General features: G+C 54.5%; 47 protein-coding genes and 1 tRNA gene (1 of these 48 running past the window's edge). 23 read left to right on the top strand and 25 right to left on the bottom strand.

Going from position 1 to position 57,671, the window contains the following annotated elements; all coding sequences use genetic code 11:
* On the bottom strand, positions 1–2,632 hold the 5' portion of the coding sequence (locus VH413_14685) for a LamG-like jellyroll fold domain-containing protein (GenBank protein ID HEX3799937.1). It extends 1,280 nt beyond the left edge of the window; the window shows 2,632 of its 3,912 coding nt (coding positions 1–2,632); its start codon is at positions 2,630–2,632; its stop codon lies off the left edge, out of view.
* 162 nt (positions 2,633–2,794) lie between these two features.
* Between VH413_14685 and VH413_14680 the strand changes: the two genes are divergently transcribed.
* The 3 genes from VH413_14680 (at position 2,795) to VH413_14670 (ending at position 5,396) form a co-directional block, all read left to right on the top strand.
* Positions 2,795–3,931 (top strand): substrate-binding domain-containing protein, encoded by a 1,137-nt coding sequence (locus VH413_14680; protein ID HEX3799936.1) that lies wholly within the window; start codon positions 2,795–2,797, stop codon positions 3,929–3,931.
* Between the two features lie 218 nt (positions 3,932–4,149).
* Entirely contained in the window at positions 4,150–4,935 is a 786-nt protein-coding gene (locus VH413_14675) for a type II secretion system protein (GenBank protein ID HEX3799935.1), read from the top strand.
* A gap of 86 nt (positions 4,936–5,021) precedes the next feature.
* A complete protein-coding gene (locus VH413_14670) occupies positions 5,022–5,396 on the top strand; it encodes a Dabb family protein (protein ID HEX3799934.1) in 375 nt (124 codons plus the stop codon).
* Between the two features lie 375 nt (positions 5,397–5,771).
* Here VH413_14670 and VH413_14665 read toward each other — a convergent pair whose 3' ends face one another.
* From VH413_14665 to VH413_14630, 8 genes are all read right to left on the bottom strand, one after another.
* A complete protein-coding gene (locus VH413_14665; protein HEX3799933.1) occupies positions 5,772–6,131 on the bottom strand; it encodes a hypothetical protein in 360 nt (119 codons plus the stop codon).
* Between the two features lie 1,004 nt (positions 6,132–7,135).
* Positions 7,136–7,612, bottom strand: coding sequence for a hypothetical protein (locus tag VH413_14660; protein HEX3799932.1), 477 nt, complete (start codon positions 7,610–7,612; stop codon positions 7,136–7,138).
* Between the two features lie 610 nt (positions 7,613–8,222).
* Positions 8,223–8,432 (bottom strand): RHS repeat domain-containing protein, encoded by a 210-nt coding sequence (locus VH413_14655; protein ID HEX3799931.1) that lies wholly within the window; start codon positions 8,430–8,432, stop codon positions 8,223–8,225.
* Positions 8,433–8,703: 271 nt separating this feature from the next.
* Complete coding sequence (locus tag VH413_14650; protein ID HEX3799930.1) at positions 8,704–10,143, bottom strand: Gfo/Idh/MocA family oxidoreductase; 1,440 nt, start codon at positions 10,141–10,143, stop codon at positions 8,704–8,706.
* A 122-nt stretch (positions 10,144–10,265) separates the two neighbouring features.
* The gene (locus VH413_14645) at positions 10,266–11,075 is read right to left on the bottom strand and encodes a prepilin-type N-terminal cleavage/methylation domain-containing protein (GenBank protein HEX3799929.1); all 810 of its coding nucleotides are present in this window, start codon (positions 11,073–11,075) and stop codon (positions 10,266–10,268) included.
* A gap of 184 nt (positions 11,076–11,259) precedes the next feature.
* Positions 11,260–15,345: an autotransporter-associated beta strand repeat-containing protein gene (locus VH413_14640; protein HEX3799928.1), complete on the bottom strand. Its 4,086-nt coding sequence runs from the start codon at positions 15,343–15,345 to the stop codon at positions 11,260–11,262.
* Positions 15,346–15,949: 604 nt separating this feature from the next.
* The gene (locus VH413_14635) at positions 15,950–16,582 is read right to left on the bottom strand and encodes a response regulator transcription factor (protein HEX3799927.1); all 633 of its coding nucleotides are present in this window, start codon (positions 16,580–16,582) and stop codon (positions 15,950–15,952) included.
* Positions 16,579–18,339, bottom strand: coding sequence for a sensor histidine kinase (locus VH413_14630; protein HEX3799926.1), 1,761 nt, complete (start codon positions 18,337–18,339; stop codon positions 16,579–16,581). Before VH413_14630 ends, VH413_14635 begins: the two co-directional genes overlap by 4 nt.
* A gap of 429 nt (positions 18,340–18,768) precedes the next feature.
* Here VH413_14630 and VH413_14625 point away from each other — a divergent pair, with 429 nt between their 5' ends.
* From VH413_14625 to VH413_14615, 3 genes are all read left to right on the top strand, one after another.
* On the top strand, positions 18,769–19,041 hold the full coding sequence (locus VH413_14625) for a hypothetical protein (GenBank protein HEX3799925.1): 273 nt from the start codon (positions 18,769–18,771) through the stop codon (positions 19,039–19,041).
* A gap of 151 nt (positions 19,042–19,192) precedes the next feature.
* Positions 19,193–20,089, top strand: coding sequence for a UPF0236 family protein (locus VH413_14620; GenBank protein ID HEX3799924.1), 897 nt, complete (start codon positions 19,193–19,195; stop codon positions 20,087–20,089).
* 114 nt (positions 20,090–20,203) lie between these two features.
* Positions 20,204–20,288: transfer RNA gene (locus VH413_14615), tRNA-Leu, on the top strand.
* Between the two features lie 28 nt (positions 20,289–20,316).
* Here VH413_14615 and VH413_14610 read toward each other — a convergent pair.
* Complete coding sequence (locus VH413_14610) at positions 20,317–21,309, bottom strand: mechanosensitive ion channel domain-containing protein (GenBank protein ID HEX3799923.1); 993 nt, start codon at positions 21,307–21,309, stop codon at positions 20,317–20,319.
* Positions 21,310–21,452: 143 nt separating this feature from the next.
* Positions 21,453–23,156: a PRC-barrel domain-containing protein gene (locus VH413_14605; protein HEX3799922.1), complete on the bottom strand. Its 1,704-nt coding sequence runs from the start codon at positions 23,154–23,156 to the stop codon at positions 21,453–21,455.
* A gap of 436 nt (positions 23,157–23,592) precedes the next feature.
* On the opposite strand from VH413_14605, the gene fabD reads away from it, so the two are divergent.
* From fabD to radC, 9 genes are all read left to right on the top strand, one after another.
* Complete coding sequence (gene fabD, locus VH413_14600) at positions 23,593–24,522, top strand: ACP S-malonyltransferase (protein ID HEX3799921.1); 930 nt, start codon at positions 23,593–23,595, stop codon at positions 24,520–24,522.
* Positions 24,523–24,618: 96 nt separating this feature from the next.
* Complete coding sequence (gene fabG, locus VH413_14595; GenBank protein HEX3799920.1) at positions 24,619–25,362, top strand: 3-oxoacyl-[acyl-carrier-protein] reductase; 744 nt, start codon at positions 24,619–24,621, stop codon at positions 25,360–25,362.
* Between the two features lie 168 nt (positions 25,363–25,530).
* Positions 25,531–25,776, top strand: a complete 246-nt coding sequence (gene acpP / locus VH413_14590) for an acyl carrier protein (protein HEX3799919.1) — start codon at positions 25,531–25,533, stop codon at positions 25,774–25,776.
* A 70-nt stretch (positions 25,777–25,846) separates the two neighbouring features.
* A complete protein-coding gene (gene fabF, locus VH413_14585; GenBank protein ID HEX3799918.1) occupies positions 25,847–27,106 on the top strand; it encodes a beta-ketoacyl-ACP synthase II in 1,260 nt (419 codons plus the stop codon).
* Between the two features lie 39 nt (positions 27,107–27,145).
* On the top strand, positions 27,146–27,460 hold the full coding sequence (locus VH413_14580) for a hypothetical protein (GenBank protein HEX3799917.1): 315 nt from the start codon (positions 27,146–27,148) through the stop codon (positions 27,458–27,460).
* Positions 27,457–27,972: a hypothetical protein gene (locus tag VH413_14575; GenBank protein HEX3799916.1), complete on the top strand. Its 516-nt coding sequence runs from the start codon at positions 27,457–27,459 to the stop codon at positions 27,970–27,972. Before VH413_14580 ends, VH413_14575 begins: the two co-directional genes overlap by 4 nt.
* Positions 27,973–28,031: 59 nt before the next feature.
* The gene (locus tag VH413_14570) at positions 28,032–29,501 is read left to right on the top strand and encodes a DnaJ domain-containing protein (GenBank protein ID HEX3799915.1); all 1,470 of its coding nucleotides are present in this window, start codon (positions 28,032–28,034) and stop codon (positions 29,499–29,501) included.
* Positions 29,502–29,593: 92 nt separating this feature from the next.
* Complete coding sequence (locus VH413_14565; protein ID HEX3799914.1) at positions 29,594–30,898, top strand: thymidine phosphorylase; 1,305 nt, start codon at positions 29,594–29,596, stop codon at positions 30,896–30,898.
* A complete protein-coding gene (gene radC / locus VH413_14560; protein ID HEX3799913.1) occupies positions 30,895–31,605 on the top strand; it encodes a DNA repair protein RadC in 711 nt (236 codons plus the stop codon). The genes VH413_14565 and radC overlap by 4 nt, the downstream gene beginning before the upstream one ends.
* 128 nt (positions 31,606–31,733) lie before the next feature.
* On the opposite strand, the gene VH413_14555 is transcribed toward radC, so the two are convergent.
* Positions 31,734–32,843 (bottom strand): hypothetical protein, encoded by a 1,110-nt coding sequence (locus VH413_14555; protein HEX3799912.1) that lies wholly within the window; start codon positions 32,841–32,843, stop codon positions 31,734–31,736.
* A gap of 246 nt (positions 32,844–33,089) precedes the next feature.
* Here VH413_14555 and lpxA point away from each other — a divergent pair, with 246 nt between their 5' ends.
* Together lpxA and VH413_14545 are read left to right on the top strand one after the other, a co-directional pair.
* Positions 33,090–33,890 carry an acyl-ACP--UDP-N-acetylglucosamine O-acyltransferase gene (gene lpxA, locus VH413_14550; protein ID HEX3799911.1) on the top strand — a complete coding sequence of 267 codons (801 nt, stop codon included), beginning with the start codon at positions 33,090–33,092 and terminating at the stop codon, positions 33,888–33,890.
* A gap of 138 nt (positions 33,891–34,028) precedes the next feature.
* Positions 34,029–35,189 carry a hypothetical protein gene (locus VH413_14545; protein HEX3799910.1) on the top strand — a complete coding sequence of 387 codons (1,161 nt, stop codon included), beginning with the start codon at positions 34,029–34,031 and terminating at the stop codon, positions 35,187–35,189.
* A gap of 20 nt (positions 35,190–35,209) precedes the next feature.
* Here the strand turns inward: VH413_14545 and glp are convergent, their stop codons facing one another.
* Positions 35,210–36,412 (bottom strand): gephyrin-like molybdotransferase Glp, encoded by a 1,203-nt coding sequence (gene glp, locus VH413_14540; protein ID HEX3799909.1) that lies wholly within the window; start codon positions 36,410–36,412, stop codon positions 35,210–35,212.
* Between the two features lie 132 nt (positions 36,413–36,544).
* On the opposite strand from glp, the gene VH413_14535 reads away from it, so the two are divergent.
* The gene (locus tag VH413_14535) at positions 36,545–36,874 is read left to right on the top strand and encodes a hypothetical protein (GenBank protein ID HEX3799908.1); all 330 of its coding nucleotides are present in this window, start codon (positions 36,545–36,547) and stop codon (positions 36,872–36,874) included.
* Positions 36,875–36,890: 16 nt separating this feature from the next.
* Here the strand turns inward: VH413_14535 and VH413_14530 are convergent, their stop codons facing one another.
* From VH413_14530 to VH413_14515, 4 genes are all read right to left on the bottom strand, one after another.
* Positions 36,891–37,334, bottom strand: a complete 444-nt coding sequence (locus VH413_14530) for a thioesterase family protein (protein ID HEX3799907.1) — start codon at positions 37,332–37,334, stop codon at positions 36,891–36,893.
* Positions 37,335–37,377: 43 nt separating this feature from the next.
* Positions 37,378–38,604: a tetratricopeptide repeat protein gene (locus VH413_14525; protein ID HEX3799906.1), complete on the bottom strand. Its 1,227-nt coding sequence runs from the start codon at positions 38,602–38,604 to the stop codon at positions 37,378–37,380.
* A gap of 206 nt (positions 38,605–38,810) precedes the next feature.
* The gene (locus VH413_14520; protein ID HEX3799905.1) at positions 38,811–39,689 is read right to left on the bottom strand and encodes an alpha/beta hydrolase; all 879 of its coding nucleotides are present in this window, start codon (positions 39,687–39,689) and stop codon (positions 38,811–38,813) included.
* A 48-nt stretch (positions 39,690–39,737) separates the two neighbouring features.
* On the bottom strand, positions 39,738–41,900 hold the full coding sequence (locus VH413_14515; GenBank protein HEX3799904.1) for a PQQ-dependent sugar dehydrogenase: 2,163 nt from the start codon (positions 41,898–41,900) through the stop codon (positions 39,738–39,740).
* A 412-nt stretch (positions 41,901–42,312) separates the two neighbouring features.
* On the opposite strand from VH413_14515, the gene VH413_14510 reads away from it, so the two are divergent.
* Positions 42,313–45,084, top strand: a complete 2,772-nt coding sequence (locus VH413_14510; protein HEX3799903.1) for a protease pro-enzyme activation domain-containing protein — start codon at positions 42,313–42,315, stop codon at positions 45,082–45,084.
* Between the two features lie 279 nt (positions 45,085–45,363).
* Complete coding sequence (locus tag VH413_14505; GenBank protein HEX3799902.1) at positions 45,364–48,315, top strand: hypothetical protein; 2,952 nt, start codon at positions 45,364–45,366, stop codon at positions 48,313–48,315.
* On the opposite strand, the gene VH413_14500 is transcribed toward VH413_14505, so the two are convergent.
* A complete protein-coding gene (locus tag VH413_14500) occupies positions 48,301–48,564 on the bottom strand; it encodes a hypothetical protein (protein HEX3799901.1) in 264 nt (87 codons plus the stop codon). The two genes, VH413_14505 and VH413_14500, sit on opposite strands and share 15 nt — an antisense overlap.
* Before the next feature lie 145 nt (positions 48,565–48,709).
* Positions 48,710–49,711 carry a fatty acid desaturase gene (locus VH413_14495; GenBank protein HEX3799900.1) on the bottom strand — a complete coding sequence of 334 codons (1,002 nt, stop codon included), beginning with the start codon at positions 49,709–49,711 and terminating at the stop codon, positions 48,710–48,712.
* 139 nt (positions 49,712–49,850) lie between these two features.
* Here VH413_14495 and VH413_14490 point away from each other — a divergent pair, with 139 nt between their 5' ends.
* From VH413_14490 to VH413_14480, 3 genes are all read left to right on the top strand, one after another.
* Positions 49,851–50,219, top strand: coding sequence for a LysR family transcriptional regulator (locus VH413_14490; protein ID HEX3799899.1), 369 nt, complete (start codon positions 49,851–49,853; stop codon positions 50,217–50,219).
* Positions 50,220–50,458: 239 nt separating this feature from the next.
* On the top strand, positions 50,459–52,267 hold the full coding sequence (locus VH413_14485; GenBank protein ID HEX3799898.1) for a GH25 family lysozyme: 1,809 nt from the start codon (positions 50,459–50,461) through the stop codon (positions 52,265–52,267).
* A 70-nt stretch (positions 52,268–52,337) separates the two neighbouring features.
* Positions 52,338–53,456: a Gfo/Idh/MocA family oxidoreductase gene (locus VH413_14480; protein HEX3799897.1), complete on the top strand. Its 1,119-nt coding sequence runs from the start codon at positions 52,338–52,340 to the stop codon at positions 53,454–53,456.
* Between the two features lie 7 nt (positions 53,457–53,463).
* Here the strand turns inward: VH413_14480 and VH413_14475 are convergent, their stop codons facing one another.
* From VH413_14475 to sufB, 6 genes are all read right to left on the bottom strand, one after another.
* Positions 53,464–54,456, bottom strand: coding sequence for a hypothetical protein (locus VH413_14475; GenBank protein ID HEX3799896.1), 993 nt, complete (start codon positions 54,454–54,456; stop codon positions 53,464–53,466).
* Between the two features lie 114 nt (positions 54,457–54,570).
* Complete coding sequence (locus VH413_14470) at positions 54,571–55,170, bottom strand: RsmD family RNA methyltransferase (GenBank protein HEX3799895.1); 600 nt, start codon at positions 55,168–55,170, stop codon at positions 54,571–54,573.
* A gap of 56 nt (positions 55,171–55,226) precedes the next feature.
* Positions 55,227–55,994 (bottom strand): Fe-S cluster assembly ATPase SufC, encoded by a 768-nt coding sequence (sufC, locus tag VH413_14465; protein HEX3799894.1) that lies wholly within the window; start codon positions 55,992–55,994, stop codon positions 55,227–55,229.
* Positions 55,995–56,008: 14 nt separating this feature from the next.
* Entirely contained in the window at positions 56,009–56,308 is a 300-nt protein-coding gene (locus VH413_14460; GenBank protein ID HEX3799893.1) for a type II toxin-antitoxin system RelE/ParE family toxin, read from the bottom strand.
* Positions 56,293–56,478: a hypothetical protein gene (locus VH413_14455; GenBank protein ID HEX3799892.1), complete on the bottom strand. Its 186-nt coding sequence runs from the start codon at positions 56,476–56,478 to the stop codon at positions 56,293–56,295. Before VH413_14455 ends, VH413_14460 begins: the two co-directional genes overlap by 16 nt.
* 47 nt (positions 56,479–56,525) lie before the next feature.
* A partial coding sequence (gene sufB, locus VH413_14450) for a Fe-S cluster assembly protein SufB (protein ID HEX3799891.1) occupies positions 56,526–57,671 on the bottom strand: 1,146 nt, incomplete at its 5' end.

Here is a 57,671-nt window from a genome sequence, read left to right as displayed (position 1 = left end):
CACCGCTGCTGATGCGGATGAAATCCACATCGCCATCGAGTTCGCTGCCGCCATTGATGAAACTGCCGAGCCACAAATCAGTCGGGCGCCCAATCGCATTGGTGAAAGTATGGGTGGCCGTCGCTTCAACCTGATAATCCGCATAAAGCTGCACGAGGTTGTTCGTCTGGTTATAGACCAGCGCCACATGATGCCATTGGCCGTCATTGATCACGTTGGTGCCGACCAGGAAAACGCCGTCCATTCCAAACTCCTGCTGGCCGCCGGCCGTGCCCGGAAACCGCCACCAATATTCGCCCTCGCCATCCGTCGTGCCGTTCTTGGCGAGAATCGCGCCCATCGTCGAGGTGTTGTTGGTCGAGCGGACAACCGCCTCCATCGTGAACGAATTCGTGAACACGAAAACGCCGGACAGGTCAGGCACCAAAACATGATCGTTGCTGGTCGTGAAACGCAATGCCGGGCTGTTGCCGAAATTGAAACTCCCCGCGACATAACTCATGGGAACATTCGCCGTGCCGTTGTGGCCATTGCCGCTGGAATCGAGGATTGCGCCAGTGTTCGTGCTCGCGAGATTGCCGGGAGTTTGCTCATTGAATTTCCAGTAGGCCATCACCGGTTGGCTTGCGAGGAAGAATGACCACTGATTGCTCACGGTGTTGGCCGCGCTGTCGGTGAACAACAAAGTGGCCGTGTGCAATCCAACTGCGAGACTCGCCGGAGTATAAGAAATATTCGCGCCCAGGCTCGTGGGCGTGACGGATGGCGTCACCGCGTTCGCGTCCACTTTAAGTTGAATGGTGCCGGTATTGACCGTCGTGTCCGCATTGCGCAGGGAAATTTGCAGCGGCGTTCCCGACGTTACATTGCCAGCCCCCGCGATAGGCGAAAGCGACGTGATGAAAGGCGCCGCCGTACCATTGACCGGAACAAAGACGAGATAGTTCAGGAAAACATTCGCGCCCGCCGTGACATAGGTCAGCCGCAAAGTCCGTTCTCCACTCAGGGAAACTGTCGCTCCATTGCCAAGCGCATCGGTGAGTTGTGAAAATTCATAATCGGTCGTGCTGCCGGAAGGCGGCGTGCGGAAAGCGCCGATGGGCGAAGTGGTCTGCGTGGTGGTCGTGCTGCCGGACGTGACTTCGTCCATTTGAATCACCGAAGGAATCGTTCCCGGGTTGGCCAGGCGCGCATATACATAATAAGTGCCCGCCGGAAACGTGCGCGTATAATTGAGCCATTCCGTGTCCGCATTGTCGCGCTCCATATAATCCGCCACGCCGGGGTCCGAAGCCTGCGCAGTAATATAAGCTTGCCGCAACGTGTCCGGGCATACCGCCGTGCCCACCTGATCACCGATGCGATATTGGGTCAACACTGGTGTGTTGATCTGATGATAATCAATTCCCTCCATGCCGAGTTGGTCGAGATAACTGTTGGGCCCGTCCGCGCTGGTCAACACGGGATTATCAATGAACTGGCCGCCGCCAAAATTGTAGTCCTCGCCTTCGAAGGAAAAATCATCATTCGCAAACGTGTCGAAGGACCACGGTTGATTGAGTTGGAAACCGGTGCTGTCCACGGCGGAAATATTGATGTTGTAAAGCACATTGGCCGTGAGCGGCGGCAGCGTCACGGTGCGGCTGTTGTTATCGCCGGACAAAACCAACTGGCTCGTGATGTTGCTGCCATTGACCGTTACCGTGATATTGCTGGCCTGAACTCCAGCCGACGATCCGACCGTGAAGCTCGCCGGTGTGGAGGACGAAACGAAGATCGAACCATTCGTCGGGGACAAATTGGCGATGGTTGTGGAGGCCTGGACAAAATTGGTCGGGGCGAGCGCGCCGTAGGAAAAGCGGATGAAATCAATATCGCCATCGAACTTGGCGCCGCCATTGTTTTGCTGGCCGAGCCACAGGTCGTTGGTATTCCCCACGATCGCGCTGAACGTCGTGCTGGCCGTGCCTTCGAGCACATAATCCAAATAGACCCGCAACTGCGCCGCGCTGGCGTCATAAACCGCGGCGACATGATGCCATTTGCCATCGCCGCTGATGAGGGTAACGCCATTGGCCGTCCGCAAACCGGTGCCGTCGTTCGCCGAGAAACGAAGTTTACCGTTCAAGAGACGGAAATACCATTCGCCGGGAATCGGACTGCCCACGACCGCGCCTTGTTTGGAAATAATATTGGCGCTGCCGCCCTGGCCGGTGCTGGCGGAACGGATGACCGCCTCCATGGTCACACTCTGGCTCGAAGCAAAATTGAACACGCCGCTGGTGCCGGCGTCCGGCACGAGAATGCGATCATTGCTATTTGTATTGAACGTCAGCGCCGAGGTGCTGCCGTAACCTGGGCTGCCCGTCACGTACGGAATCGCAACCCCGGCCGTGCCGTTGTGGCCGTTCCCGCTGGAATCAATGATCGCGCCCGTATTGGTATCACACGTGTTGCCCGGCGCTTTTTCATCAAAGTGCCAATAGCCGATTTCCTGGGCTTGAACCGAAATGGCCGAACCAATCGCCAAGGCCGCCAGCCGCGTGATCGGGAGAGACAACCGAATCCGCCGCGCTACGAACATCCCAAGATTTGCGGCAGCGCGAGCGATGGAGGCAGTTGAAGTATTCATACGTTTGGTTGGTTGCTGTGGTCACGATAAAGTTAATGGACAGCCGCACGACAACAAGCGGCTTGAACGTATCTTTTTATTAGACCAGTTGCCTCCAACCAACCCGCGGCCTCTCATTCACGAACAACCACCAACCCGACGCACTCTCTCCTTGTCCAGATAATGATGTTTTTCCCTGGCACGTTCCGTCGTGACTTCACCTCCGTATTTGGTTATTCATCCAACACCATGCTCCGCCCGCCCAAAAGACTTTCGCTGGTCGCGCAAACCGCCGCGATCCTCAAGGAGCACATCGCGACCCGCCCAGGCGGCGAACAACTGCCCAGCGAACGGGAACTTTGCCTGCAACTGGGCTTGAGCCGCATGACCCTGCGCGCCGCGCTCGCGCGCTTGACGCATGAAGGTTTGATCACGGGCAGCCGCGGGCGGCGGCATTTGATCGTGACGGAAAAAAAGGGCGGCCTGATGGCGCGAAGCCGCCAGGTGGTGATTCTTTCACCGCTACCCTTGCAGGGCGTGGATCCGAGGGTGTTGTTTTGGATTGATGAATTGCGCGAAGCCTTGAACAAGGAAAATTATACGCTGGATTTCATCACCCAGCGCAACTGTTACTCCGCGCGGCCGGATCGCGGGTTGTCCGAATTGACCACGCGGCTGCGGCCCGCGGCGTGGTTGCTTTATCTCTCGACTCACGCCATGCAGATGTGGTTTTCCGCCCACGGACTCCCGGCGGTCATTCCCGGTTCCCGCTATTCCGATGTCGGCCTGCCTTCCGTGGACGTGGATTATCGGGCCACTTGCCGCCATGCGGTGGGATGTTTTCTCGCACGTGGCCACAAATGCGTGGCGTTGCTGAATCCTCGATCCATCGCCGGTGGCGACCTCGAAAGCGAACATGGTTTTCTGGAAGCTGGCGCAGCGGCTGGAAATGACGTTGAGGCCATCGTCGCGCAACACGACGGAACGGTCGCGGGAATTTGCACGCGGCTGGATCGCTTGCTCGAACGCAAAAGACGGCCAACGGCATTTTTGGTTTCGCGGCCCACTCATGCGCTGACTGCGCTCGGACATCTCGTGCGCCGCGGAGTGCAATTTCCAAAAGCGGCGGCGCTGGTCGCCCGCGATCACGACTCATTTCTGGAATATGTCGTGCCCTCCGTGGCGCGTTATCACGCCGACCCGCTTTTGTTCGCGCACAAGCTGTCGCGGGTCGTCCTCGAAATGGTCTCCGGCGGAAACGCCCGCGCCCGTGATTACCGCATCATCCCCCAACTCATCTCCGGCGAGACGCTCGCTTAGACCGGCCAAATATTGGGCTAAGCGTCAAAAGCGAGTTACTAAGTCCTTGCTGAGTTACTGTAATTACCTGGGACTTGGATGGGTTTAATTATCACGAATGTTTTTTAGTGATTTTTTTTATGGAGGAGTACAAGATTGGCCGCCCGCAGTACCAACACGTTTGGCCGATGAAGTTCCGAATAACGCAGCTTGAAACGAACCACCATGGTCGTCGCACGATGAAAACGCTTTACTTGCGAAAATCTTTCGCGGAAACGCTTCGCCTGCAGCTTCGTGCTTACACTAACTCGGCGTTCACGTTGATCGAGTTACTCGTGGTCATCGCCATCATCGCCATTCTGGCCGGGTTGCTCCTGCCTACCCTGGCGCGCGCGAAGGCCAACGCCAAGCGGGTCCAATGTTCCAGCAACCAACATCAGATCGGGCTGGGCTGGGCGATGTACGTGAGCGACAACGCGGACACTTACCCGCGCATTCGCGGCTGGGGCGCGGCGGGTGGACAGCAAGGCACTTTTTCACTCGATGCTTCGGTGGGCGCGTCCTTCGGCATCACGAATGATTATAACAATCGCCCGTTGAATAAATATGTTCCCGCGGTGAACGCGTGGCAATGCCCCGCCGATAAAGGCGACGCCAATTACATGGCAAAAAATTGTTTCCTGGAGTATGGCAACAGTTATTGCCCGGAGCATGACGTAGATGCTTGGCGCGTCCAGCATATCACCGTGGACACGCTGTCTTTTTACGCCGGCACGGCAACGCCGATCACTGCAAGCCAGATCGCGCGCAACTCGGGCAATAAGGTCATCCAGGGAGATTGGGAATGGGAAAATCAATCGTACAATCTCAATGCCGATTCAAGTTCGTGGTGGCACAACTACAAAGGCCAGCGCCGGTTTAACATGCTCTACGCAGACGGCCACGTGGAATATTTTACGTTCCCATCCACTACGCCGCTCTATGCGGGCTTCCCGTTGCCCGACCCGAATTATCTCTATTGGTGACCGCCTTGACAACTTCCTCCCGCCCAGCCAATAATCGTCGCCGAATCAACACGCACCAAAAACATTTTACCCATTCTTCTCAGCCCATGAAAACACTCCTGACCTTAGCCCTCGCCTTCGGATTGATCGCCACGAACGCTTTTGCCGACGCCCCCAAATCCGTCATTCACTTCATCACGGTTGGCTTCAAGGCTGACGCCACGCCCGCGCAAATCCAGGCCGTCCTCGATGGCGCGCAAAAATTGCCGAGCCAATACCCGGGCATTCTCCGCGTCTGGACCAAATCGCTCAAAGTCCAAAACCTCGCCGAAGCCAAAGTAAAAAAGACCAACGTCATCGCCGTGGAATTCAAAGACGAAGACGCGCTCAAAGCCTACACCGACAGCGACGCCCAAAAAGAATGGTACAAACTTTATCTCCCCATCCGCGAACAAAGCACCACCTTCGACGTCACCAACTGACGCCTTTCGGTCGAATTAACCCCACAATCGCGCGCATTGCCACCACGATCCCGCGCAATCCCCCATTCGCGCACTGAAAATATTGATTGCTCAGTTTGCCTGCCGCGAAGTCGCGCTGCTTTAACAACTCATTCTCGGCAAGACAACCCAACCCAATTTTCGGCGCTTGCCTGAGCGGTCGCAGCCATAACCGAAGTTCGGACCGAAGGAGCAGAGTGAAACATCTCCCCAGCCCTTCCGAGTTAACCCGCACAATGCCACAAGGCGTGCAGGACGCTTGGTCATTCAGTTTGACGCAGGCGGGCTTGGGAAGCCCAACGGTTCCAGCGTTTAATTTTCCTTAGTCCCCGCGGGCTCTGGTTGCTTGTACGAGTTCTATTTGCGTGTCGCCGCGAGGTCTCGTGCAAGCAATCTGAACGACACCAAGACGTCGTGAAGGTATGATTGGTCTGTCTGAAAACCGCCAAACGAGAATATCATACCAGAAGCGTTCTGACCGATTGGAACGCGGCCAGCTGGATAAATCTCGTCATCAGGCCATCCAGGTTGGATAGCAATCACGCCTCCAACAATCATCTCACCAGGCGCATCTTCCAACGCCATAATTGAAATCTTGCTCTCCTGAGAGTAGCCATAAAGGTTCGCCGTGCCACTATTGCATTGGATCAGCTTTTCGATTCCAGCGATAAACCGGCTTACCTCGTCGAGCCCCAAACAGATGTTTGAGCTAAACATATAATCGCACGCCGACACCGCCACTGCGCAGTCAACTAGGGATGCAACTCGTCAAAAACAAACCGTGAGAATGATAGCGATGCGGGCATATTTTTGTAATGCCCATTTACCTTGATCGGATCTTCCAAAGTGTGGCTATTCATGGGATAGGAGACGAGTAGTCTTGCTGGCCTGATCCCTTCGAGGGACGAACGAGTTCACAGGACACTCCTGTATGCGACACATACACATCTCCGGCAACATTCGTCAGGATCGTGTAATTAGTTCCTTCGTTTAAGACCGTCAGATTCCTCAGCGTCTGCCAGACCAGGCCGCTGCCGTTGGTGATGGAAACCTGCGCCCTAAAATAATTGCCATACCGGGAAGTCAGCCGGTTCAAGTTACCGTATTGCTTGAAAGTTGTCATCCAGTCGTGCCGCCCTGCGCAAAACAATATTTGCCACCAGCGGAAAATTAGCAAGGCGTTTGACTGTTAGTTGATGCAGACGCGCTTTGCTTCCTCGTGTCGCCTTCATCGCCGAAACCACAAATCGCGAAGAGATCGTCTCGTACAGACAAACCAATCAGTGCCCAGGGAGCCAGCACGAAGTAGGCGACGCTTGCGATCAGGCTGACTTCGAAAACGCAACCGGCGGATGCTAACCGCACAACCACACTATATTCCAATCCCCTTGTTAAGAGACCATGGCCAGACCGCAAAACTGAGAAGTATTAGGCGTTGCTCTTCTGAAAGCCGGGCCAAAACCCCCTTGTCGGAGGAATAAAAAATGGTTCCGTCATCTGGTATCGTCAAACCAGGCTGAGATCGCGAAGGAACAGGCAAGTTGTGCCCGCGCAATCTAGCCAAACCCCAGGCGAGTCCCGATTTCAGCGAGATATTGGAACCGTTTGGGTCTTTGGGATTTATCACAAACTTTATCGTTTGCCGGTCATTTGCGAGTATGAAATGCCCTGTGCAGTCATGGGGTTGGGGACACGCGGGGCCGAAAAATGGCAAAACCACCCTACAAAATGGCTGTCCTGCTAACCATACCGACGCAGAACCTATGTATGCGTGCCGTAAAAGACCATCCAAACTCGATTCTTCCTGCCTTTCTTCCATCAATGAAGATATCCCCTTGTCTTCCTTTACGCTTCCAAACCAGAGTGCGATTTCCCGTGTTGAGTAAGACGACTTCGCACGAGTCAAGCCATCCGGCGCCACGACATCCAAACACGCCGGATAGGCTTAGAACCTTAGCCGCAGTTCTGGTAAAAATTTCTACTCTGCACTCTCGCGTGATTCCCGTATTTTTTACGTCTGTCTTACCCCGCACCATGGATACAAAATGTTCCGGGGCCAGAATATCAAGATCGGCCTTGGCTGAAGTGAAGCGCGTCTCGCCCTTCAATTTTTCTTCTAAAACATCTTCTATGTTCATTGCGGAAGAAACAAATAGCCAACAGCTAAAGCTCAACACAGTGCCGCTTTTGCGCAACACAATATTTGCCACCAGCGGGGAATTGGCAAGACGTTTGACTGTTCAGTTTGACGCGGGCGAGCTTTGCTTCTTTGTGCCGTGTTTGAAGTAGAGAAACCGTCCAAACGCGATTCTTTAATTTGCATCATCCGTGCCAAGGCAGGCGTATCAAATTCTAATTTTTATTGAAGAGGAGTTTCGCCATTCCATAAAAGATATATCAACCACGCTAATGCCATTAATGATCCCAATTCGGACACAACGAAATCCAAATTAATTTTGTTCTGATACTTAAAAAGATAAACATTACGAGTAGTCAAAAAAATGATCCAGATAAAATCAACCGATAAAAACAACATAGCCCAAATCCAATAGCTAATTGAGTGCGGCCTTATCCGCGTGTTTGCCAAAATGTCAAAAGGTAACAGCATCATAAAAACAGAAGCAAACCAAAGTCCGATATAAGCTACAATCGTGAACATTGTTATAAAAACATATAGCAAGCTATGTTTAATAGCATTCCGTTTTTTGCGGTTTAATCGCAAACTGAACCCATCGAGCATCCTTCCTTCAAATTTCAAACGCATATCCAAACTGCTGCCCGGCCACCGCACTGCCATCTCCCCAATGCTTAACTCCCGGTTACCTGGCCCAAAGCATCGTATTGATACACCCAATACGTTCCATCCGCATTGGTCACACTGGTGCGCTGCTTCGCCTGATTGTAATTGTAATTATGCTCGTCAATCACCGACGAGGCATTGGAACTGAGGATGGAAGTCAGCCGGTTCAAGTTGTCGTATTGCTTGAAAGTTGTCATCCGTGTTGTGCCGTTCTGCACAAACACAATATTTGCCACCAGCGGGGAATTGGCAAGGCGTTTGACCGTTCAGTTTGACATAGGCGAGTTTGCTTCCTTTGGTCACGTTCATCGCCGAGACCACAAATCGCGAAGCGAACGTCTAATCCAAGGAAACCAATTAGCGGCGGGCTTCAGAAGCAAGCACGAGCGCGAGGCGCTTACAGCTCCGCCGACTTCGACCGAAGTCACTGTGAACATTGAGAACGTATTCCCTCAACGAAATCAATGCCCATTCTCCATTCCACCCCGTTCAAACGCGCCATTCCTTACGATGATCGCGCTGCACCCAGTCGTTCAAGGCCGGAATATTTTTAACCTTCATGCCAGGCCCGTCCCACTCGACTTTATTATGCAAGCCGGCGTGCATGGCAAGGTTTGCGAGCAGGACAAACTCAGTCAGTTGCGCGCCGTATTCAAAAGGTATCGCCGTGTTCGCGCGGCCTTCACGGACCGCATTGATGAAGTCCGTGAACGAATCTTTCGGGCGCGCGAGTGTCTTTGCGGGACTCGGTGTCGAAACCATTTTTTCCCGCGGAACGAGGTGCATCTGCTCGCCATAAGTCCCGGTGTACAAATAACCCTTCTCGCCAACGTAAATGGTCCCATTACTGCCGAACTCTTCGTCGGGATATTGTTTCTGCAATTCAAAATAAAGCGGCGGCAGGTTGCGGGCGGAACCGCCAGCGGTGCGCATGATGCCATTTGAATTTGCGGTCGTGTTTGGGTTCAGCCCTTCGTACCAATAAACTTTGACCGGCGGCATCTCCCCGCGCGCCGGGAAATCCCACCGCACCCGGCTGCCGGTCGGATACCGTTCATCCGTGCCCCCGCGCACCTGCTCCAGTTCAATGCTGTCGGGATGCTCCAGCTTGAGCGCCCAATAAACCCCATCCAGGACATGGCAGCCCATGTTGCCAATGGAGCCATTCCCAAAATCATACCATCCATGCCATTCGTGCGGATGCAGATCGGAATGATAATCACGATAGGCCGCGGGGCCGATCCATGAATCCCACCGCATGCCTTCCGGCACCGGCAAAACCGGCGGACGCGGCCCGACCCCACCGTTGGAGCGATCGGTCCAGCTATGCGTTTCGGTGATGTTGCCGATCGCGCCCGCCCAAACATACTCACACAATTTGCGGTAGCCCTCTTCGCAATGGCCCTGGTTGCCCATTTGAGTCGCGAGTTTGGGATATTTGGCGGCCAGCCTGCGCAACATCCGCGCCTCGGCGACATCATGGCAGAGCGGCTTTTCACAATAGACACTGATACCGTGATTCAACGCCATCGCGGATGCCGTGGCATGGTGATGATTCGGCGCGGCGACGAATGCAGCATCAAGGTTGCTGCCGCACTTGTCGAACATCTCTCGATAATCGGTGAAGAACTGCGTCTTCGACGGGTCCAAATGGCTCCGCTGAAGCCACGCGCGCACCGCGGCGTGTTTTTTTTCATCGGGATCCACCACCGCATAAAGGTTCTGGGAAAGCCTGCCGATCGCCTGTTTTTGAATGTGCTCCTGAAAGCCGCGTTCGCCCGCGCCAATTTGGACGCAATTCAGTTTATCGCCCGCGGCATGGCGGCCTTGGGCAAGGAGGTTGACTGGAAAAATGCCTGCTGCGGACGCCGCACCTGCGGCTACTGCGGTGCGTTTGATAAAGGAACGGCGGTTCAAATGTGCTTTCATGATAAGTACGACTTAAGATTCAAGAGATACGATTTTAATTGTGTAAAAGAAATTTTGGCTAAGTTGCGGTCAGAAAATTTTGCTCCGTAGCAACCTGCCGAAGGATTGGGCGTTTGGATATATTAGTAGGAAGGGTCAATGTGGCTTTGTTGGATCGCAAAAAGCGCATCTTCCGTCTCGGAATGTCCATCGGCAAAACCGATATTCCCTTTTCCGGAATGTCGCACTGTAATAGTGTCACTCGCGCCCACGGTAGTGCCCGGCTCCCAACGGCCATCCACAATGACGTCTGCGGTCCAACCTACGGGCTCTTCATCCGGGGTTGTCTTGGTCGGCTCCTCTGCCAGCATGATTTTCGCGGACGGGTTGACCACACTGGAGAACCGGTAAGGAAGCCAACCGTTGCCGGTGGTGCCATTCCAGGATGAAGCCATGCCGCTGGTTGTGGAGCTGCCGGAATCCTGTCCATTTACGGAATAGCTATAATAGTAGGTTGACTGGTTGTCTTTCCGTCCCGAATTGTCCTTGTCCATGGGGCAACGGAAAATGTTCGTCGAATTTGCCGTCCTTATTTCCCTTGCTATCTGGCCGTTGGCAAAGGGCTGGCCATTCCAGTAAATCCAGTCTTCCGTGTGCCAGCCGGCGCCGCGTGAAGCATCGGCTGGCATGATACCGGCATAATCATCCACGTAGAGCAGAAAGCCCAGGGAAATCTGCTTCACGTCATTGAGACACTGCGTCTTGAGAGCTTTTTGCTTGGCCTTTGCCAGCGCCGGCAGCAGCAGTCCCGCAAGGATGGCAATGATGGCAATCACCACCAACAATTCGATGAGCGTGAACGCCCCCGCAACCACTCTCGCCCGTTCCCTGCCTGCCAACCGATTTAAATTTAAATCCCTGTTTGTCTGAAGATTTTCGTGACCGCGATTCAATTGAAATATCATGTTACCTCTCCGTAATCAGGTTAAATATTTTTACCGCTGGTTGAATCTGAAATTTAAATCTTTATTTTTTCGCGATGGTTACACGGGGATGCTCAACCCAAACATCCCCGTGTCACCGCATGAGCCTGCAAAATGGCGGCGATCATTTCCTGACCGCCGCCAAATATTTTTCCTATGGGTAAACCAGCCGGAAAAACACATTGCTGCTGGTACCGATGGTGAAGTTTGTGGAAGTTACGCTCGCCGAGCCGGGCACCGTGAGCCAGTTGGTTGTGATTCCCACACCCATCGAATTGGTTTGGGACTCCAACCGCCAGCCGAGTTGGTTCGTCGGCCACGAGAGCGTCAATGTATTTCCAACCCGAAGCACGCCGATCGGCGCGGGATTTGTGTTCACCGGATTGACGACCGTGAGCACTTTGATGGAGCCGTCAATCGCCACATTGTTTTGCCACGTATAAACCAATCCACCGGCATCAGTGGTGGCGATATTAACCCCGCTGAAAGTCGTGACCGCTGAGGGGAACAACTGGAATTTATCGTTCACATGCAGGGTCGGGCCGACATTGGTGACGTTGAGGACGCCTGAATAACTGGCGGTTCCCGTCACCGAAACCAGCGAACTGCTGGTCTGCGTGTTGGTGCGATTGACATTGAGGGTCAAAGCCCCGCCCACATTGACATCGTTCGTCACAAAAAGTGTGCCGACCGACGATGGCGTGCCCGGAAGGATTGTGGATCCGGGTGAGTTCGTCAGGCTGCCGTTGATGTTGCCGATACCGCTTAACGTCTGGCCACTTGTCAATACCAGTTCGTCGGTAGCGTTGCCGTTCGTATCGTAAGCGGCGCTGACATCAATGACCGCGTTGGTGGTCGCCAGCACAATCGAAGAACCCGTGAAAGCCGCCACGCCTGATAAGGCGATGGTGCCGTTGCTGATGGTGGTCGAACCGGTATAGGTGTTGGTTCCCAGAAGCACGAGCTGGCCAGGGCCCGTTTTGATAAAGGAGCCGGTGCCACTGATTCCTCCGGGAATGTCGAGGATACCGTTCGTTCCATCCACTTCGATGACGCAATTACTGGCCCCGAGGACAAAACTCGTGCTCGTGGTCAATTCTGCCGTGGCGTTGTCCGCGCTGTCCTTAAATATGCCGCCGTTAAAAGTCAGCGTGGTGATCGTTTCCGTATCGCCATTTATGTCAAATAAGCCGCCGCCCAAAGTCATTGGGGTGGTTGTCCCAATCTGTGTAAAGGTGGGGTTCAAAATCACCACACTTCCATTGGTATTGATCACTACCGGATTGCCGCCGCCAACCGAGTTGCCACCCGATTTGTTAAAGTAAACGGTGCCACCATTGATGGTCAGCCCAAGGCCGCTGTTATTCTGAGTGCCGCCAATGATCCATTGGCCGGTGCCCATCACAGTGGTGGCGCGATTGCCCCCCAGGAAAGCGCCATCGGTTTCCAAAGCGCCGGTCCCGTTGAGCGTAATTATTTGCGGAGCCCCGCCAATCGTCGTCTGCTCTCCTCCCAGGTTCAAATTCCCGGTGCCATTGAAGGTGAAGTTGGCCTGCAGATCCAGCTTGCTGGGCGACGTCAGTAAGACGTCGCCGCCGCTGGTGTTGTCCAGCACGCCGCCGCCAATGGTCAATGGTCCCTGGCCAGCCGAATCCGCATTGAAATTCAACGTGCCATTTTCAAGGTCTAGGCCACCCGAGAAATAATTGTTCGCATTGGAAAGTGTCAGTGCGCCGTTGCCCTGCTTGGTCAAGGCGAACCCCTGTCCGTTATCCGCGATCTGGTTATTCACCGTCAGGGTATTGGAAACAACCGTCAATACCACATTGACATTGCCCAATGTCACCGTTCCGAAACCAAGATCCAGGTTGGACGTGCCCAAAAAAGTCCAGTCGTCGTTCCAATTCATCGCGATCGGAGACGCCGTATTCAAAACGACGGAGTGACCGCTGGTGTTGTCGAGTTTCGCGCCGGTGTTGAGAGTCAGCGTTCCGGAACCAATGGCGGAATCCGACGCGCCGTCGCCGCCATAGTTGATGTTCAGCCGCCCTGGACCGGTGACTGTGGTGCCGCCGGTGTAAGTATTGCTGGTTGCAAGCGTCAATCCACCGGTTCCCGATACAGACAGGCCGGTGGAACCGCCAATCGCGCCAGTGCCGGAGATGATGTAACTCTTGGTGGCGTTGATCGCGGTTATGCTTGAAGGATTGACCGTGGTATTTAGCGTCACGGTAATCGGCGAAGTTCCGGAGGCCGTGTCGTCGAATTGAACCGGTTCGCCGTCTTGATAATCGGTGGCAGTGACGCTGCCGGATGGCAGCCAATTAGGCGACGTGAAATCCCAGAAGCCGTTGCCCACTTTCCAAAGCAGGCTTGGCACAGGTCCGCTGGTCACATGCAGAACAATCGTCCTGGCACTCGTGTTATTGACAATCGTTGCCGTGACATTGCCGGGCATTTGCGAGGGTGCGGTCGGTGGCTCGCCGGAAAGCGTCCCGGTATATCGAATGAGCGGATAATCGCCGATCGCGAGCGCGGTGCCGTCAATCACGATGTTCGGCATGACGGTGAACGCGAGATCTCCATTGTCCGTGATCGCCGCCGTGGCCGTGCTGGGTGTGAGACTGCCAAATTCAAAAGATAGCGTCGGCGTGCCGGAACTAAATGTCAGGTTGGTAATGGTCCAGGTTTGGCCCACACTGGAAACGATGTTTGAAACCAGAGGCAGTCCGGAACCGGCTGAACTTCCATCCAGGACCACTGCGCCGTTGACGGGAGAGTTGGCGGTGGGGATCACCAAAATTCCGTTGCTGACCACGGTCGAACCGGCATAGTTGTTCGTGCCCGTCAAGGTCAAGATACCTGCGCCGGTTTTATTCAAGCCTCCAGGCCCCGTCAGATTTCCCGACAATGAAATATTAAAAGCATCGCCGAAGGAGTCCGCGGTTTGGAACGTAATATTCCCATTATTACCGTCAAGAATCATGGGAACGGACGAAAACCAGTTCTGCAACGCACCCAGCGTGCCGCCGGATAATGAAACAAAGTTGGTTGGAGGAACCAAAGCGCCATACCGGAATCCACCGCCACCGCCGATCGAGCCAAGATACAGAAAGCCGCCGGAATTGGTGTAAGCCGCAGTTCCGCCATTGTAGGTTCCGGTGCCGCCGATCTGGATTCCGCTCCAGGCATTAATCACACCACCTGACTGGACCACAATGTCGCTCTGCCCCACCGCAGAGCCACCGTTCGAGAGAAAAATCGGCCGCGCTAATTGGGGAGACTCGGTGCCAGGTCCCATGTTCAACGTGCCGCCATTCATAAATACCTGAGACTTGCAGTTGGCTCCACTGGAGCCGACCCGGGGCAAGGCGAGACCCAGGTTATTGTTGTTGGCATTGATCTGATAGTTCACCGTCGCCCCGTTCTGGATGGTGAGCGTGGCATTCCAGGGTGTGTTGCCGTTGCCCAACTGGCGGCCAAGATAAATAAAATCGCTGGTATGGTTCAAAACTGTCGCCGGGCCATCAATGGTGAACGAGCCGGTCGCATTGGAGGGCTGCGTTAGACTGCCGCCGTTTCTTCCAATAACAAAAGCGGAACCCGAATTGTAAATGCCATTAGTCTGCCGAACGTCCGCCAAAATATTTCCGATTGACGCACTGTTGGTCCCGGCGAGATAAAGGATACTTCCATTGGTGCTGCTGAAGGTCGGCGTAAAACCGGTCACATTGCCCAGGATCGTCACTGATGCCGGAGCGCCGTTGCTTCCCAAAAGATATTCACAGTTGCCGCTTCCGGTGATGTTGTTGCTGAATACCACGCTCTTGCCGTCGGTGATTACAAAATTATTTTTGCTCCCGGCGCCATTCACAAAAATTGGCGACCCGGAAAACACATATCCGTTGGCGCTGATGGTGAGGTTCGTGGCGCTTACCTGCCCTTGATCTACGACGATTTGATAGGTGCCGTTCGTCCCATCCACGCCGCCGAACGTCGCGCCATTAAGGGGCGTGGTCGTGGCGGTCTGCGTCCAAAATGTGTTCGTGCCGCTGAGATTCCAGTTCGAGTTGGTTGTGCTCGTGTCCCAGGCACCGCTTCCGGCCTCGATTGCCGCGCCGTCAGTGGTATTTCCCGCATCCCACGTCAACTGCGCCGCTGAAACGTCAAACGTCGAAAACAGTGCGGCCACCGCCAGTAAATAAAATGCGGCTGAAGAAAAATAATTGAGTCGTTTCATGCGTTCCAAAAAAAGTTTGAGAAATAGAAACGAAGGCTGATCAGGACCACCGGCTGGCGGTATGTTTTGTTTTAAGTGGGATGGTGTGTTCATGCGTGTTGTAAGAGTGGTGGTTGATTGGACGGTGGTGCGCAGTTCGAGTTATTTGGTGTTTATGCAATTCGTACAATTAATCGTCGCAATAATGCGCCGCATGGGTCTTTCAGGTAGTTCTGGACGTGAGAATACTTAGCTTCGTTCTGCCCCACCATCCCCATTTGCGAATGAATTTTTTGCCCGACCATCCCCGAAAGTGGGGATACGCCCACCTTCCTGGTTGCTAATAAATACAACCGTAAATCAACCATCACATACTGCGCTACAATCACTTAAATGATTCAAGTCACGTGGTGGTAACCGGGCCTGAAGGGGAAGAGAGGGTGGTTGCGTCTTCGGCAAATCAAAAATCGAAAATTTCGCAACCGCGCGAGGATTAAAAACTGGTTGTCCGTCCGTTAGGGCAACTCGGATACAGAAAGATAAAAAATTAAGTTTAAAAAAAGACTCGCTCGAGACTCATCGCCAACTCTTTCTTTATAGCGATGCCTGAGGGTCGCGCCCAGCTTCAATCAGTATTGGGACGATGCTTTGCCACTGCTTCCACTCGATTACGCACATGCATTTTGTGGCAAATATTTTTCACATGACTCCGCACCGTCTCAGTTCCAATTTCCAATTTTTTTGCGATTTCCCGGTAGGTCAGTCCCGATGCCAGCAATGACAATACCTGCCCTTCACGCGGCGAGAGATTTTGCCCTTCCGTCTCGGCAGGACCGAGAAGATGAAAATGCATGACCACTTTGCGCGCGATATGACTCGACATCGGCGCCCCGCCACCGAACAAATCCCGGACTGAATCAAGCAATCCATCAGGGTGGCTGGATTTCACCAGATAACCGCTGGCCCCCGCCTTTAATGCCCTGAAGATGCGCTCACTGTCTTCATAAACCGTCACCATGATAATCTGCACGCTCGGTGTCGTTTTTTTTAATTCCACCACACACTCAATTCCCGACATACCCGGCAATCCAATATCCATTAGGACGACATCCGGATTTTGAATCGGAACGATCTTTAGCGCTTCTTCCGCCGACTCAAAGGCGCCGACGCATTTTATGTCTGCCGCCTGATCCAGGATCTCCACTAATTGCTCCCGCAATCCCGGATCATCTTCGACCACTACCACCGATTTTTTCATGATTTATTTACGGATTTTTCTGCCGCGATTTTCTGGATCGGCGAAAGACGAATTGTTTTGTCGTTGCTCGAGTTGAACGATGAAATGACCAGTTCGATGCGGATGGTGGTTCCAAATCCCGGGCGGCTTTCAATCACACAATTTCCCCCCACGTCTTCCAAACGCCGCTTTATATTTACCAACCCATTACCCGCCCGGCTCCCGCTCGCTGGAATGCCGCAGCCGTCATCATGAATGGATAAAGTCAGCAGCCCATTAACAAAAGCCATGTGCACGGTCACCTCCGAAGCCCCGGCATGTTTCATCACGTTAATGACCGCTTCCTTGGCCGCCATATAAATATTATGCCGAACCTGGCTGGAGATATTTACATCCGAAGGCAGGTCGAGCACATAAAATCGGCCGCGCAAATGCGTCAACTTGCACAGTTCATCCAACTGCTGACAAAGATAACTGCCCAGAGCTTCCAGGTTGTCTTTCTCCGGGTTCACCGCCCAGACGGTTTCATAAAGGGCAAAAATCAATTCCCGGGATACCCGGGAAATCTTGTCAAAATCCGCCCGCGCTTGCTCGGGGAACGAAGCGCGGTTCGGAGCCATGGCGCTGAGCAACGAGATTTGCGTCACGCGCGCGCCCAGATCATCGTGAATATCCTGGGCGATCCGCAACCGTTCCCGATGCAGCGCCTCCTGATTTTTTAAGTGCAACATTTCCCGTCTTATCCTGCGCCATACCCGGTAACGCGCGCTACCCAAAACAATCGCAAATACAGATGCAGTAACAATCACCCCAAACCATGCCGTCATCCAAAACGGTGGCGGCACCACTACATTCAAAAAACCCTCGCGCCCGGTGGGCTTCCCGAAAATGTCATCCTCCGCGACATGAAGCTGATAATTTCCCTCCGGCAGATGATCGTAATGTGCCGCCGTCACATTTCCGTCTCCAATGCTGTACATTTCGTCCCACTCCACGACCAGGCGATCTCCCGGAGTCACCACATGCTCATCATTCCGAAAGATGTTACGCCATTCGGCATGGCTGGTCGGATCATCATCCAAAATCGCAAACGCTTTGTGCTTGGGGTTCTCCCCCACAGTCACGATTTTAGCCATGCTTTTGTGAAGACCATCACGAATCCATCCGGACAACGTCGGATTGGTTTCCTCATTCAAATCGAGATCAGACGGGGTTGCCAATATCAATACCGGCTGCGAATTTGTGGTGATTTGAGAAATCGTTAAGTTGGCCACTACATAGACTCCCACCGCTGTTGCCGGGCCAGCCGAAGAAATAACCGCTCTTAGCGTCGCTGCCTTCGGCGGCATTACCAGCGTTTCTCGGCGATGATTTAACTGTGATGTCTGCAAAGACCCCGTCCATCCCGGGCTGTCGCCGGTGACGTTAAAAATATTCTGCGACACTTGATCGCCGGCGCGATTGAAATACCGGATGGTCAAGGTCATGTCCCCTCGCGAATCATGCCATTTGGTATCGTACCCTTCCAATTTGAACCGTACCCGAATCGGCTGCTGCGAGGAATTGGTGCCTCTTGGAAAATAGAAACTGATGTGTTCCGGATACGCTCCCAGGTTCACGCTATTCCGACGTAACGGCATCTGTTTGTCATTCACGTAAACGGATTGGACGGTGAATATCTCACTTGATCGGTTCGTGATCGGCGTTTGCGCGGATAATCGCTCGCAAGCGAATCCTGCCCACACAGCCAGGGCAATGAATGTGATGCGCTTGATCATGCGATATTATTGGACAAGCCGGGTAAACAGTCGGGTTACGCTCACCATCCTATTTTAGCTGTCAAGGGCACGGCCATAAATAACCTTTGGTTTTAATGGTCGAGACGCACATGGCATCTTTAGCATCCCGATGGCAGGTAGATATTTTCGGCGTACTCACTGAATTTCGAGGCGAGCTTCAGAACCGGCCGTTTGTCTTTGTGACGGGCCACGACCACATCTTCCAACTTTTGTTTCGCTTGCGCCGGCGTTGTCGCATCTTCGAGTGGAATTCGGCGGACTCGTTTTGCGCGGTTTGTTGGTCTTCAATGTACGTAATACCGGTCATTCCATTTCCAAGGGTGCGATTAAAAGTGGGTGAGAAAAGAAGGTTGAGATTTCTGCCGAATAAAATGTACAAATTTAGCCACTTGGTGCATTACAGTTGGGATGAAAGACAAAAGCAATGGTTCGGCGGTGTTGAGCCAGCAAGAAGCGCGGCTCATCGAGCAACTGCGTCAACGCCCGGAGATGATGGAGCGACTGCGAAGCATTCTGGAAATTGCGAGCAGCATGGAGGGTCCGCTGAAAACAGCGGACGAGGTGGAGGAGTTATTAATCCAGGAGATGCGACGTTTGGGCAATGCCACCATGAACCAATGGGCCGTCGGAGCCGAGGAGCGTATAAGCCGCGAACTCAAAGTCAGGATGCGACGGTATTGAGCCGTAAAAAAAAACGCTGAAATGGTGGTGCGTTTTTGGATTGGTCGCGGTGAGTGAACGGATCTGGTGCAGTCCGCTCAAGAGTTACTTGCGGGCTTTGCCCGTGCGATTGGGCGTCACCCCGCGGGGAAAATCCCGGCGGTTGGAACGGGTGCTGACGGATTTCGGCTGTGAACATTCCTTCGCGCGGGCAGCGGAAAGTGTGCAGGAGCATTATGGCTTTGAGATTGGGGCCAGTGCGGTGCGGACGGCCACTTTGGAACACGCCCAGCGGGCGCGGCAAAAACTGCAAGGGGACTATGCGCAGTCCTTTCGGGTGCTGCCGGCTGTGGGCGCGGAGCATGTGATTGCGGAGACGGATGGAACGATGATCTGCACCGTGGAACCAGGAGCCAGACAAGGCCAACGTCCCCGGGAATGGAGGGAGATGCGGTTGGTGGCAGCGCAAGCCAAAGATAGCGCCACCACGGTTTATGCCGCCACGTTCGGCAGCGTGGAAGAAACCGGGCGGCGCTGGGGGCACTGCACACGCCAAGCGGGTTGGGGATTGAACAGCCAGATTCACGCGGTAGGAGATGGGGCGGACTGGATTCGGTTGCAAAGCCGGGAGGTGTTTGGGGCGCAAGGAAACTTTTTGTGCGACTTTTTTCATGTCAGCGAATATTTGGGAGCAGCGGCCCCAAGCTGTCGGGGCAGTCACCCGGATCAATGGCGCCGGACACAGCAGAAAAGGCTGCGGCGGGGAGCCATTGAGCCAGTAATTGAAAGTCTGGCCGAGCATCTGGAATCGGTCGAAACTCCGGACGAAGAAGCGCCGGTGCGCAACGGTCATCGCTATTTGAGCAATCGGCTGGACTGCTTGGATTACCCGCGCGCTCTGAACTTGGGTTTGCCGATCGGCTCCGGCATGATCGAGTCCGGGCACCGCCATGTCCTCCATGCCCGACTCAAAAAGGCTGGCGCGGTCTGGCTCAAAGACTCCGCCGACCAAATCGCCCATCTCCGCGTCCTCAGAGCCAACCATCAATGGCAGTCCCTATGGAATTAATCTCACCCACTTCTAATCACACCCCATTTCCAAGGGCATTGAATTGGCCGCTTGCGTTCATGAACCTTCCTCTGATATGGTGTATGGCGATCTTGAGGGTTCGGTTATCAAGATGCCCACGTGGCGGAATTGGCAGACGCGCTAGATTCAGGTTCTAGTGAGTAACATCGTACAGGTTCAAGTCCTGTCGTGGGCACCATTTTCTTCGAAGTTTGGACTCGCTTCTATCACCGGGTCCTCCGCATATCTTCCGAATACGAGCCGTTCCTGACATTCACTTGAGCCCTCTCGTCTCCCGGCTGCGGTTGAAGTTTTATGGCGCGTCCAAGGGCTGCTTTGTCCTGCACACCCGTGACCGAAATCGCGCGGTAAGTCACCGGAACCATCCAGTCGGCGTAATTCGGATCAAAGGCTTTCATGGCGCTCACCATCTGCGGGCGGAAGGCGGTCTCGATCAAAGTTTGGCCCGGCCAAATCTTGAATTGCACTCGCAGATAATTCCATCCGCCCGGCGTGGCCACTTGAATTGTCCCAAGCTTCGGCTCGGCCAAAACGATCGCGCCGAATTGCGACCAGATGCCTTTGGCCACGTCATTTGCCATCTGCGCAGCTTTTTCCTGGTCGGCCTGCCGCGAGATTTGGACATCGGCGTAGGCATACACGCCCTCACGGGGAAAACGCGCCACGTTCACGATGTTCCGGTTCGGCACGAAAATTTCCTGGTTGAAAAAATTGATCACTTTCGTAAAACGCAAACCGATTTGCTCCACACGACCTACCACCCCGGACAAATCCACGATGTCGCCCGCATCCATCACATTCGACAGGATCAACGTCACTCCCGTCACCACGTCCTGCACCAACCCCTGTAAACCAAAGCTCAGCGCCAGTCCCACTACCGCCGCGCTCGACAAATAGGTTTTCAGGAAAGTATCGCTAAAATGAAACAGCGCGATAAATACCAGCCCCACGGCGATAAAATATACCCCGAAGGTCACCGCGCTCACCACGAGTTGCACGATGGTCACAAACTTCGGCTTTTCCGTGACGAACCCGAACGCGGATTTTTTCGCCTGGTCTTTTTTGATGAGCCATTCGCTGATGGCGTGAATCAATTTGACGAAGAGATGGATCAGAAAAGCGACAATGATAATCAACCCCGCATGTACGATCACCGGGGTCTCATGCCAAAAATGTTCGACCGGGGTATGGGCTAACACCTTTTCAAAAAAGTCTGGCGCGTTAGTGCTGGTATTCATTCAGAGCATTTAAATCTGGCAGACAAAAGCCCTCCCGCACCTTTCGGATCTGGGAGGGCGTATTAGTCTCAGCCTTGCGGTTGAGCTTCGCTGGCCCCGGCCAATTATTTGGCTGAGTCCGTTGAAATCGGAGTGGTGCCCTTCACGTCCAACTGATCGTCCACCTCGCCGGTGCTGCTGATGCGTTTCGCGGCCTCAAGAACTTCGTGCTTTTCCTGGTCGCTGTTCACCACGCCGCGCAAGGTCACGTGACCATCGCGGGTGATGATCTTCACGTTTTTGGCATCCACTGAAAGATTGTCAATTTGCAGTACTGCCTTGCGGATTTGCGCAGTGGTTTGGATGTCGGACTTGCTATTGCCCTGATCCGCGGGCGTCAATGTATCGCCGCTGCGGTCACGCACATTGCGGGCAGTGTTGTCTGCCGCATCCTGCGTGAAATAGGGCTCCACATGATAACTGCGATAAATGTCGTTGATCCGCTCCGGCTGGTTCGCCGTTTCCCAATCCTGGTCGCGGAAATGCGGCGACGATTGCAGCGAATCACGAGTCACATCCATTGTGATGCGCGAGTCGCCGGTGTTATAACGAACCGATTGTGGTGGCACCGCGGTATATTGATCGTGGATGCCCAGGAACCCGCCGGATTCCAAAACCACTTCGACGATGCGGCCCGATTGCAGATCAATGACGAAGTTCTCCACCTTGCCGACTTTTTCGTTCTGGCTGTCATAGACCGTCGAGCCGATCACCTTCCGGCCACTCACTACTTCACCAATATTTTGCGGATGCTGGCGGTCATAATAACTGGCTGAATGATAATAAGCGTTGGTTCCACCAGTAGGACTTGGGAATGAATAATAGGTCGTTCCCTGTTGCGCATACATGCCCGCCGCTTCGCGCGGCTTGAGGTTGCCTTCCTGGCTGGGATTGGCATAAGGCGTAACACTGGCGCTGCTGCCCGTATTCACCACATTTCCATCAGGTAAATTCGTCGTGTAATTGCCGTTGACGTCGCGCGCCTTGCCATTGCCGAGGCCGGCGTTGTTTGTATAATTGTTCGACGCATAGTTGTTCGCGGGAGCGCCGCTATAATCCCGTGCATCTGCGCGCGAACCCGTATTGGTGCTGGAATTATCGGCGACTGCGGCGGCATTAGCGGCGGCATTCACGCTGTCCGCGGTATTATTTGGCTGGCCGGTAAGGTCGCGCGCTTTGCCATTTCCCACGGGACTGCTGGTGTAATTCACATTATTGACATTATTGATGCGGTCTTCATTTGAAGCCGACCATGCGCCGAAATAAGTTGGCACTCCATAATACTGATAGGACTCGCGGATCTGACTGGCTTGCGTGGCGTTCTTCCAATCGCTCATTTTGAATTCGGGCGCATTTTCCAACTGGCTCTTGTCCAGGCTGGTGCGGAGTGTCTTGTTCCCTTCATCAATCGTGAACAGCGAAGGCGGAACCGCGACGAGTTTGCGGTCCACCCCCATCACGCCGCCCGCTGCGACGATGACCGAAACAATCCGGCCATTTTGTAAATCCAGCGCGAGGTCTCTCACTTTGCCGATGGTTTCGCCTGCGTCATTTTTTACGGCCATGCCCATGAGGTGGTCGGCCTTGCCAAGTTCACCGTTGCGGCGCTGCCGATGGAACTGCGCGGCATCCGTGTCGCGGGAATAGTGATTGGCGTCGGGATAATTTGAATTCGGATAATTTGTGTTGTTCAAATTATCGGCCAGAACACTGACGGAAAAGAGCGTCAACGTAGTGGCGCTCACGGCTAGAATCATTTGTTTTTTCATAAATCGCTTATTGGTTTGGTTGTTGTTGCCAAGCTCGTCTCAAATAGCTGAAAGAATGCCGACATAATGACGCGGTAGAAATATGCTTGAGCTTCAATACGTTGGGCATTTTGCGCGGGTACTTTGCAATGCCCGCCTTGCGCAACTTGCACTAAGGCCAGCCGCGGGAAGATTGCAACTTGCGGAAAAGCCTCTTGTGAACTCGCCCCTTTTCTCAAAACTTTATTTAACGCAGAGGCGCAGAGACGCAGAGAAAAAACAAAGACTTAAAACCACGAATTGAACACGAATCAAAACTCATTCAGAAATGTGTAATTTCTTCTCCCAGTGGCCGTCCGCAAGAACCTCTGCGCCTCTGCGTCAATTCAAATCACACCAACGGCATCAAATCAGGCTTTCGCTCTCCGCCCATTTTATGGTTTAGTGATTTTTACTTATGAGCAAAACAGCATTGTTGTTCGCGGGTCAGGGTGCGCAAGTCGTCGGCATGGGCAAAGATTTAGCCGAAGCCTTTCCCTCAGCGCGGTCATGGTTCGACCAGGCCAACGCCGCGCTCGGCTACGATCTTGCGCAGATTTGTTTCGCCGGACCGGAAGCCGAATTGACCAAGACAGAAAATGCGCAGCCGGGAATTTTTCTCGTAAGCTGGATTGCATTTCAACTTCTGCGCGAACAAGTGTCGAGCCTCACTTTCGATGCCACCGCCGGATTGTCCCTCGGAGAATTCACCGCGCTCACCGCCGCGGGCGCGATGGATTTTCCGGACGCCTTGCGGGTCGTCCGCCAGCGCGGCCAATTCATGCAGGAAGCCTGCGAAGTCACGCGCGGCGGCATGGCCGCGATCATCGGACTCGACGAAGCCCCCACCCGCGAAGCGTGCGCCGAAGCAGGCGTCGAACTCGCCAACTTGAATTGCCCCGGCCAACTCGTCATCTCCGGGGTCGCTGAAAAAATCGAACGCGCCTGCGAACTCGCCAAGGCGAAAGGCGCAAAACGCGCGCTTCCCTTGCCCGTCGCCGGCGCCTATCACTCGGCCTTGATGGCGAGCGCAAAACCAAAATTGCAACACGCACTCTCCGCCATTCCCCTGCGCGCGCCAAAAACCACCACGATCGCCAACATTAGCGCGCAACCCCACGGCACACCCGCCGAAATCCACCAACTGCTCGTCGAACAAGTCACCTCCGCCGTGCGCTGGGAACAATCCATGCGCTATCTGCTCGCGCAAGGCTTCACCCGCTTTATCGAACTCGGCCCCGGCAAAGCCCTGAGCGGCTTCATGAAACGCATCGAACCCACCGCGCAGATGCTGAATGTCTCCGATTCAGCCAGTCTCGCGGCGACGGTGGCGCAATTAAAAAATTGAAATGCTTAAAACATTTGTTCTCGTTCGCGCAAAAATAAATCCAAAAATAAATCTGTTCATTCGCCGCGTTCTGTCAAAAAATCGGCCCTCGAACTTATGAGTCAATTAGCCAATCAAGTTGCGGTGGTGACGGGCGCGGGCCGGGGAATCGGCCGCGCGATTGCCTTGAAATTCGCCGCCGAAGGCGCGGACATCGCCTGCGTCTCGCGCACGGCGGAAAATTCCGAGAAGGTCGCCGCCGAAGTGCGCGCGCTCGGGCGCAAGGCCTGGGCCTACGCCGTGGATGTGTCCGACACCGCCAGCGTGAATGCCGCCGCCGAAAAAATTCTCACCGACGCCGGCCGCGTGGACATCCTCGTCAACAATGCAGGCGTCACCCGCGACGGCCTCCTGATGCGCATGGCCGACGAAGATTGGGACACCGTGCTCGACACAAATCTCAAAGGCGCCTTTCTTTTCATCCGCGCGCTTTCGCGCAGTTTCATCAAGCAACGCTCCGGGCGCATTATTAATGTCGCCAGCGTCATTGGCCTGATTGGAAACGCCGGGCAATGCAACTACGCCTCAAGCAAAGCCGGCCTCATTGGCCTCACCCAATCCGTCGCGCGCGAGTTCGCTTCGCGCGGCATCACCGTGAACGCGCTCGCGCCCGGTTTTATCGAAACCGACATGACCGCCGGGCTGAAAGAGGAATTCAAAACTGAATTGCTCAAAAAAATCCCGTTGAATTGCCTTGGCCAGTCGGAAGACATCGCCCACGCCGCGCTATTCTTGGCGAGTCCGGGCGCCAGATATATCACCGGGCAGGTTTTGACGGTGGACGGCGGCATGGTCATGTGAAATTGACGCTGGACGCGACCTCGCGAAGTGGCTACAGAAAAGAGGTTGCTTTGCAACCGCAACGATGCAAAAACATCACAGACAATGAAAGATTTTCACGATTCAGGGCTTGACGCTTTCTGGAACGTGGCTTAGACAGACACTACATAAACAGAAACGGAGTAACCCATGGCTGAAAAAACTATTGAGCAGAGAGTAAAAGATATTATCGTCGAGCAACTTGGAGTCAATGCCGACCAGGTCACGCCCGATGCCAAGTTCATCGAGGATCTCGGCGCGGATTCGCTCGACACGGTGGAATTGGTCATGGCGCTCGAAGAGGAATTTGGCCACGAAATCCCCGACGAACAGGCCGAGAAATTGCAGAGCGTTGGCGACGTCATCAAATACATCGAAGACATCGAGCAGAAATAATTAACCGCGGTACGAACTGACACGGGGCGGTTTTGGCTGTCGCCAGCTCAAGCTGCCCCGTCTATATTTTATGGTAAGCAATTGGACCGAGCGCAGGATCGTTGTCACTGGCATTGGCGTGGTTTCCTCCCTCGGGCAACACATCGAACCCTTCTGGAATAATCTCCTCAACGCCAAATGCGGCATCAGCGAGATCACTTCCTTTGACGCCACGGAATTCGATTGCAAAATCGCCGCTGAGATAAAGGATTTCGTTCCCGGTCCGGGCTTTCCCAATCCCAAGGAAGTCAAGCGCACCGACCGTTTCTCGCAATTCGGTGTCACCGCCGGTTACCACGCGCTGCTCGATTCCGGCATGGATTTGTCCAAGCTGAATTGCGATGAAATCGGCGTCTTCATCGGCTCCGGCATCGGCGGCCTGAAAACCACCTCGGAACAACACACCGTGTTAAGCGAGCGCGGGCCGAACCGGCTTTCGCCCTTCATGATTCCCATGCTCATCTCGAACATGGCCTCGGGATTATTTTCGATGTATCACAAATTGCGCGGGCCAAATTTCGCCACCTGCTCCGCTTGCGCGACTTCCGTGCATGCCATCGGCGAAGCCTGGCGCACAATCAAGATGGGCGATGCCAATGCCATTTTTGCCGGCGGCAGTGAAGCCACGATTGTCCCCATGGGCATCGGCGGCTTTTGCGCCATGCGCGCCATGAGCACCCGCAACGCCGAACCCCAACGCGCCTCCCGTCCGTTCGACAAGGAACGCGATGGTTTCGTCATGGGTGAAGGCGCGGGCGTGCTCGTGCTTGAAGAATTGGAACACGCCAAAGCGCGTGGCGCGAAAATTTATTGCGAGATCGTCGGCTACGGCAACACCGCCGACGCCAACCACATCACCGCCCCCGCGCCCGAAGGCGAAGGCGCGGCGCGCTGCATGAAAATGGCCTTGCGCAATGGCGGCCTGAATCCTTCCGACATCTCTTACGTCAACGCCCACGGCACCTCGACTCCGCAGGGCGACATCTGCGAGACGCAGGCCATCAAAACCGTTTTTGGCGAATACGCCCGCAAGCTCGCGGTGAGTTCCACCAAGGGCGCGACCGGCCACATGCTCGGCGCGGCTGGGGCGATTGAAATGGCCGCCTGCGCCAAGGCGATCCAGACCGATGCCGTCCCGCCCACCATCAATTACGAAAATCCCGATCCCGAATGCGATTTGGATTACGTCCCCAACACCGCGCGCGAGATGAAGGTCAACGCCATCCTGAACAACTCGTTCGGTTTCGGCGGCCACAACGCGACCATCGCCGCGAAAAAGTTTTTGGGTTAATTGGCTTTCAGAACAGCGGGCTTTGCGTTAAACTGTCCTATGATTTCGGTAAAATCACAGCCAAACTTATTGGACGTGCGGCAAGCGGCCAAATCTGCGATGGAATATTCTCAGGCACTTTTTCCAACGGCTATTAATTTCAGTCTGGAAGAAGCGGAGTTATCTGAAGATGAAAAATATTGGCTGATTACTTTAGGATTTGAGACACCCAATGGCAAACCCAAGGTGGCCAAATCGAATCATATCAATTTGGAGAGCCTCCTTTTAGGCGGGCCAAAAGCAAAATATAAGATTTTTAAAGTGGATGCGACAACGGGAAAAGTCGTTTCGATGAAAATCCGCGCCATGGAATGAGCGCGGATTATTCAGAAATATTGGAAAATATTTTTGGAAAACATCGCAAGCAGGCCATCCTGCTTGATACGAATATCCTGATGCTTTATTTGGTTGGTTTGACCAACCGGAGTTTAATCCAAAGGTTCAAGCCCATTTCAAATCAGCGTTTTTCCGAATCGGATTTCGACCTGCTTTGTGAAATTATCTCACGCTTTAAGAATCTCATCACAACTCCACACATTCTTACCGAGGTAAGCAATCATTCCGACAAACTTAAAGGCAAAGACCGATGGAAGTTTTGCAATGTGATCCGATTATTTATCACGGAATCGGACGAGCATTATTCCCCTTCAAAAGAATTGTCTCAGCAGGAATATTTTCCCGAGTTTGGTTTGACCGATACTGCGATTAGCAAGGTGGCCGCGGGAAAATTTTTTGTGCTGACAACAGATTTTAAGTTGGCGGCCCTGCTTGGAAAAAGAAATATAGATGTCCGCAACTTCACTCAACTTCGCCTCTTATCGTTATAAATTTTTCGTCCCTTGATTGACTTGCTAATTGCTCCGCGAAATCTCAATAATTTGGCGTGATGGATGAGATTTCCAGATGTCGTAAAATTCTTGGCGTGGATGCGGGCACGTCTTTGGAAGACCTAAAAAGCATCTACCGCGACTTGGTTCAGGTCTGGCATCCCGACCGTTTTGCGGGCAACGAACGCTTGCAGTTAAAGGCGCAGGAAAAACTCAAGGAAATCAATGCCGCTTATGATTTTCTAATCGCCAACGCCTTTCAGAACGAAGTTCAAATCGCGGCTCCAGAGACGGATTCCCCACCCGTCGTGCCGCCGCCCGCTCAAGAAAAATCGCCAGTTGAAGAGGAAGTTGCTGCCGATTCACCCGAAGCGCCTGAACGAAAATCGGGAGCCATCGGAATTATCGCAGTTGTCGTCCTGGTGATTTTCGCCGGATTATTTTTCTATTGGAAATCTCAAAACCGCCCGAACGCGCCGACGGAATCTCCAGCAGCCGTCGCTCCAGGCACCAACAACGATTCATCACCGCCCGAACCTACGAACCATCCGGCAACCGTTCCCGAAACATCCGCCGTAAAGGAAACCGAACCCGCGCCCCCGCCGATCAACACTTCTTCCACGGATCTGCTCGCCGAAATGGTTCCTTTCAATGACATGGATGCCGCGAAGACCGCGGACGGTTTGGTTTTAACTCCAAAAGGAGATCGTGCGATGCTTCGCGTTACTCATCCATATCGCGCGCCGCTTACTATCCGCGCAACCGTGAAAACCGACCTCGCCGATCTCCGGCTGATTTACGGATTGGGCATGGTTATCTTCAATTGGGCCGACAATCCGTTTGAGCTGCGGGTCCACGATCCCGTGACCAGCGCGATGTCTGCCGTGGCCAAAAAAGGATTTCTCGCCACGAATGAATGGCACAAGTTGGTTTGGGAAATCACCACGAACACCATGAGGGTGACTTCGGATGGCGAAACGATTTTCGAGGGCAAAGGAAATTATCGGCGCATCGATGGACTGGTTGGGATCGGCGGCAATCGTGATTCCATTGCGGTGAAAAATTTTAGTATCGAAAGCCGGACGCCAATTGAACCGAAGACATCCGGTAATCTGGTGAAGCCCGCGCCGATTCCGAACGATATTTTGTCTTCGATGGTTTCCATAAGTAATCCCACGATAACACGAAGCACGGACGGCATTTCTTTATATGCCAGCAGCCTCACGAGCGTGGCGGCCATGACACTATTGAAGAGCACAAATGTTTTTCATGTTCCTTTCATCATTCACACCGTGGCGAAAACGGATTCGACCGATCTGCGGCTTTACGCCGGGCCGGCGGGCCGGGTGATTTTCAATTGGGGAGGCAACCCCTCGGAATTGCGAGTGCATGATCCATTCACCGGAGACTTGACGGCTGTGGCCGGACGAGGACTTATTTATCCGAACGAATGGCATGAGGTGACGTGGGAAATTTGGGACAAGGGCATGAAGGTGTTCATTGACGGCCAGCTTCATTTTCAGAATTAAGGATTACCACGCGCTGACTGGAACGGTGGGAATCGGGCCAGCGGGCAGCACGGTCACGGTGAAATCTTTTGCGGTGGAACAAAAATAGCAGCATGAACTTTCTCTCCCTCATCGAATCCAAGCGCGACGGGCAGGCGCTTGAAGTTTCGCAGATCAAGGAAATCATTTCCGAATACGTTGGTGGAAAAATTCCCGATTACCAGATGTCCGCCATGCTCATGGCGATTTTTTTTCGCGGATTGAACACGCAGGAAACGAGCGGCCTCACGCTCGCGATGCGCGATTCCGGGGACGTCCTTACCTTTCCCAACGACCCGCGCCCGCTCGTGGACAAACATTCCACCGGTGGCGTCGGCGATAAAGTTTCGCTGCCGCTTGCGCCCTTGCTCGCGTGCCTCGGCTTGCGCGTGCCGATGATTTCCGGCCGCGGTCTCGGCATCACCGGTGGAACGCTCGACAAACTCGAATCCATTCCCGGCTTCACGACCGCGCTGGATTTGGAACGCATCGTGAAAAATGTGCAAACCGTCGGCTGCGTTATTTGCGGGCAAACCGCGCGCATGGTTCCCGCGGACAAAGCGATGTATGCCTTGCGCGATGTCAGCGGCACCGTCCCGTCCATTCCGCTGATCACCGCCTCCATTCTTTCTAAAAAACTTGCGGAGAGTTTGCATGCGCTGGTGCTCGATGTGAAATTCGGGGCGGCCGCTTTCATGCCCACGCGCGAACGCGCCGGGCAACTCGCCGCCGCCATGGTGGCGCTCGGGAATGAATGCGGCGTCAAGACACGCGCGCTCATCACCGGCATGGATACGCCGCTCGGCCGCACCGCGGGAAACTGGCTTGAAGTGAAAGAAAGCGTCGAATGCCTTGAAGGCCGCGGTCCCGATGATTTGCGCGAACTGGTGATTGCCTTCGCCGCGCATTTGCTGGAGCAGACGAAACGGGTTGCGAGTGTCGAAGCTGGCCGCCAACTCGCCTTCCAATGTCTCGCTTCCGGCAAACCGCGCGCGAAATGGAACGAGATGCTTGCCGCCCAGGGTGCCGATGCCGACGCCACCGAAAAGAAATTGCAACGCGATTCCACCGCTCCCGTCGTCATGGAGTTAAAAGCCGAGCGCGATGGTTTTATTTCCGGCTGCAACGCGCGCATCATCGGCGAAGTCGTTCGCGATCTCGGCGGAGGCCGCTTGACGAAAGAAACCGTGATTCATCCCGAAGTCGGCGTGGACGAAATGGCGGCGGTCGGCGAAAAAATCGCAGTGGACGAATTGCTCTGCCGCGTGCATGCCGTCGGAAAAGCTCAGGCACAAACCGCGCTGGAGCGTTTGAAAACCGCTTTCCAGATCGCCGATGCCGCGCCCGCCAAATCTCAACTCATTTACGAAGTCCTATGAGCACAAGCATCCGCATCAAGGATTTGCCCGACAGCGAACGTCCGCGCGAACGCCTCGTAGCGCACGGCGCGGATGCGTTAAAAAATTCCGAGCTGGTGGCCATTCTTTTGCGCACCGGCATGAAAGGCGTTTCCGCGATTCAGATCGCCGAACAGTTATTGCAAAAATTCGGCACGCTCGACGGCCTTTCGCGCGCGTCGCTCGAGGATTTGCGCAAGATCAAAGGTGTTGGCCGCGATAAAGCCATCGCTTTGAAAAGCGCGTTCACACTGGCGCGCCGCATGGTGCTCGAAATTCGCCAGGAAGCGCCCGTGCTCGACAATCCCGAAAGCATCGCCGATCTTTTGCGCGAGGATAACCGCCATTACGAAGTCGAACATTTTCAAATCGTCATGCTCAACACGCGCCGGAAATTGATCCGCGTGGACATCGTTTCGCAAGGCACGCTGGACACCCTGCTCGTTCACGCGCGCGAAGTTTTCAAGGCCGCCATCAGCGCGAATGCCTCCGCCATCATCCTCGTTCACAATCATCCCAGCGGCGATCCCACGCCTTCAGACGCCGACATCAAAGTCACGCGCGATCTCATCCGCGCCGGCCAGTTGCTGAAGATTGAAGTCCTCGATCACGTCATCCTCGGCCGCCGCACCAAAGAGCGCCCGCGCGATTTCGTTTCACTCCGCGAACTGGGTTACTGCGGCGCCTAATAGATAACCGGTCACTTCTCTAAAAAAACTAAACCTCGCGCACGATTTCACGAACGCATCGTAAGCTTACGACGCGCATGATTCTTCTCCCTCTCCGCCGCTTGCGGGGAGAGGTGGTTCAACTTCGTTCACCGCCCCACAACCAGAATATCCAGCATCGCTGGTCCGTTGAAACGACCGCGGCGCGCACCGGGATTATCACCGGGAGCCGTCTCGGCGGCGCGAACCTGCGGCGGCACGGAAGCTTGTTGAGCGGCAGTGTCAGCGGGCGAAGGCGTTTGCGGACGCTCCAGCGTGATCAAAACGATTTGATTATTTTTTTCGTCCAGCGTGCAGGTCTTCGCGCGCGGTTTGGTCTGCACAGTTTGTTCAACCTTGAAACTCGTCGGACTGTTTTCCTTGATGATGGTCAACGTACCGTCGCCTTGCGAACTGAAGGCCTCCATCGTGTTCGGATTGAAACCGCCGCCATCCGTGCCTTTGCCGATCGGCAGCGTGTCGAGGATGACGCCGTGTTCCGCATTTAAAATGACACACACCGCCGGTTCGTGGCAGAAGGCAAAGAGAATATTATTTTTGCTGTCGAGGCCAAGGCCACCCGGACCGCCGCCTTTGCCACCGAGATCATAATGCGCGGTGACCTTGAGCGTGTTCACATCCACCACGGCGATGCTGTCCTTGTTTTCGAGATCCACATAAAGATGCCCGCGCCCGTCACTCGCGCCCTGTTCCGGCGAACCGCCCAAATCTATCGTGCCCACGATGGAACCATCCTTCGCGTCAATCACCGTCGCATTGGGCTGGCTGTGGCTTAGGACATAAATGCGCTGCGTCAAAGGCTCATACTCAATTCCATCCGGCCGCCCTTTCACGTCAATCTTCTTGATCGTCTCCAGGGTCTTGCTGTCCCACATCACCACGGGACTGCTGCTGCTGAAACCGTGATGCGACTTCGGATCCACCGCGACGCCGTGCGCGCTTTTCGTGTCGTGAATGACGCCCGCGGATTTCAACGTGTCGAGATCGAACACCAACGTCTCGCCGCCGCGCGGGACATAAATACGCCGCTGATCATTGTCGGCATAAACATAATCCACACCGCCGACTCCCATCATCTGGGCGGAATTGACGATTTTGTATGGACGCGCCTCGGCATTTTCCTGCGCCATCGCATGCGATCCAGAGAGGGCCACAGCGGCCAGGACGGTAAAAAAGGTGTGCGTTTTAAATGAGTTCATAGCGGTCGAATAATTTTTATTTTCGATGCTCATTTTTGAAAGCATCGGCGTGAGTTTTGACCATATAGGCATTGGCTAAAACGAATGTCACGATTAATCGCGCTTATGAACTTTTTTTAATTTATCAGGCGTGAGAAAGGCTAATGTTTCGTCATCGAACTTGCAAAGTTGCGAGACATGGCCGCCGAAATTTTGCTATACTAACGCCCGCAAAATTGAACAATGGCGCAAAGTCATTTTAATTTCATGATTCATTCAACCGCCATCATTCATCCACAAGCGAAATTGGATTCCACCGTGCGCGTCGGCCCTTACGCCGTGATTGACGCGGGAGTGGAACTCGGAGCGGGATGCGTCGTCGGGCCGCATGTTTATCTGACCGGGTTAAGCAGCATCGGCGAACAAAATCATTTTCATGCCGGTTGCGTCATCGGCGATGCGCCGCAGGATTTGAAATATCGCGACGAACCCACGCGCCTGCGCATCGGCGGGCACAATGTCTTTCGCGAACACGTCACCGTGCATCGCTCCAACAAAATTACCGAAGACACGATCATCGGTTCCAACTGCCTGCTGATGGCCCACAGCCACGTCGGCCACAATTCCCATCTCGGCGATCACGTCATCCTCGCGAACGGCGCCTTGCTGGGCGGACACGTGACGATTGGCGACCGCGCCTTTCTCTCCGGTAATTGTCTCGCGCATCAATTCGTCCGCATCGGAACCCTTGCCTTGATGCAAGGTGGTTCGGCCATCAGCAAAGACCTCCCGCCCTACACCATCGCGCGCGGCGATAATGGAATTTGCGGTTTGAATATCATTGGCCTGCGCCGCGCCGGGCTCACCGCAGGGGAACGACTCGAGTTGAAGCGCGCGTATCGCCACCTGTTTTGCAGCGGACAAAAATTGCGCGATGCTCTGGCACAAGCACAAAAAGAATTCACCGGCGCGCCGACAAAAATCCTCATGGACTTCGTCGCCGGAACAAAACGCGGCCTCTGCGCCGACGTCCGAAACGCGCCCGGCGCCAGTGACGAGGAGGAATGACCAATAACGGCACTTTGGATACCCTTGATAATGAGCCGGTTGAAACAAGTGGCTCGCCCGCATTTCAACGTGCAATAAAATGAACGCCCGCCCACTTTAAAGAGTCGAAGATAAACGAAAATGCGCTTTGACGGAAAAATGAATTTAGCCTACGATTCCCGCTTGCGAATGTACTTGGCGGGTTTAAATCTGAAAGCTGGTTTGAAATTGGCGGTCATCACCGTTGCCGCTTGCATTTCCCTGTCGGCACTCGCGGGCGAACATGGCGAAGCGATTCAATTTTCCGATCCCGACGTAACATCTGCTGCTTCAAATTCGACTTCCAGTTTGAGCGCCGCCCTGGAACGCATGAATCCGACTCCCAGCGGTTTTCGGCAAGTGCAGGAAAATATTTTCGGGCCGCTGAAAAATGGTTTTCGTCCCGACTCCATGCAAGGCGTCCTCTCCCTTCCCCTGCCCCCGCAAACTCAACCGGAGCCCACCGACCGGCGCACTCGCGAAAAAATGGACCGCAAACGGAATTGGGCGTTTACTGATTTGTCCGATTTATATCCCGACACTTCCGAGGCGGGCGTGGAGGAAGCATTGGGTGTGGAAACTTACGATACCGACAGCACATCAAAGAGGAATCTTTCGGTGGTCGAGAAATACTACGAGAACCTCAACCAGAAAAACGTGGAGAAACAGAACCGGCTCAATACCGAAATGGCCATCCTGGGCACGGGCCAAAAAGATCCCTTCAGCGGATCAAGCTCAGGCTCTTTTAGTCCGGTGACGGAAGCGTTTCCTGATGGCGTCAACCGTCCGGATGCGGACCGGGATGTTTTCATGCCCACTTTGCCCGGCGGCGGTTCGGAAAAAAACACCTCCCTGTTCGGCGTCCGAAATGTTTCGCCGAAGGAAGTTCAGACCGCGCTTCAGGCCCAAAGAAATCTTGAGGATTTCAAACGATTGCTCGACCCAAGTCTCCCCGCTCCCAAGCTGCCGCACATCGCCGGTTCGGGAATGGAGTTGCAGGATTTCACGCGCCCTCCAAGCCTGTCTTCAAGCACCGGCGATACTCTTTACAAAGAGGCCATGAAGGACACGGGTGAATCTCATCGAAGCGCTTTGTATCCCACCTTGGGACTCATTGATCCGACCACGACAGCACTGCATTCCCACGTGTTTGATGATCCCACCGCTACCGCGCTGGGCATGCCTAATCCGATCAAGGCCGTGGCCGCTCCCAAGCCCGCGGAGACCATCAGGCAAATGCTCGATCCCTTCGGTGCCAGTGTCTTGAAGCCGAAATTCTGACGGCTGATTTTTCGGACGCCTCACCAGCGCATCACCACCACCGCCGCGCCCGCGGGCCAAGTCGTCTTCGCCGGCACATCCAGCAAGCCGTTCGCCGCCGCCAGCGAACTTAAAACGTGCGAGCCTTGCATTCCTGCGCCGCGAACTTTTCCCTGCCCATCCACGGTCACGCGCATGAAATGTCGGCGGTCGGCGGGATTGACAATGGCCTCCGCCAAAATGCCATGATGAATCGGCAAGCCCACGGAGGACGCGCCTTGCCAGCGCAGCAACGCCGGCCTCACGAGCAATAAAAAAGTGACGAACGCGGACACGGGATTGCCCGGCAGCCCGAACAAAAATTTTCCCCCGCGCCGTCCAAAAACAAATGGCTTTCCCGGACGCATCGCGATTTTCCAGAACTCCAAAATACCGCCTGCTTCTTCAAAGGCGCTTTTGACAAAGTCCATTTCACCAACGGACACGCCGCCAGAAGTCACCACCAGGTCGCACTCGGCAAAAGCCGTTTCAAAAGCGCGCCGGGTTTCGCCGGGAGAATCTGGCACGAGCGGAAATATTTTTGGCGTTCCTCCCGCGTCGCTTATCAGCGTGGCCAGCGTCAGGCGATTGCTCTCGTGGATTTTTCCCGGAACAAGTGGCTGACCTGCCGTGAGAAGTTCAGAACCCGTGGCCAGCAGGCCGATGATGGGTCGGCGTCCCGCGCAAATTTCGGTCACCCCCGCCGCGGCGAGCAAGCTGATGTGGCCCGCGGAAACTTCCGTTCGTTCCGCGGCCAGCAGCGCGCCGGCCTTCACATCTTCACCGCGAAACCGGACGTTTTCCCAGGGCCGCGGCGCATCGAGAAAAAATATCGTTTCGGGCGATGCCGCATCCGTGTGCGTGTCTTCCTGCATCACGACAGCGTCGGCCCCGCGCGGCATCGCTGACCCCGTGAACAATCGCACGCAGGTTCCCGTGACGACTTCGCCATCAAACATTTCTCCAGCAGCGGCGCGACCGATCAATCTCAAGGCGATTGGCGAATCCACTTGGAGTGCGCGCAAATCTTCGGCGCGCACGGCGTAACCATCCATCGCCGAATTATCGAATGGCGGCAGATCGTGTGGCGAATAAATTGGCTCAGCCAGAATGCGGCGATGCGCCTCCTCCAGCGGCACGCGTTCCGGTTGCGGCGGGGGCATCAAACTGAGTATGCGTTCGCGGGCGGCTTCCAATTCGAGCATGAGATTATTTTGAATCGTGAAATGGGAAAGTCGAGCGTGATTGGGCGGCAACATTTTAGGAAAACGAAAGGCGCGTGATTTGACATTGCCCCGTTCGGAAGGAGACTAACTATGCGTGATAACACGTCATGTATGAAAGCTACACTCATTCTATTAAGCGTGTTGACCGCCGGAACACTGGCGGCACAACCTCAAAAACCCGTTGATCATAACTTAAAGACCGATACTTCAGCGGCCAGCAAGGACATTGTGATCTTCAACCGCCCCGCTGCCGCAGGTTCTGCGGCCGGGCATAAAGTTGTTTATAGCGGCGCGTTCGTGCAGTTCGCGCACGCAAAACAGCCGTTGCAGATGCTCAATCCTTTCGCGCCCGCTGAGTATGGCGATGGCCATCAAAACCTCGACCGCGATATCATCACGGGCAAGGTTACGGGCTTTAAATTGATCTCAGTGGATTTTTGAAGTGCGCGAAGCCTGTTCAAGTGAACAACTCAGGCGGCGCAACTTGAATCCTGTCCGCGAACGCGGCGGGAATGTTGGCGGCGGAAAATTTTCCGTCCGCTTGCCGGATGACGCATACCACAGTGATGGTCCCGCGCGCCACTTGCTCCCGAATTTCGCCTTTTATTTTCCAGAAATTAAAAACGTAGCTTAGCGATTTTGATTTCTTCGCGCTGACGAGTAGTTGGATTTCCACTTCATCCTCGAAGCGCAAGGGCTGGCGATATTCACATTCTGCTTTCACGCGCGGCCAGCCAACCGGCGGATCGAATTGATTCATCACCACCGAGTAACCGAGCGATCGGATAAAGCCGTGCTCCGCCGTTTCCATGTAGCGGAAAAAATTGGAGTAATGGACGATCCCCGCCATGTCCGTCTCGGAAAATTCCACGCGACGGAGGACTTTGAATTCATACGCCATGCGGCAAACTTAATTTCTCGCCCGCTGATTGGCGATGGAAAACTTACTTCGCCCCGCCGGCGCCGCGTTTGAGGCCGAGGTTCTGTTCGTAAGTGCCGAGTTGCACGCCGGCACGAGTGGTCGTGCGTTTCATTTCCAATTTCAAATGATCTATCCGGCGGCGCGCAGTTTCCGCTGCAGCAACGCTGGGATAGCCATCCACGATTCGCTGCAAGGTGGCGCGCACCGCCTCCTCGCCCGCGCCTTCCTTCACTTGCAGGTCAGCCATGATATTCAGCCAGCCCACCACCTGCCTCGCGACGGCGCTGGGTTGCTGGATCATTTGCTCAAGCTGGTCCACCGCGAGGTCGAGCCGGTGATAATGTTCCGCATAAAGCACCGCCAATTTTTCACGCGCGTGAGTATCCAGCGGATGCTGCTCAAGGTGCGCCACATATTCCGCCGCGATCTTTTCCTGGTCCACTTCCGGCGCTTTCAGGCGTCCGTCCTCGCCGCGATGCAGGCCGAGATATTTCACACCCTTTTTCACTTCGAGTTTTTGTCGGTCGTGCGATGCCAGCAGCATGTCCGAATCGGCAAGGTGCGCGATCTTTTGCGCCGCGTTCAATGCGAGTTCCGAATTGGGATACAACTGCTGGATTTTTTCGAGCTTCTGTCGCGCGGTCTCGCGGTCTTTGGTGATGCCGAGATGCCAATCCGCCAGGCGATTGAGAGCGAAGGCGATGTTCAACGGCGTGTGTTCGGGCTGGTTGCAAATGCGCTCCACCGTCACGTCCGCGCCGGGCAGGTCGTTCAAATTTTCCGCCTGCAATTCCGCAAGTAACATCTGCGCCTCGAAGTTCGTCGGAAATTTGGCGAGCTGCGCGCGGATTTCGGCAAGCGCTTCAAAATATTTTCCCTTGAGACGCTTGGCGTTGAAGACTGAGAAAAAGGGTTTGGCTTCAATTTCCTGGTTGCCGCCGTCGTAAAGGTTGCCGAACAAATTGCCAATGAAACCCGTCACCGCTGGCACCCAGAGCCCGGCAAGAAGCCATCCGATCGCGACCAGGAAAAACAAGCCCGCAATCATTACCTGGCTGAGACCGTGCTGGAACAACGGAAGTATTTTAAAATAAACGATCGCCAATAACGGGAGCGAAATCGCGAGACGCACAGCCACCGCTTTGGGGTCGCGCAACCGGCGAGCCCACATGACAATGAAGACAAGAATAACGCCAACGGACAAAACTTGCAGCGTCACTTCGCCGATTTTTTGAAAACTCCAATTCATGTGCGACTCCGAAAAGACTATCGCCCGTTCAAAGATGAACTGCAAGAAGAATGTTTACAGATGTAATCGTTTGTGGAAGTTTTCAGTTTCAAGTTTCAAGTTTTCAGCCTGAAAAGACAAAAAGCTGCTTCGAGAACCTTAAAATATGAGTCCGCGTCAGTTTCCGAACTGAAAAATTGAAACTTAAAACTGAAAACTTTTTCTCACTACTTTTTCATAAACCCCTGCACCTCCAGCCAATCATTGAACCGTTCGATCCAATGATCGCTCGGCAGATGCTGGACGCCCATGCCGAAGCCGTGTCCGCCTTTGGAATATAAATGCAACTCGGCGGTTTTTTCGGCGGCGATCCAGTCCTGATAAATCTGGACGCTTTGCGGTGCGAGCCCGAGCGGATCGTCCGATGCCGCCACGATGAACGCGGGCGGCGCGTCACTCGGCACACCCGAACCTTTGATGGCCATGCTGTAAGCGGGATAAATCGGCGCGACAAAATTTGGGCGCGTCTCGGCCGTGTGATTCATCGCCACGGAAACCGCCACGGTCCCACCCGCGGAAAACCCGATGATGCCGATGCGCTCGGGATTGATGCCAAACTCGGATGCGTGTTTGCGCACGTAACCGATCGCCGCATTGCCGTCGGCCACGGCGAGTTTGACCACCGGCGCCGCGACTTCTTCCAACGGCCCGCGCGTCATGATTTCCTTGGTCGGATCATCGGTTTTGCATTCGACGAGGCGATATTTCAGCACAAAACCCGTCACACCCTTTTCATTCAGCCAGCGCGCGACGTCATAGCCTTCGCGGTCAATCGAGAGTGCAAAAAATCCACCGCCGGGACAAATGACCACGGCAGTGCCGTTTGCCTTGCCGGCGGCGGGTTGGAAAACCGTGAGCGTAGGATTGGCAACATTAAAGACAATGCGCGTCTTCCAATAATTGGAATTATTTTCCTGCTCGGTTTGCTTCCAGTTTTCGGAACCCGGCGCGGGACCGTCATAAAGCCGGACGACGCGTTCCTCAGCCGCGGCGCGCAGACATAGAAGTGAAAGAATACCGGCGAAAATGATGCGCGTTGGATTCATGCGCGAATCTTGCGGCGCGGCAAAGCCGTGTCAACGCGAAACTATTTTTCAATCACCTTCGGCTTCAAACAATCCAGCGTCTATGTACTGGCCACCCGTATTCTGGTGGCAATGGATCGCGAGAAGATTGCGGCCGTTGCGCAACGCGTCCCCGGCTTTGGAGAGCGGCAGTTCAACATAGCCCGATGTCCAATGCGGCTCGTGCGCGATCTCCACACCGTTCAGATAAACTTCCACATCTTCATCGTGATGAATCCGCAGAATCAACGAGCCAAGTTTTGAATCTCTTATAGAATTTGCGTAATCGAATTCGCGCCGCAACCAAATATCGCCCGTGCGCCATTCGGAGCGCACGATCGCGCCCGGCGTTCCCTGCGTGCCGAATCCACCCGATGAAATTTTCCAGGGCGAATCATCGAACGCGGCATTTTCCCAGCCGCTGGCCGGCGATTGAATGGTGTAACGCCACAGCACCGGCTCATGCTCCGAAGTTTGGGCAATGACTTTGACTTCGCGCGGCGCGGGGTTCACCTGGCTTAAATCCAATTTATAGATCAAGCCGGAATCGTATCCGGCGATATATAATTCACCTGCCGAATCCTGCCCGAACGCAGCGAACCGCGACGGCGACCGCCCAATCTCCACCACACTGGTCAATGTGCGATCAGTCTGCGTCAGCGCCCAGATGCGTTGCGTTTGGAAATCTCCGCAGATATATCGTCCCGCCATCAGCGGCGCTTGCTCACCGTGATAGACATAGCCACCGGTGATGCTCACGCCCTTGTGATGAGAATAAGAAAATACGGGCGGAATATACTTTTCACCCGGCTGGCGAAAACTGTCCGAGTAAGGAGTCACGCCTTCGTAAACATTCCAGCCGTGATTTTCGCCCGCGCGCGGCATCGTCACCTCTTCAAAGCTGTCCTGCCCCACGTCGCCCACCCATAAATCTCCGGTCACTGAATCGAAAGTAAAACGCCACGGCTCGCGAAATCCATACGCCCAAATTTCCGGCCGCACGTTCGCGCGCCCGACGAAGGGATTGTCTTTGGGGATCGCATAGTTCCGGCCATTCTCCTGATGCTCCACGTCAATGCGCAATATTTTGCCGAGCAACAAACTTAAATCCTGCGCGTGGCCCTGCGGATCGCGTTGCGGTCCCGTGTCTCCCATTCCAAGATACAAGTATCCGTCCGGCCCAAACGCGATACACCCGCCATTGTGGTCCTGGGTAACGCCCTCAATGGCGAGCACCTCGCGCGGAGGAACGCCCGCATCGCCGGAAAAATCAGGGCGAAATTGGCGCTCCATCAGCACCGTCACGATCCGGTCATTTCTTAAAACCTGATACTTCAAATAATATTTATGGTTCTCGGAGAAATGCGGATGAAACGCGAGCCCCAGTAATCCCGTCGCGCCGCCAAACCGGACTTCACTGCTTAAATCCAAAAGACTCGACTGCTCATCCCCTTGTGCCGTTCGTGTGATGAGCCAGCTTTTGCCGGCATGTTCGAGCACGACAAACCGGTTCGTAAATCCCGGCACTTCTCCGAACCAAACCGGCAATTTGAAATGCACATCCGCAGAAAAAAACGGCTTCAGTTCCACGTCATGCTTCGCCTGCGGAATGATTTCCGGCATCGCGGGAGATTGAACTTGTCCCGACACCCGCATGTGCAGCGATTCGAGAAAAGCAACCAGATCGGAAAATTCCTGCGGCTTCAGCGTCGCCACCAAACCTTCCGGCATCAGCGAAACCGGACTCGTGCGTTCGCCCTTGATGTCGCCGGTGGCGATGCGTTCCGTCTTGCCTTCCATGCCCATTAATTCGACCCAGTTATTCTCCGCCTGTTTGAGAATTCCCTGGTGCTCTTCCCCATCTTTGGTCGTGATGATCGAAGTGCCGTAGCCCACCGCGATCGTCGAGGACGGTTCAAGGATGGATCGGATCAACTCGCGCCTGGGAAATTTATCACCGATCGCCGACAAATCCGGCCCGGCCAACTTGCCCGTGCCGTCAATCGTGTGACACTTGATACAGAGCACGCGGTTGCCGTCCAAAAAAATCCGGCGGCCATTGTCGGCGTTGCCAGTATTGGCCATCGCAAAATCCGCCAACGCCTTCGGATCAGGCGCTTGATGGTTTTGCGCCCAACCGGCCGATACGGAGACAATAAAAATAAACGACGCCAACCCGGAAACTATTTTCATGCAAAAGAACCTGTACATTAAGTCAATTTAGCCGAAATGATTTCATCCATTCAATGACTCAACCTCGAACGACCCTATTCATAATAAAATAGGCCGAATAATCTGACGGCTGCATTTTCAGTGCAGCCAAAGAATCTGCAAGTTGTTCTGTTCCCATTTAACTCAGATACATTAGAAATGGCATTAAGTAACCGTAAGATTCCTCTCATTTAGCCACGTTTAATTGGGGAAAATGCAGACGCTTGGGGTAATAAGTTGAAGGACGCCCCACTGTCTGCTATGGTTGGAGATGCACCGAAGTTTTTTTGAGCGGCTGGGCAGGCTGCGTCGGTTTCTGGCTGCCCGTCCGCAGGGCATTATAAGAAATATAGGGTCAGGCAATTTTCGAGGTGGTTTTTTCGCCACATTGATTTTGATCACCATCGGCTCGCTGGCATCACCATCCCCATCCAGCGCGGCGCAACCCCAAACGCAGGCTCTCAGACAGCGCCATGTGCCGCCCATCACCAAAAAGCTCACGCCGCTTCACCGGCTTGACGGCGGCCGGCATCTCGACCTGACCATCGGTTTGCCATTGCGCAATCACGATCAACTCACCAATTTGCTTCAAGAACTTTACGACCCATCCAGCGCCAGCTTCCGCCACTATTTAAGCGCGGATGAATTTGCCACGTCGTTCGGCCCCAGCCAGCAGGATTATCAGGCGATCGTGGATTTCGCAAAAGCTCACGGCTTGACCGTCAAAAGAACCCACGCCAACCGCACGCTTGTGGATGTGAGCGGCTCGGTCGCGGACATTGAGAAGGCCTTTCACATCCACATGCAGGTGTATCAACATCCGATGGAGTCGCGCTCATTTTTTGCTCCCGATGTAGAACCGACGGTGGATATCGCCACGCCTATCCTCGGGATCAGCGGACTGGACAATTACGTGACTCCGCGCGCGCAAATCCATCCGGTGAGAACTGCGATACAACCACTCGCCACTCCCTTGGGTGGTGGCGCGGGCGGCGGCGGTGGTGGAGGCGGTGGAACGGGCAGCGGTGGAAGTTATATCGGTTACGATTTTCGCACGGCTTACGTTCCTGATCTTTTGCAGGACGGCACGGGACAATCCATCGGCTTGTTTGAACTGACCGGATACGACCCGGACGATATTTCCGATTACGAAAGCGAAGCCGGTTTGAACGCGGTACCGTTGCAAAATGTTTTGATTGATAATTTCGATGGCGATGACACCAACCTGGATTATTCGATCGAAGCCACTGCGGACATCGAAATGGCTATTTCGATGGCGCCGGGATTGGACAGCGTTCTGGTTTACGAAGGCCCAACGCCCTTGTATGACGCCCCCGACGGAACCAACGCCATTCAATATGAATATACCACCGCGCAGATTAACGACGTGCTCAATCGCATGGCCACGGACGATCTCGCCCATCAATTAAGCTGCTCCTACCAGATGGACATTAATCTTTCGACGGTGCAAATTTTCGAGCAGTTCGCCGCGCAAGGCCAAAGCTTTTTTCAAGCCAGCGGAGATTTTGGAGCGTTTCCCGGCGCGATTGATGAACCGTCGGATGATCCTTACATTACGGTAGTGGGAGGGACCACGCTGACGACATCCCGTTCTACGGGCGCATGGAGTTCCGAGGTAGTGTGGCTCACGCCGGCTTCCGAAGATCCTCTTTTCGGAAATATGCCCGAGGAAGCTTCCGGTGGTGGCGTCAGTCTTGTTTACCCGATCCCGGTTTGGCAACAAGGCATCAGCATGACGGCCAACCAAGGCTCAACGACCATGCGCAATTTGCCGGACGTCGCTCTCGTTGCCAATAACGTGGACGTCGTTTGGGGCAACGATTTTATTTTTGAATCGTTTGATTTGCCGGAAGCGGGCACGAGCGTGGCGGCTCCGCTGTGGGCGGGTTTCATGGCCATGGTGAATCAGCAGGCGGCGGCCACCGGCCACCCGCCGATTGGCTTCGTCAACCCGGCGCTCTATGCCATCGCAAAAAGCTCCAGCTATTCGTCCTGCTTTCACGACATCATCAAGGGAAATAATTTCAGCGCCAATAACCCCAGCAAATACAGCGCGACCACGGGCTACGACCTGTGCACCGGTCTCGGCACGATCAGCGAAAATTTACTGCAAGCCCTTTTGAATCCGCCCGCGGAAAAACTGGTCGTGACACCGCCGTTTGGTTTTACCTCCATCGGACCGGGCGGCGGACCGTTCTCCGTAACGACTCAAACCTACACCCTGACCAATATCGGCACGGCGCCATTGAATTGGAGTCTGGCCAATACCTCTCGCTGGCTCACGGCTTCCGCCACGTCCGGCACGCTGAATCCCGGCGGAGTTACGATCGTCACGGTCAGCATTAATTCGGCAGCGAATAGTTTTTTGATCACGCGTCAAAGCGGAAATATCTCGATCAACAATTTGACCGACGGCACGACCCAAAACCGGCAATTTGATTTATACGTCGGCAATGGCGGCTTTGAAACCGGCGACCTCACCGATTGGAATTATGCTGGCGACACCAATCTGATTTTTGCCCTGGCATCCGACGACGTGGACGTGGCCGGCACGAATGCGTTGGATGGTGAAGCCGATATTCTATTCGTGCATTCGGGAATTTATGGCGCGTATCTCGGCGAGTATCCCGATGAAGGCTCGCTCTCGCAAACCGTGGTCACCACCGCTGGCCAATCATACGTAGTCTCTTTTTGGCTGACCTGCGTTCCTTATCAGGGAGAAACCACGCCAAACGATTTCACCGCGAAGTGGAACGGCTCGACGCTCTTTGCGCAAACGAATCTCGACGCCTTCGGCTGGACCAACCTGCAATTCGCCGTTCCCGCCACGACCTCAAGAACGACGCTCGAATATGATTTCAGTAATGTTCCCGGTGCGTTTGGATTGGATGACATCACCGTGGAACCAATTCCTCCCCCGATGTTTCAATCCGTCGCCATGACGCCGGGCAACATCACGCTCACTTGGCGCGGCATCGCGAACGCCTCTTATCAAATCCAGTCGGTTGCCAGCTTGGGCAGTTTGAATTGGACGAATGTCTCCATTCCCATCACCGCCAGCAATAATAATATGATGAGCGCATCTGAGCCGATCGGAACCGCATCGCAACAATTTTATCGAGTCGTCCTGATGCCGCCCCAATAAATTGTCTTCTCGCAAAACGCAACTTTTGACGTGCCGGACTACGATTTTCTCACACTTGGTAAAACCGATCGCCTTGACATTTTGCGCAATCACCGCTAAGTAACAGCCATTCCGAGTCCAGTTTCTCGTTTGGAGCGCACTTCGCGCCAGGGCATTCTCGCCCTGCCAGTGCGCATGCGTAACTGGGTTGGCCAGCGATTCGGAGATGTATTGGAATCGTTCTGCTGTGAAGGAAGACCCGTAGTATCCTTCACCACTTTTACTCGAATCAACTACTATATGAAATATCGCGTACATTGCGTACTCCTCTCGCTGGCTTTTTCTTTCATTGCACTCACATCTTCCTGGGCGCAACCGCTCACCGTCACCACGATTGCCGGACAATATGGAAATTCCGCATACGTCAACGGCACTGGCACCAGCGCGTCGTTCCTGGGTTATCCCGACCTGTTGTCTGCCGACCTCTCGGGAAACTTTTACATACTCGAAGGGGACAGCGTACGCAAAGTCGGCACGAACCTTTCCGTCTCCGCATTCGCAGGCAAGCCGTTAACAGGCGGACATTCTGATTTGGCGGGCACTAATGCATTGTTCGATCTTGAGCCCACGACTTTTGGAGACATCGCCGTGGACACGGCCGGCACGGTTTACGTCGCCGAATCCGGCGGCAACTATGACGTCCGAAAAATTTCAAACGGAATCGTCACGACCGTCGCCGGACAATTTGATAATCTGGGTCACATGGATGGCATCGGCACAGCCGCCGAGTTTTTTGACCCTCACGCCATCGCGGTGGATGCCACCGGCAATCTGTATGTTGCCGACGGCGATAATTATCCTGCCGGGCCGCGCATCCGAAAAATCACCCCGGCCGGCGTTGTGACCACTTTTGCCGGAAGCGGCGTATTTGGGACCAGTGATGGCCACGGCACGAATGCCCAGTTCCGTTATGCGAACGGTCTCGCCGTGGACCGCAGCGGAACGGTTTATGTGGCGGACGGTTGGGGAATACGCCTCATATCGCCTTCCGGAGAAGTGAGCACCTGGGTAGGCAATCCGAATATTTTTAAAGAGCAGGATGGCTTGCGAACCAACGCGGGCTTCGGCGGCACTTCGGCCATGAAGATTGCGCTGGATGGCACGGGCGGCGCGTACGTCACCGATGGCGATACCATCCGCTACGTCTCCTCGATGGGTGTGGTATCCACTGTTGCCGGACTCGCGGGACATTTTTCCACAGCTTCCGATGATGGCGTCGGTTCCAGCGCGCGCTTTTCCAATGCACTCGGCATCGGCGTGGACGCGTCACGCAATGTTTACGTTTCTGACGCGGGAGCAGATATCGTCCTCCGTTGCGTGCCGCCGGCTTTGACTCCGATCGGTTCGTTTGAATACTCGACCGGCGGCTCACCCGTGCAATCCAGCAACCCTTGGCATTTTACAGCGACCTACACCAATACCGTTTCGGATTTGCGCCTTCGCGTTCAATCCACCACCAACAACGCCAGCGAAGGCAGTTGGGCTGACCTGCCCGGAAATTCTTCGATGACCGACAGCGATGGAGTTTGGACGCTTAACACCACGGACATTCCGACGGGAACGCGTTACTTCCGCGTTGTGGCTTCGGCGCCGGGTTATTTTGATAGCAAGTCCGCAGGGGTCGGCCCCGAAACCGTAACGCAGGGCATCGAACCCTTTGGCCAATTCACCTGGGAAACGGCCGTTCCATTCCGCTATAATTCGCTTTGGGTATTCACCATTGTCGAACCATCGGCGATTGCGGGATTGAACCTGCGCGTCCAGTCCAGCAGGACGCCGGACGATATAGCCAGTTGGAGCGACCTCCCGGGCGGAGCGCAAATGACCAACCACTCATGGACACTCGTCACAACCAACGTGCCCGGAGGAAACATTTCTTTCCGCGTGGTCGCTTCGGCGCAAAATTATTTCGACCACATTTCCAGCCCGATCGGGCCATTCAATATCGCTCCGCCGCTGCCACCCATTAATGAATCGTCCGCGTCCGGCGGCGGAACTTACTCGCTCGAATCGGTTCCAGATATGATGGATTCGGCGGAAGTCACGTATGATGCCACCGTCCTTGACGCAAGCATAGCTCTCGTCTTTTCCGGCAACGTCCAGCAATTCGTTGCGACCCTGACAATGGCTGCCCAACAATATGCCCGGGCGGAATTGACCGTTGGTATCGGCCAAATAATGACGATTCCCGCCATCAACGCCGGCCCCAACACGACCGTGCTTCTCAAAGGCGCCATTGATGGCGATGTTGCCATCGGAAGCTCTATCGTAGCGCAAGGCGGCGGAAATATTGTCGCCCAGGGAGGTGGAAATATTGTTGCGCAAGGCGGTGGAAATTTTGCTTCAGACGATATCAGCATGAGTCAGATTGTAGCACAAGGGGGCGGGAACATCGTAGCTCAGGGCGGTGGTAATATCGTTGCCCAGGGAGGCGGGAACATCGTCGCGCAAGGCGGCGGAAATATTGTGGCCCAAGGCGGTGGTAACATCGAAGTGAATGGCGGTGGAAATTCGGCCAACTCGGAAACGATCTATTTTCCTTCGGATAGCACAAGTGCATTCGCAGCGCTGGTTCATCCGCAACGCACAAAAATTTCAGTCCCGTCGCCATTGTCGCCCGGCGCGCCCGCATTCACGAAACAAATGGTCATCAACGGCAACTATAACCAATACGCCGGAACCTTGTTCATCGGCATCGCCGGGCCGGACACGCTCGTTGACGGCTCGCAACAATACGATCAACTCGCCGTCTCCGGCACGGCCAATCTCGTTGGCGGCACGATCGCCGTCGGCTTATTCAATCCCAACGATCAGACCAATCAAGCGGGTATTTTTCAACCAGCAGTAGGCGCTACCTTTGATGTGCTGGTGGCCAGCAACATCCTTGTGGATACGATTAAATTGCAGGGTAATATTTGGGGCGATGGCCTGTTCTTCTCCGGCCAGGTCGTGACGCGTCCCGATGGATTACAGGCGGTGCGTCTGACCGCCGTCCACGTTCCTCCGCGCCTTTTCCTCTCCAACTCCGGCGCTAACTCTGCGCTGATCTACGCCACTAATTACACTGGTTATGCCGTGCAAAGCTCACCATCGCTTTTGTCACCGAACTGGGCAACTTTTTCAACCGGTACCAACGCCATCTCCATCAGCCCCACGAACTCCAGCCAGTTCTTTCGCCTAAGCAAACCCTAGAAAAGCATCTTTGCTTATATCCGCCGGAAACTCGCGCACCTCGCGAGCGCGGCGTAGACACTTGAAACGTCTTACTTCTTCGGCTTCGCCGACGATGCCGCGGTGTTCTATTTTTTCTTTTGGTTCGCCGCGCTGGTTTTCATCGCGTTCTGTGAGGATTTTTTCTGATTTGCTTTGGGGATTTATCGCCCATAATTTTTTCTTTCGCTGAGTGTTGATACCGCTCTCGGTATGTTCGTTTCCCCGCAAGCGTCACGCAAGGTAGGCGCATCCAAATCCCTTTTGGCACGGCGCTGGGAATTTTCACGCTGATGGTTTTATCCCGCAATTCCGTTCGCGATAATTTTCCGGACTGAGTCCGCGCCGGACGAATTGCAAACGCTCCGAGTCAAATTCAACCGCGCTCGACGATCTCTTTATTATATTGCGTGACGACGCCGCAGCTTCTCATCGCGAGAATAATGTAATACGGCACGTCCACCTGCCACCACACCAGTCCGCTGCGCGCGAGCCGTGGATGGTCATGATGATTCTCGTGCCATTCACCGGCAATGATTCCGTAGATGACTTGGTTCACCGGCGCGCCTTCCTTGTCCGTGCCAAACATGCTCGCGTGCCCGCGATAATTGAAATCCCGGACCACGAAAGCGAATAGAAAATTTCCCGCGATAAACGCCAGCACTCCCGGCACACCCGCTACGGCGTAACCAATCGCCGACCAGAATATATTCGCGACCAGCACGCGCGCAAAATAGCACCCGACATTTTCCACCGAACCAGTGCGCTGGAATTGCGCGTAGGAATTTTTGATGAGCCCGATATGCCCCAGGCTGCTGGCCAAACGATCATATTCCGCGCTGGTGATGTTGCGGTTCATCTTCTGCTGGGTTTCCGTGGCCAGATAACTGCCAAGCCAGCCGAGGTGCGGCCCATACGGATCGCCCGGTTCATCGGACTTCGAGTGATGCACGCGGTGGGGAATCACATAACTCTCCTCGCGAAACGAAATCGGATTCGTCCACAAAAACAGCCGCGCAAACCATACGCTCCGAAAACGAAATGCCTGATGTGAACAATAACGATGATACCACACGGTGTTATAAACCGTGCCGATGAAAGACCCGATCAACGCCACGCTCACTACCGCGAGAATGGAAAAATAATGCACTAGGAAATAAACGAATACCGCGAACGTCGCGAAGTGATACAAAAGATAAAACGCCGGCAGCAATCGCGTCGAATCCTTCCAGAAACTGACGGCATCAAACCACTCCACGATGACTTCCTTCGTCGTCGGGCGTTTGGGCGAGGGGCCGACATGGCCATAAGTCGGCTTGACCAGCCACGCGAGTTTGGCCGGTTGAGTCGGTTCGTTGGGTGAGAGGCTACGGTTCATGCTTTTGTAATCTCAACTGACAGGCTGGCATTACCCCTCTCGAATGAAAAGGAAAAATCCGCTGACAGCGTGTCAGTCAAAGTGGAAGTGCGAGAATTGCATTTCGCAAAACACCTTGCCGAAGTATCCTGCTGCCGCGATGAAAACCAAAGCGAATCGCCCGCTCGTTTTGCAGCCGCGTTTGCGCGTCCGGCGTGGGGAAGATATTGCGCTCGGACCAGGCAAGATCGCGCTGCTGGAAGAATTGGAGCACACCGGTTCCATCACTCGCGCCGCCGCCTCCCTCGGCATGTCTTACATGCGCGCGTGGACGCTGATTCGCACGGTCAATCGCTGTTTCAAGGAACCGCTCGTCGTCGCGGTGCGCGGCGGCAGCAAAGGCGGCGGTGGCGCTGTCCTTACGGATGCTGGCCGCGAAGTGCTCGCCTTGTATCAATCCATGAATGCGAAATGCCTCAAGACCACTCAGCCCGAATGGCGGCGGCTGCAAAAATTTCTTCGCGAATAATCCGCCAATCGGTTGCCACCCGGTAGAAATTTACGAGCGAAGGCATCCCGCAGCGCGCCATTGAGTCTTTAAGTTTGCCAATTACTCAGTAACTGGTATAACTCCCGCGCAACTCTAATCACGGCGACTTACCGGCTGCTGATTGGAATCGCATCTAAGATATGAACTGTTCCCGCGTTTTGTTCCGCGCGTTACCTCTTGCGCCCATTTCACTGCTTCTTCTGTCATCGCCCTTCGCTTTGGCCCAACGACCATTGGGCATTGATGTCTCCAGCTTTCAAGGTTCGGCGCAAACCCCGGCGACCAATATTAATTGGCCGCAAGTGAAAAGCGCGGGCATCTCATTCGCCTGGGCCAAGGCCACCGAAGGGCTGACGGTCAACGATGCCGACTTTAGTTACAATATCGTGAACGCGCGCGGGGCCGGTGTATTGATCGGCGCTTATCATTTTGCGCATCCTGAACTGCACATCGGTACTGCCGGCGCCGATGAAGAAGCCGCGCACTTTTGGAGCGTGGTAAAAAGCTATATTACCGGCGGCGGCACTTACGTGATGCCCATGCTCGACATCGAACAGGAAGTCACCAACGCCAGCCCGCATTATACCCAGGCGACCTTGTCCGCGTGGGTTAATGAGTGGTGCCAGCAGATTGTAAATGACGGCAAGGCTATCGGTGTTGCGGTCACGCCAGTGGTTTATACTTTTGTATCGTACGCGACGGGCACGGCAAGTTACGGTCCCGGCTTTGATGCCAGCGTTACTAAATGGCCTTTGTGGATGGCACAGTATCCCACGACGCCAAACTTCACAACCGGCGCGCCCAGCAGTCTCAGTCCGTGGTCAGGCTGGGCCTTCTGGCAATACGGCTCGACCAGTCATGTCTCCGGCATCACTGGCGATTGCGATGTGGACGTGCTGAATGGCACCACCAACACTCTGCTGACGGCATTCGTCATTGGCAACGTCGCGCCCTCAAATGTCGTGGTCAATCCCGGTTCCAACGCGACGTTTAGAGTCACGGCGGGGGGAACTTCGCTGACTTATCAATGGCAGTCCAATCAGGTCAACATTCCGGGAGCGACGGGCACGAGTTATACAGTAACTAACACGCAACTTGCTTACGCCGGACCTTACTCTGTAGTTGTAAAAAAGTCGGACGCGCCGTTCTTCACGGCAACGGCATCTCTCGGAGTTTCAGCACCGCTCACCAATGCCACCGGGGCGATTCTCGCGCCCACGACGATGGCCGATTGGTTTACCGCCGATTCAAATCCCAACGATATTTTTGGCACAAACCATTTCACGCCGTTCAATAACGTGACCTACGTCTCCGGCGAGCAGGGAAAGGCCTTTCATTTCGACGGCAACGCGACCTTTTTAAGCAATAGCGTGTTGAGCTTGCCCGTGCCGTGGACGTTCAGCGTATGGGTGAATCGCCAAAATGCTCCGAGCACGGGCGCGGCGATCACCGGCGATGGAACGAATGAAATCAAGCTCGAGCAATACAACGGAACGCGCCAGGTGGGTTACACCCAGTTCGGCAATAACGATTTCCCCTATAATTATATTGTCCCACTCAACACCTGGACTCATCTGGCTTTCGTGGGCACAAGCGGTGGCGTATCGCTCTATGCAAATGGCACACTGGAAGGAACGATCACGGGTTCGTTTCCGCTCCCGCTCGGTTATATCGGCGCGGGTTGGGTGGCCAGCTCCGGCAAGTTCGTGGATTACATGCTCGGCAGCCTCGACGAAATGCTCGTTTTCAAACGCGCGCTGAGTGCGGCAGAAATTCATTCAATCTATCTCGCCGGAAGCGCCGGATTGGTGCGTGCCCCGGAAATTGTCAGCGCTCCGGCGTTCAACGAAGGAGAATTTAAGATCGCGCTTGCAGGACAAACGGGAAAAACTTTCACGGTTCACGCTTCGACAAATCTCGCAACGTGGCAATTCCTCGGCACGATTCCAAATCCAACGGGAACGAATGTTTTCACGGACATTTCGGCCACGAATGCCCAGACTTTCTATCGCATTTCGCAGCCTTGATTGGAGTTTTCTTGCGCGCATTTACTGTGGCTGTTAGCGTCCGTCCGTCAATCGTCTCATCCCAAAATTTATGAATTCATCCTCGGATACATCCATTGGACGGCGCGATTTCATCAAACAAGTTAGCACGGCGGCCGCGGCGACGGCAGTTTTGTCCCCGGCGATGTCCGCGCTGGCGGAAGATGTGGCGTCTGTCATGGTCGCGCTCGTTGGCGGCGCGCACATCCACACGCCGACCTATGTGAATATTCTCAAGAGCCGCAAGGATGTGAAGGTGAAATACGTTTGGGATCACGACGCGGCTCGCGCGGCGCATTGGGGAACCGAACTCGGCTGTCCCACGGTGGATGACCTCACGAAAATTTGGTCGGACGCGGAAATCAAAGGCGTGGTCATCTGCTCGGAGACGGACCGCCACAAAGACCTCGTTCTCGCCGCCGCCGCCGCGGGCAAAAACATGTTCGTCGAAAAACCGCTGGGCTTCACCTCGACCGACAGCTACGCCATGGCTTCGGCGATTGAAAAAGCGAAGCTGATTTTCACGACTGGTTATTTCCTGCGAGCGGATCCAGTGCTACTTTTTCTCAAGGACCAAGTCGCCAAAAAAAGCTTCGGCAAGATCACACGGGTGCGCGGCTCCAACTGCCACAGCGGCTCGCTCAACCATTGGTTCGATACGGATTATCGCTGGATGGCCGACCCGAAGATCGCGGGCGTCGGCGCGTTCGGAGATTTGGGAACGCACTCGCTGGATATTTTGATGTGGATGTTCGGCGACGTCGAATCCATCACGGCGGACATCAAAGTGGTCACCGGCAATTATGGCGATTGCGATGAATCTGGCGAAAGCTTAATTAAATTTAAGAACGGCATCACCGGCACGCTCGCGGCCGGCTGGGTGGACATCGCCAACCCAGTGACCCTCATGATTAGTGGCACGGAAGGTTTCGCGTATGTGGACCAGGGACGCTTGATTTTCGCGAGCAGCAACGTGCCTGGCGCCGATGGCCGCGCGCCCTGGAAAGATCTGCCCCCCGCTTCGCCACCGCCGATGGTTCAATATCTCGACACGCTGCTCGGCAAAACCGGGCAGCCGCTGGTAACCCCCGCCGAAGCCGCCGCGCGCGTGAGCGTGATGGAAGCCGCTTATAAAGGAGCGAAGACCGGCGCGTGGGCAACTCCCGCGTAAGCTAGTTCTATTGTATCCGTAGAATAGTAAGCGTGACGCCCGGATAATTTTCTCCGGCGAAGGTTCCCGACGCGATGTAAGCAAAAGTTCCGGTCGCATTAGAGGCTATTTGCAGGGAGACGGTCTGCCCGGCAATCACGGCCACGAGAAAACTCTTTGTCAAAATTCCCTCGCCGAACGCTGGTGGAATATTAATGAACGATTCGCTGCCAGTAATTTCAGTGGCGGAATTCAATAATGCTCGCGCGCCAAAAGCGATATTGACTCCCGAAGCGGTTGATTGGCCATTTTGCACCTCAATCTGATATTGCACTAGGTAGATGCCATTCTGTTGCGCGGTAAAAACTCCCGTACTCGAAAAACCCCAGCCCGTATTTCCTAATTGCGTGCTGGTGGTGATGTTCTGGAATGTATTCGCGGTGCCAATTTCTTGCACGCTGCTGTCCGTGACGTATAAATAATTCGTCTGTAAAAGCGTCGTCAATCCGAACCCGTTGCCGACAAAAATATTCGTGGCATTGATGAAAGTCACCGCATTGGAAAACGCGCCCGCCACTGCCGACGCCGGCAACGCGCCACTTAATTGCGTCGCGGGCAGCGTGCCCAGCAGATTGCTCGCGCTGTTCGCCATGATCGCATAAGGCGCGGGCGTGATCATCTGCCGCGGCGTCAAAATCATGAACGCACCGGTCGAACCATTCGTGCGCACCCCGATTTCCAGCCAACAGCTCGCGCCGTTAAAAACATTGCCGAAACTCAGCGCCGTCGTGAACAAACCGTTCGAGACGATGATGTCTGAATTGGTGACGAGTGAAGTAACGAGATTTCCCGTCGCCACGTTCGTGTAGAGGCCGAATTGAAAATCAAAATTCCCCGCGGCAGACGCGCCGTTGGAATTCAAATGGCCTTGATAGGTGAAACTCGTCCCCTGCCCGCGAGCTGATGGCAGATGGGTCAGCAAAATGAGACTGGCGATGACTGCGAAGATTCGAGCTTTCATATATTGAGGGATGGCGTGATTGCCGTTCCAACTTTTGCACTCTAAACCACGATGAGCATCAGAACAACTTGAAAACTGTTCGCGCTCCGATTGTAACCAAACTGAAACGCAATTCTAATTAGCACTTTCGTTGGCTGCACTCTCGCGCACCAGAATGCGCATGATACTGTCACCGTGCTTGAGAAGTTTGGGTTCGTGCCAAATGCCGGGAATCTCCAGCGTGTCGCGCTTGGTGTGGCCGAGCACGAACGTGCCGCCGGGTTTCAGGACTTCCGCGAGGTTCGGATCGTCGAGCAACTTTTGCGCGAGCGAACGCGAACGGTGGCCGACATTTTTATCCCCATATGGCGGATCGGCGAGGATGAGGTCGAATTGCGTTTTGTGCGCGGCCAGTTGCGCCAGCGCGACGAACACATCCTGCACGCGCACCTCGAGACTGCCAACCGGAAGCGATGCCGCCATTAAATTGTGTCGAATCGCCTGCGCGTGGCGTTGCGCCTTCTCGATGCACATCGCAAACGCCGCGCCGCGACTCAAACTCTCCAGGCTCAACGCCCCCGTGCCTGCAAACAACTCCAGCACGCGCGCACTGACGATGCGTTCCCCAAGGCTGTTGAACACGGCCTGCTTGACCATGTCCGGCGTCGGCCGCACGGCCAAACCCTTTGGCACTTTCAAGTGCCGGCCCGAAGCTTGTCCGCCGGTGATGCGCATGAGTCAGCGATTTGAACCACGGGGATGCGAAAAGATTTCGCTCGCCGCAACTCCGATCAAGCGGTGACCACCTCAGGATTAATGAGCCAGTCGTAGCCTTTTTTCTCAAGTTCGAGCGCGAGTTCCTTGCCGCCCGTGCGCACGATGCGCCCGTTGTAAAGCACATGCACGAAATCCGGCACAATGTAATCAAGCAAACGCTGGTAATGTGTGATGACCAACTGCGCCGCATCCGCCCGTCGCAATTTATTCACGCCACCTGCGACGATTTTGAGCGCGTCAATGTCCAGGCCCGAATCCGTCTCATCGAGGATCGCCAGCTTGGGTTCCAGCACCGCCATCTGGAAAATTTCGTTGCGCTTTTTTTCGCCGCCGGAAAAACCTTCGTTCACCGGACGTTTCAACAAATCCTCCGGCAGTTCGAGCAACTTCATCTTCTGCTTCACGAGTGCAAGAAATTCCATCGCGTCCAATTCCTGCTCGCCCTTGTGCTTGCGAATTTCATTCAACGCGGCCTTGAGAAAGTAAGTGCTGTTCACGCCGGGAATCTCCACCGGATATTGGAATGCAAGAAACACGCCTTCGCGCGCGCGCTCCTCGGGATCGAGTTCCAGCAAGTCGAGCCCGTTATAAATAACTTGCCCTTCAGTGACATCATAACCATCGCGGCCCGCGAGAATCGCCGCCAGCGTGCTTTTGCCGCTGCCATTCGGCCCCATGATCGCGTGAACTTCGCCGGGATTAATCGTCAGATCAATCCCCTTGAGGATTTGTTTATTCTCCACGCCCGCGTGAAGATTCTTAATTTCGAGTAAGTGTTTCATCAGTTAAATAATAATTATCTTAAATCCGGTTCCGATCTGGCCCCATGCCAAACACGCAATATATGAACCAATTTGCGCCTGTCTGATATTTCATAAAAAATTCTGTAATGGCGGAAAACAATTTCTCGAATGGCACCGCTGGAACGGCGGGGATAAGCGGGGCCGATGAACGGAAAAGTTTCCAATATTTTTACATGATCAAGAATTCCCCGCCCGATCCTTTCAGCGGCTGGTTTGCTATCAAGCGCAATGTATTCACAAATATCTTTAATGTCCGCGATTGCCGAATCGGTCCAGATTACTTTGAAATCCATGTCTCAAAAAGCTTTTCGACCTGCGCATGAGATTTCGTCCGCCCGGCCTTCACATCCGCTTTGCCTTTTTTTATTGCCGCCAAAATTTGCAATTCCTCGGCGATCTCTTCGATAGACGCATCTTCCGGGAGTTTACTAATCGCGGTAATCGCAGCCTGTTTATCTTTCATGCGGTTAATCCGTGTTTATTCCGTGTTCCATCCGTGGCTAAAAAAAATCAGCCCACACTCCCCTCCAGACTCACGCCCAGAAGCTTCTGCGCCTCAACCGCAAATTCCATCGGCAATTCCCGAAAGACTTCCTTGCAGAAGCCATTCACGATCATGCTGACGGCGTCTTCGAGGCTGATGCCGCGGGTTTTGCAGTAGAACAATTGGTCTTCGCCGATTTTGCTCGTCGATGCTTCGTGCTCGACCCGGCTCGTGGTGTTTTTCACTTCGATATAGGGCTCGGTGTGGGCGCCGCAGAGATCGCCGAGGAGTAGGGAATCGCACTGGGTGTAATTGCGGGAGTTGGTCGCGTTTTTCATGATCTTCACGAGGCCACGATAGGTGTTCTGGCCGTGGCCGGCGGAGATGCCTTTGGAGACGATGGTGCTGCGGGTGTTTTTGCCGATGTGGATCATCTTGGTGCCGGTGTCGGCTTGCTGAAAATGGTTGGTGAGGGCGACGGAGTAGAATTCGCCGACGGCGTTGTCGCCTTGGAGGATGACGCTGGGGTATTTCCAGGTGATGGCGGAGCCGGTTTCGACCTGGGTCCAGGTGATTTTGGAATTGACGCCCTGGCATTTTCCGCGCTTGGTGACGAAATTGTAGATGCCGCCTTTGCCGTTCTTGTCGCCGGGGTACCAGTTTTGGACGGTCGAGTATTTGATCTGGGCGTTATCGAGGGCGACTAATTCCACGACCGCGGCGTGCAGTTGATTTTCATCGCGCATCGGAGCGGTACAGCCTTCGAGATAACTCACATAAGAATCCGCGTCGGCGATGATGAGCGTGCGCTCGAACTGCCCGGTGTTGGCGGCGTTAATGCGGAAATAGGTGCTCAACTCCATCGGGCAGCGCACGCCCTTGGGGATGTAGACGAAAGAGCCATCGGTGAAGACGGCGCTGTTGAGCGTGGCGTAGAAATTATCGCTGTAGGGAACGACGGAGCCGAGGTATTTTTTCACCAGATCGGGATGCTCGCGGACGGCTTCGGTGATGGAGCAGAAGATGATGCCTTTTTCGGCAAGCGTCTTCTGGAAAGTCGTGACGACGGAAACCGAATCGAAGACGGCATCGACGGCAATTTTGGGTTGCTCGACACCGAGCAGGGCGGCACGCTCGTTGATCGGCACGCCGAGCTTTTCGTAAATCGCGAG

This window comes from Verrucomicrobiia bacterium (assembly GCA_036268055.1).
Taxonomy (GTDB): Bacteria; Verrucomicrobiota; Verrucomicrobiia; order Limisphaerales; family Pedosphaeraceae; genus DATAUW01.
Note: the sequence above shows the minus strand (reverse complement) of the source record. Positions and strands in the feature narration are given on the sequence as shown.

Coding starts and splice junctions, on each gene's coding strand:
- VH413_14680 (HEX3799936.1), top strand. CDS start 2,795: ATGATGTTTTTCCCTGGCACGTTCCGTCGTGACTTCACCTCCGTATTT.
- VH413_14675 (HEX3799935.1), top strand. CDS start 4,150: ATGAAAACGCTTTACTTGCGAAAATCTTTCGCGGAAACGCTTCGCCTG.
- VH413_14670 (HEX3799934.1), top strand. CDS start 5,022: ATGAAAACACTCCTGACCTTAGCCCTCGCCTTCGGATTGATCGCCACG.
- VH413_14665 (HEX3799933.1), bottom strand. CDS start 6,131: ATGTTTAGCTCAAACATCTGTTTGGGGCTCGACGAGGTAAGCCGGTTT.
- VH413_14650 (HEX3799930.1), bottom strand. CDS start 10,143: ATGAAAGCACATTTGAACCGCCGTTCCTTTATCAAACGCACCGCAGTA.
- VH413_14640 (HEX3799928.1), bottom strand. CDS start 15,345: ATGAAACGACTCAATTATTTTTCTTCAGCCGCATTTTATTTACTGGCG.
- VH413_14635 (HEX3799927.1), bottom strand. CDS start 16,582: ATGAAAAAATCGGTGGTAGTGGTCGAAGATGATCCGGGATTGCGGGAG.
- VH413_14630 (HEX3799926.1), bottom strand. CDS start 18,339: ATGATCAAGCGCATCACATTCATTGCCCTGGCTGTGTGGGCAGGATTC.
- VH413_14625 (HEX3799925.1), top strand. CDS start 18,769: ATGAAAGACAAAAGCAATGGTTCGGCGGTGTTGAGCCAGCAAGAAGCG.
- VH413_14605 (HEX3799922.1), bottom strand. CDS start 23,156: ATGAAAAAACAAATGATTCTAGCCGTGAGCGCCACTACGTTGACGCTC.
- fabD (HEX3799921.1), top strand. CDS start 23,593: ATGAGCAAAACAGCATTGTTGTTCGCGGGTCAGGGTGCGCAAGTCGTC.
- fabG (HEX3799920.1), top strand. CDS start 24,619: ATGAGTCAATTAGCCAATCAAGTTGCGGTGGTGACGGGCGCGGGCCGG.
- acpP (HEX3799919.1), top strand. CDS start 25,531: ATGGCTGAAAAAACTATTGAGCAGAGAGTAAAAGATATTATCGTCGAG.
- fabF (HEX3799918.1), top strand. CDS start 25,847: ATGGTAAGCAATTGGACCGAGCGCAGGATCGTTGTCACTGGCATTGGC.
- VH413_14580 (HEX3799917.1), top strand. CDS start 27,146: ATGATTTCGGTAAAATCACAGCCAAACTTATTGGACGTGCGGCAAGCG.
- VH413_14575 (HEX3799916.1), top strand. CDS start 27,457: ATGAGCGCGGATTATTCAGAAATATTGGAAAATATTTTTGGAAAACAT.
- VH413_14570 (HEX3799915.1), top strand. CDS start 28,032: ATGGATGAGATTTCCAGATGTCGTAAAATTCTTGGCGTGGATGCGGGC.
- VH413_14565 (HEX3799914.1), top strand. CDS start 29,594: ATGAACTTTCTCTCCCTCATCGAATCCAAGCGCGACGGGCAGGCGCTT.
- radC (HEX3799913.1), top strand. CDS start 30,895: ATGAGCACAAGCATCCGCATCAAGGATTTGCCCGACAGCGAACGTCCG.
- VH413_14555 (HEX3799912.1), bottom strand. CDS start 32,843: ATGAACTCATTTAAAACGCACACCTTTTTTACCGTCCTGGCCGCTGTG.
- lpxA (HEX3799911.1), top strand. CDS start 33,090: ATGATTCATTCAACCGCCATCATTCATCCACAAGCGAAATTGGATTCC.
- VH413_14545 (HEX3799910.1), top strand. CDS start 34,029: ATGAATTTAGCCTACGATTCCCGCTTGCGAATGTACTTGGCGGGTTTA.
- glp (HEX3799909.1), bottom strand. CDS start 36,412: ATGCTCGAATTGGAAGCCGCCCGCGAACGCATACTCAGTTTGATGCCC.
- VH413_14535 (HEX3799908.1), top strand. CDS start 36,545: ATGAAAGCTACACTCATTCTATTAAGCGTGTTGACCGCCGGAACACTG.
- VH413_14530 (HEX3799907.1), bottom strand. CDS start 37,334: ATGGCGTATGAATTCAAAGTCCTCCGTCGCGTGGAATTTTCCGAGACG.
- VH413_14525 (HEX3799906.1), bottom strand. CDS start 38,604: ATGAATTGGAGTTTTCAAAAAATCGGCGAAGTGACGCTGCAAGTTTTG.
- VH413_14520 (HEX3799905.1), bottom strand. CDS start 39,689: ATGAATCCAACGCGCATCATTTTCGCCGGTATTCTTTCACTTCTATGT.
- VH413_14515 (HEX3799904.1), bottom strand. CDS start 41,900: ATGAAAATAGTTTCCGGGTTGGCGTCGTTTATTTTTATTGTCTCCGTA.
- VH413_14505 (HEX3799902.1), top strand. CDS start 45,364: ATGAAATATCGCGTACATTGCGTACTCCTCTCGCTGGCTTTTTCTTTC.
- VH413_14495 (HEX3799900.1), bottom strand. CDS start 49,711: ATGAACCGTAGCCTCTCACCCAACGAACCGACTCAACCGGCCAAACTC.
- VH413_14490 (HEX3799899.1), top strand. CDS start 49,851: ATGAAAACCAAAGCGAATCGCCCGCTCGTTTTGCAGCCGCGTTTGCGC.
- VH413_14480 (HEX3799897.1), top strand. CDS start 52,338: ATGAATTCATCCTCGGATACATCCATTGGACGGCGCGATTTCATCAAA.
- VH413_14475 (HEX3799896.1), bottom strand. CDS start 54,456: ATGAAAGCTCGAATCTTCGCAGTCATCGCCAGTCTCATTTTGCTGACC.
- VH413_14470 (HEX3799895.1), bottom strand. CDS start 55,170: ATGCGCATCACCGGCGGACAAGCTTCGGGCCGGCACTTGAAAGTGCCA.
- sufC (HEX3799894.1), bottom strand. CDS start 55,994: ATGAAACACTTACTCGAAATTAAGAATCTTCACGCGGGCGTGGAGAAT.
- VH413_14460 (HEX3799893.1), bottom strand. CDS start 56,308: ATGGATTTCAAAGTAATCTGGACCGATTCGGCAATCGCGGACATTAAA.
- VH413_14455 (HEX3799892.1), bottom strand. CDS start 56,478: ATGAAAGATAAACAGGCTGCGATTACCGCGATTAGTAAACTCCCGGAA.